The sequence below is a fragment of the Massilia sp. TSP1-1-2 genome, from assembly GCF_049896185.1.
GTDB lineage: Bacteria > Pseudomonadota > Gammaproteobacteria > Burkholderiales > Burkholderiaceae_D > Telluria_A.
In genome coordinates this window covers 168,380-223,822 of record NZ_JAFCTU010000003.1, presented here as the reverse complement: position 1 = coordinate 223,822, position 55,443 = coordinate 168,380, and the positions used below count along the sequence as shown (strand labels likewise).

The window sequence follows — 55,443 nt, the reverse complement described above, 5'->3', positions numbered from 1 at the left end:
CTTTTTATCGGCCAAGTCCATCTGGGCCAGGTTGGAGACGGGCGCAAAGTAGCTCGGCTGCAGCTGGGCGGCGCGGGCAAAGGCGGTGCGCGCGGCCGGCATGTCGCTACGCGACAGGTGCACGCCGCCTTTCATGTTCTGGACCAGCGCGTTGTCGGGCTGTTCCTTTTCCAGCGCCAGCACGGCGGCCAGGGCCTTGTCGTACTGCTTCATGCCAAGCGCGGTGCGCACCAGCGTGATGCCGGCCGCCTGCGATTTAGGGTCGAGCGTGGTGGCCAGTTCCATCTCGGTGACGGCTTGCTCTTTCTGGCCCTGGGCCAACTTGCTCATGCCGAGCGAGGTGCGCAACGCCGCCGCCTTGGGCGCGAGCACGGCGGCGCGGGTGAAGTATTCCTCGGCCTTGCCGAACTCGCGCGCCTGCATGAACGATTCGCCGGCCAGCGCCAGCAGTTGCGGGTCTTCGGACGGCAGCTTGAGTGCCGGCGCCAGCGTGGCGGCGGCCTCGTCCGGGTGGGCCGCGCGCAGCTGGGTGGTGGCCAGCAGCTTGCGTGCGTACAAGGTGTCGGGGAATTTCTCGAGGTATTTCTTGAGGTGCTGTTCGGCCTGCTCAAGCTGACCCAAGTTCAGTTCGATGGCGCCCGACAGCAGCACGCTGGGCATGTGTTCCGGCACGCTGCGCAGCACCTTTTGCACCGCTTCCAGCGCGACTTCGTTTTTGCCCTGCGTAAAGTCGAGCAAGGCTTGGGTGTAGGTGACGATCAAGCTGTTCGGGGTGGTCTTTTTGGCCGCGTCGATGTCGGCCTTGGCCAGGTCGAACTTGCCCATGCCAATTTCGAGGTACGCCTTTTCAAGGTGGGCGCTGCGGTGCGCCGGGCGCAGCGCGAGCACCTGGTCGTAGGCGGCGAGCGCGTCGGCCTGCTTGCCCTGGCGCGTGGCCAGCATGGCTTTGAACATCCACACGTCCGGGTTCTTGCCGTCCTTGGCCAGCGCCTGGGCGGCGTAGCGCTCGCCCGCCTCGGTATCTTTGATGGTGAACGCATGCGAGGCCAGGCCCAGCAGCGCGGCGCTGTCGTCCGGCTTGGCCTTGAGGGCGGCCTCGAACGCTTCCTTGGCCTTGTCGGGCTGGTTCAGGGCCAGAAAAGCGTTGCCGCGCTGGACCAGCAACGGCGCGCCGGCGCTGGCGGCGGCGGCATCGGTTTCGGTGACCAGCTTCTGAAATTCGCCCTGCCCCAGCAGCGCCGTGGCCAGGCCCGGCAGCACTTGCGCCGCGGGCGCGCCCAGGCTGGCCGCCTTGCGCAATTCTTTTTCGGCCGAGGCGCTGTCGCCCATCTCGTTGTAGAGCGCGCCCAGCGACAGGCGGATCGTCGCATCTTCGGGGCTCTTGGCCGCCGCATTTTTCCACTGGATCAGCGCGGCCTTGTTATCGCCTTTTTGCTGGTAGCTCTTCGCTTCGCCAACCAGGGTGGCGGCCGAATCGGCACGGTGGCAGCCCCCCAGCGTGGCGAGCAGCACGGCGCTCGAGACCAGGGCAGCGGTGAGGGTCAGCTTGTGTGCGTTACGCGGCATGTTGCATCCTTGAATATGTAGCGGGAATCGGTCGAGCCAGCATAGTGACATGGGAGCTGGTTAAAAGGCAACAGCATACGCAGGCGTGCGCGTATGCACGCTGGGTTGGCGCGGGGCTAAGCTGCTAAGCCGCTAACCCGCTAACCCGCTAACCCGCTAAGCCGCTAAGCCGCTACTCCGGCTTGCGCAGGCGGCCGAGCAAGGCTTCGACGCTTTCGCTGACCGGTAGCCCGTGGCGGCGCAGCAATTGCAGGTGCAGCACCAGGTTTTCGAGCACCAGCTTGGCCGACACCGCCAGCAGCGTGAGCAGTCGGTCTTCGGTGCTGAAGTTTTCCATGGCGCCCGCCATGTCGCACAGATGCGCAGCCACCAGTTGGCGCAATTCCTGTTCGCCGAAGGGCAGGTCGGCGAAATCGATGGGGTCTTCCGTTTCCACTTCCAGCATCAGGGCGGCGAGTTCTTCAGGTTTGATGGGCATGGCGCTCTCCGGTTTGCAAGGAACATCCGCGTTGGAATCTTGTTATTCCCCATTCTAGGGCAATCGGCGACAGGCTCGCCGATCCGCGCTAGAATCGGGCCATGGCGCGATTGATTTTTACGCAACAGTTGGCCCGTTTTACCGCCGTGCCGCAGGTTGACACTGTGGCGCCGACGCTGCGTGCGGGCCTGGAGAGCGCGTTTGCCGCCAATCCGTTGTTGCGCGGCTATGTGCTCGACGAACAGGGCCACTTGCGCGAAAACGTTGTTGTTTTCATCGATGGGCGTCGCTGCGCCGAACGGGTATTGCTGGCCGATGCGCTGGCCCCTGATTCCACCGTGTATATATTGCAGGCACTTTCCGGAGGCTGACATGGAGGCTGACATGAGCGATCGGGCATTCCTTTCGACCCGCAAGGGCTTGTTCGAACTGGTGCGCGGCAGCGCCGGCTAAGCTGTGGAAGCGCGCCATTTTCTGGGCGAACCGGTCGCGGTCGCGCTGTCCGACGGGCGCGACGGCGCGCTGTACGCGGCGCTCAACCTGGGTCATTTCGGGGTCAAGCTGCATCGCCGCGACGTGGGCGGCGCGTCCGGCAGCAACGCCGGCTGGACCGAGATTGCCACCCCCGCCTATCCTGTCAAGCCGGACGACAGCGCCGACCCGCTCGAGTGGAAAAACAAGCAGATCTGGGCGCTGGCAGCGGGCGGGGCCGATCAGCCGGGCGTGCGGTGGGCAGGCACGCTGCCCGGTGGCCTGTTCAGGTCGAGCGACCGCGGCGACTCGTGGGAACTGGTGCGCGCACTGTGGGACGTGCCGCAGCGGGGCGAATGGTTCGGCGGCGGCTACCACGTGCCGGGCATTCACAGCATCAGCGTTGACCCGCGCAACAGCGCGCGCGTGCTGGTGGCCGTGTCGTGCGGGGGCGTGTGGCGCACCGAGGATGGCGGCGCGAGCTGGGTCGTGTCGTCCACCGGCATGCGGGCCGACTACATGCCGCCCGAGCTCAACGAGAATGAAGCGGTGCAGGATCCGCACCGCGTGGTGTGCTCGGCGGGCAGTCCCGACGTCTTGTGGTGCCAGCACCCTAACGGCATCTGGCGCTCAAGCGACGGCGGGCGGCGCTGGGAAGAAACCACCGGCGTGCCGGTCTCCAACTTCGGCTTTGCCGTGGCGGCCCATCCGCACGACGGCAACACGGCCTGGTTCGCGCCGGCCGAAGCGGACCAGCGCCGCATTCCCGTCGACTGCGCGCTGGCGGTGACGCGCACGCGCGACGGCGGGCGCAGCTTCGAGGTCTCGCGCGCCGGCTTGCCGCAGGAGCAATGCTACGACCTGGTGTACCGCCACGGCCTGGCCGTGTCCGGCGACGGCAACAGCTTGCTGATGGCCTCGACCACGGGTGGTGTGTGGGTGTCAAGCGACGCGGGCGAGAGCTGGCAGACGGTGTCGAGCATGATGCCGCCGGTGTATGCGGTCTGCTTCGCGGCGTCGAACTGAACGACACTGTGGTGGCGGCGCTACATGCGTTATTCTGGGGATTTTTCGCGGGCACGGGCGTTTTTGGCGCTTTGAAACCGGTTTGGGGTCATTTTTGCACCACAGCCGGGATTGCATGACGCTCATGGAAAACGGCGATGCCATTTGTTGGTGCGTGGCAACTTATTATGTGTTTGCCGTATATCCGATATTGAAACAATCAATGAAACATTAATGCTGCGGTGCGGTATCTTTTAAATCGTCAGCTGACCCCAGCGACGATTCTGGAGCATGTGCTCTTCGAATCTTATCCAGATTCCCAGGAGGTTTTATGTTGTCTACCAAGCCACGCGCCGCCCTCGCCACCGTCGTCGCCGTTTTCGCCGTCCTGTCCCTAAGCGCCACCGTGCCCGCCATGGCAGCGGGCAGCAGCGCGCCACGCATCAATCAAGCCGACTGCGAAGCGCCGTACTTTCCTGCTCGCTGGCACGATGACGCCGATGGCGCCAGCGTCGTGGTCGGCTACCTGATCGGCGCCGACGGCAAGGTCATCGACTCGAAAATCGTCCAGTCCAGCGGCGTGGCCCATATCGACCGCGCATCCGAACGCGCCGGCGCACGCTGCACCTTCGTGCCGGCCCAGGGCCGCACCGTTGAAGCGGCATGGACCAAAGTAAAATATGCATGGGTTGTCAACTGAGTGTCGCCGCTGTAACACCGGTCGGCTAGTCCCTGGCGGACCTTGACTGACCGGTGAGGGTGGGGCGTTGCTATAATTGCAGGCTATGTCCACATTGCCCATGCAAGCGACGCCATGAACTTGAAGAGCCTTGCCCGAAATCTCGGGATATCAAAGACCACCGTCAGCCGCGCTTTGAATGGCTATCCTGAAGTGAATGTGCTCACGCGCGAGCGTGTCATGGCCGCCGCCAAAGAGGCCGGTTACGAACCCAATCCCATGGCGCGCAGCCTGGCCGTGGGCCGCACCAATGTGTTCGGCATCATTTACCCGCTGTTGCCCAGCGACCTGGCCGATCCGATGTTCCTGGACGTGGTCGGCGGCATGTCGGCCGCGCTTGAAAAGTGCAAGATGAACCTGATCATTGCGCCCGTCTCCCAGCAAAATGAGTTGCCGTCTTACGAACAAATGGTGCGCGGGCGCCGCGTGGACGGCCTGGTGGTCAGCCGCACACTCGTCAACGATGAGCGCATTGCTTACCTGCTCAAGAAGAACTTTCCCTTTGTCGCCCACGGCCGCACCGAGGTCGACCAGCCCTACGCCTGGTTCGACTTCGACAACCAAGCGGGCATCACACTGGCTTGCCGCCACCTGCTGGCGCTGGGCCACCAGCGCATCGCCATGATCAGCGCGCCGCTGGCCTTCAATTTCGCGCGCCAGCGGCGTGACGGTTTTCTGGACTGCATGCGCGCCGCCGGCCTGGCGGTCGATCCGGTCCACCTGGCCGACAACACGCTCGACCGCCGCTCCGGCTACCAGGCCATGCAGCAATTGCTGGCCAGCTCGCCACGTCCCAGTGCCGTGATCGTCGACAACCATTTGTCCGGCGTGGGCGCGGTGCGCGCGCTGCTTGACGCCGGCATTGCCATCGGCGAGGAAATATCCGTCATCGTCTGGGGCAGCGTCGAAGATTCGCTGGTGGGCTCGAACGTCACCACCATCGACCAGCCCGACAGCGACAAGGCCGGCGCCCTGATGGTCGAGATGTTGCGCGCGGTGGTGGGCGGTGCCGATCCGGCCAGCCTGCACGTGCTGTGGCAACCGACGCTGCTGGCCGGGCAGACTGTGGGACCCTGCCCGCAGCGATTTTGTTGACCTCGCTGCTAACACTACTGCTGCCGCTGTTCTTGCTGACCGCGCTGGGCTGCGCGCTGGCCCGGACGCGCTTGCTGGCGCCCTCCTGGCAGGCGGACTTGACCGAGCTGACCGCCAAGGTGTTCATTCCCGCCTTGTTGTTCAGCGGCGCCAGCAAGAACGGCATTCCCGCCTCCATGTCGTGGCAAACCCTGGCCGCTTTTTTCATTCCCTTGCTGCTGCTGTTTTTGGCGGCCGCCTTCGGCCTGCGGCGCCAGCGCGCCGGCGCCGCGCGCGCGCTGGCGGCCACCTATTCAAATACCGTGTTTGTCGGCATTCCCGTGCTGGCCCGATCGTTCGGTCCCGACAGCCTGCAGTACGCCTTTCCCGTGATCGCTTTTCACAGCCTGGTCGCGTTTACCTTGTATTACCTGGCCGCTTCCCACGCGAGCGGCGCCGCCAAACTGTCCGCATCGCTATGGAACGTGGTCAGCAATCCGATTGTCGTGAGCCTGATGCTGGGACTGGCCTGCAATGGCGCCGGACTGGCGCCGGCCGCGCCGCTGGCGGCGGTCCTGGCGCTGCTGGCCGGCGCCGCGCTGCCGTGCGCCTTGCTGGCGCTGGGCGCCTCGCTGGCGACGTTTCGCGTCGATCACTGGCTGGAGACGGGCGCGACCGTGGCCGCCAAGCTGCTCCTGCTGCCGGCCTGCGTGCTGGGCATGGCGTTGCTGGCGTTTGGTCTGCCGCCGGCGGCGACCTCGGTGCTGGTCGTGATCGCCGCCTGCCCGGTGGGCGTGAACGCCGCCGCGCTGGTGCAGGCCGACGGCGAGGACGCGGGCGTGGTCAGCTCGGCCATTTTGCTCTCGAGCGTACTGTGCATGGCCACCCTGCCATTCTGGATCTGGATCGTAAGCGCCTTGTAGAAGGTAATTACCATCGATTACAATCAGTGACGGTAATTACTTGAAAGCGCGTTAAACCATGGTAAAACCTGAACAAGCCATCAGCTGGCACTACCCCCGTTCCGACCTGGCCGCCAGCTACCTGGACACGCTGCAAGCAGGCTTGATCTCGTCGATGGTATTGTTTGCCCCGCGCCGCAAGGGCAAGACGGAGTTCGTGCTGGAAGACTTGCTGCCTGCGGCCGAGGCGGCAGGCTACCGCACCGTGTACTGCAGCATGTGGCAAAACCGGTCCGACCCGCTCGGCTCGCTGCTGCTGGCGCTGACCAACGCGGCCAAGCCCAAGACCTTCGGCGAGCGCTTGCAGGACCGCATCTTCCGGCCGCTGCGCAAGACGGCCATTGAATTGAATGCCGGCCCGCTTGGCAAGATCCGGGCCGAGGCAGAATTCAATGCCCGCGGCGTGGCCAATCAGGCGGCGCTGCAAAGCTTGCCTGAACTGGTGGACGCCGTCATCCATGCCTCCAAGGGCAAGGTCTTGATCGCGCTCGACGAAATCCAGCATCTGGCCAAGCCGGAATTTCAGGAACTGGTGGCGGCGCTGCGCACCACGCTTGACGTGCGCAAGAAGGTGGTCAAGACGGTGTTTACCGGTTCCTCGCGCAACCGGCTGCAAATGATGTTCAGCCAGATCAAGGCGCCGCTGTTTCAATTTAGCCAAAGCACGGATTTTCCTGACCTGGACGAGCGCTTCGTCGGCTTCATCATGGCCTCATTCCGGCAGGCCACCGGGCGCGAGGTGCCGCCGGACCAGGCGCAGGCCGCGTTCGCCGCCCTGAGCACTACGCCGGGACTGTTCCACGACGCTGTCGAGCGGCTCATGAAAACGGGCGGCACCGGCATCATGGAAATTGCCCAGCAGGTGCTGCTCGAGTCGCGTGACGCGTCCGGTTATGTGCAAAGGTTGATGGACATGCGCCCGCTTGACCGCGAAGTGATGCGCGCCGTGATCGCGCGCTTGCCGCTGTACACCGAAGATACGCGCCGCCAGCTGGCGCTGGCCGTGGGCATCGAGGGCGAACCGTTGACCACGCGCCAGGTGCAGATCGCAGTCGAACGGCTGGTTGCCGAACAGATTATTTATCAGGCCGGCAGGGGCGTCTACGAGATCGAGGATGACCAGCTTGCCGAGTGGCTGCGCGCCGCGCCCAGCCTGATCGGACAGGGTGATGCGGATGAACGCGCGTGATGTTGAGACGCAACAAGCCGTTTTCCCAACACACGATTGGGAATCGCTTGCTAAAAATTCCTTCCGGAAATATCCTACATACATAGTTTTTACTAATTGAACTGAGCCCGTTTTCAGCGTTCCAGCGTGCTCGCCTTCGGCACGATGTCTGTGCGGAGGGGTTTTGGGAGGGCGCCAGGAGGATTCTGTGGAACAACAGCCGGAACAAAATAGCGTGATTGCAACAAATGTTAGTGATGAGCTCGTAACAAACGCCCAACATTGCAAAGTTCAGGATACTATAACGACCACGCAATTCGAGGACGTGATCGTGAACCAGGACTTCTACGGCATCCGGCTGACAGATACAGCCGAGGGCCGCAATTCGGCCAGCATGCTGGTCAGCAAGATGTATGCTTGGCGCGGCTATGCCGGGACGCATCACTTCAATGATGACCCCAACCGCATCACGCTGACCGCGACGGACAAGGGCGATGCCATTGGCACGCTGACGCTGGGCATCGATTCGTCTGCCGGACTGAACGCGGACAATGTTTTTGGAGAAGAACTCGATGCATTTCGCGCCAGCGGCGCCAAGCTCTGCGAATTCACCAAGCTGGCCTTCGACACCTCGGTGCGCTCCAAGACTTCGCTTGCCAACCTGTTCCACCTTGCCGTCATTTACGCGCGCGATATCCACAACTGCACCGACATCGTGATCGAAGTCAATCCGCGCCACCGCCGATTTTACGAGCAAATGCTGGGCTTTCAACGTTTTAGCGGCATCAAGACGAATGCCACTGTCAACGCCCCGGCCTTCCTGCTCAAGGTCAACCTGGAATTTGTCACCGAGCAGATCCAGAAGTATGGCGGCACCTGGGACCGCGACCATGGCGCGCGCTCGTTCTACACCTACTTCTTCTCGCCACGCGAAGAAATTGGTATCATCCAGCGCCTGCAGCGCGTGGACCGGCGCCAGGAAGAAACGGCCTGAACTGTGATGCCGCTGGCCCTGGGTTCGTGATATTATTTTTCAATGGGAATAACGCAACCACAACACAGCGCCGACGGCGCTGACACCAGCGCGCCGTCGGCCGGCGCGTTCGATTATCAACAGGCATTTTCCCGCAATATCGGCTGGGTCACGCCCGACGAGCAGCAAGTGCTGCGCAACAAGCGCGTGGCGATTGCCGGCGGCGGCGGCGTGGGCGGGGTGCACCTGCTGACGCTGGCGCGGCTGGGGATTTCCAAGTTCCACATCGCCGACTTCGACAAGTTCGACATTGCCAATTTCAACCGCCAGGTGGGCGCCAACATGAGCACGCTGGGGCAGCCCAAAGTGGACGTGCTGGCCCGTATGGCCCGCGACATCAATCCCGAAATCGAGATCAAGGTCTTCCCGAGCGGCATAGACACGGCCAATCTGCCGGCCTTCCTGGAAGGGGTCGACCTGTACGTCGACGGCCTGGACTTTTTCGCGTTTGCGATCCGCCAGCAAACCTTTGCCCTGTGCGCCAAGCTGGGCATTCCAGCCACCACGGTCGCCCCGCTGGGCATGGGCGCCGCACTGATCAATTTCATGCCGGGCCAGATGACGTTCGAGGAGTATTTCCAGTGGGGTAATTTGCCCGACCTGGACAAGGCGATCCGCTTCGTGGTCGGGCTCGCGCCGGCCGGCCTGCACCGGCCCTACCTGGTGGTGCCGTCGGCCGTCAATTTCCACGAGCGGCGCGGGCCGTCGACCTTCATGGCGTGCCAGCTGTGCGCCGGCATCGCCGCCACCGAAGCGCTGAAAATCCTGCTGGGCCGCGGCGACGTGCTGGCGGCCCCGCGCGGCTTGCAGTTCGACGCCTACCGCAACACGCTGGCGCGCACCTGGCGCCCGGGCGGCAACCGCAATCCCTTGCACCGGCTGGCGATCATGATCGGCAAGCGCCACATGGCGAAGGCGGCCCCATGAGTGCTCTGACGGTGATCGAGCAGGTGCTCGACCTGGCGCGCTGGGCGCCCAGCGGCGACAACACCCAAGTCTGGCGCTTTGAACTGCTCGGGCCGCTGCATGTGGCCGTCCATTGCCACGATACACGCGAACACTGCGTCTATGACCTTGACGGCCATCCCAGCCAGTTGTCGCATGGCGCGCTGTTCGAGACGCTGGCCATTGCCGCCAGCGGCCACGGTTTGCGCGCCGACATTGCGCGCCGCACCGACAGCGCCGAGCAGCGCCCCGTGTTCGACGTGCGCCTGGTGCCGGACGCCGCCGTCAAGCCGAGCGCGCTGATCGGCGCCATTACCCGCCGCAGCGTGCAGCGCCGCCCGATGAGTACGCGCATGCTGACCGGGGCCGAGAAGGCGGCGCTGCAGGCGGCCGTGGGCGACGACTATGTGCTGACATGGATCGAAGGCATGGGTCCCAAGCTGCGCGCGGCGCGCCTGATGTTCAACAACGCCAAGTTGCGCCTGACCATGCCCGAAGCGTATGAAACCCACCGCAAGATTATCCATTGGGGCGTGACCCACAGCCCCGACCGGGTGCCCGACCAGGCCCTGGGGGTCGATGCGATGACCTTGAAGCTGATGCAATGGGCAATGGTCAGCTGGCAGCGGCTGGCCACGATGAACCGGTGGATGGGCACGGCCGCGCCGCGCCTGCAGATGGACTTTGTGCCGGGCATCGCTTGCGCGGCGCACTTCGTGATCAAGGCGAAACGCAAGCCGGGCAGCATCGACGATTATGTCGCCGCCGGGCGCGCGCTGCAGCGCTTTTGGCTGACCGTGACCGAACTCGGTTTGCAGATGCAGCCCGAAATGACGCCGCTCATTTTTTCCAAGTACGTGCGCGAGCAGACCGTCTTTACCAAGACCGCCAGCCTGCATGGCCTGGCGGCGCGGCTGGAACGCGATACGGCCGCGCTGGTGTTCACCGACGTTAATTTTCCCGTCTATATGGGGCGCGTGGGGGCGGGCAAGGCGCCAGCGGCGCGTTCCGAGCGCAAGCCGTTAAGCGAGCTGATGCTCCCTTGAAGTGCGCGGCTTGCCGGTGGAGACAAAAAAGCGGACTCTGGTCCGGTTTTTTCTGCAAACAAAAACAGAGCACTGGGGTCGCCGCTTTGTCTTCCCCCAAAATAAAAGAGCGAACCGAAGTTCGCTCTTTTATTTTGCTCAGCTTGTTAGCCAAGCTTGCTAGCCAAGTCGAAACTTAAGCTTGCTTGCGCTTGCGGCTGACTACACCGGCGCCCAGGATTGCCAAGCCAAACAGGGCCAGCGAACCTGGCTCTGGCACTTCGGCAAGCTTGAACTGACCGTTGTTGCTGACGAAAAAGTGGTTACCCGCCACGTTCGAGTAGGTACCGCTGCCGCAGCCTGGGCCCGTGTAGTGCGAGAACTGGCAAGCAACTTCATTGACCAGGGTAGGGGTCAGACCTTTTGGACCGACGCCATTGGCGTTGGTAAATGCAAACGCCAGCAGATCTTCATTGGCCAGATCGCTACCGTTTTCACGGAAAAAGTAGCCGGCATGCAAGCCGCCCGGCGTGGTCGCCTTGGCGTTCACGGTGATCTGGCCGTTGCCGGTTGGGTTACCCGTGCCGTCTACCAGACCGCCGCCGCCTGGCATGACCTGGAATTGGGCGATTTGGGTGCCAGTGTTCGCGCCGAACACGCCAGCGGTGGTGCCGTAGGTTTTGGTCGTGTTGTGGTACATCGTGATCGTACCGCCAGCGAACTGGAAGCCGCCTGCGAATTGACCCGAGCCATACGCTTCGAAGGTTGCAGTAACGTAGCCGCCTGGGAAGGTATCGGTGAAGATATCGCCATTGCTATCAGCCTGGGAGATGTTGAACACTGCGTGCTCGACAAAGTTGAAGGTCGATGCGCTGGTGGCGTTCAGCTGGATGAAAGCGTTGCCGTTCACGTCCAGGTATTCGTTGATGGTTTGGGCGGTGGCAACGCCGGTACCCAGTGGGTTGAACTGCCAGTTGTTCAGAACGGTGCTAGCGCTTGCCGTGCCGACCATTGCCAGCGAGACTGCCGCAGCTGCTGCGAGTTTGGTAAAGAATTTCATGATCTTGTCCTTGAGAATTAATTAAATCGGGCTTTCGCCTACATAGCCTCATGTAGCAAGTCTTGTGCCCGATTAAGGAATTGCCCTAAAATCAATGACTTATATGATCTAGCGCAAACTCGAGGTAGCCCGGTGTAAAGTTTGTCGACAGACTAATTCCACGTGGAAATTTACTGGAATGGCGGAAATGCTTATGAAACTTCGGTCGCAAGGCGCATTCGCCGTAGGATGATCAAGTAATTTTATATAGGACAACACGCCGCAGCTGCATTCGCTGATCGTGTTGCGGGGGTTTCCATCTCGATGTGACATGTTCCCCCCGGGCCTTTCATATGAAAAACGCCACCTGTGATCAGCGACCCGCGCGAATGCAGCCCAATAAAGTGCAAGCGCGCTGCAAGGCTTACATATTCCTGCGGTACTGCCCGCCCACTTCAAACAGGGCCGTGGTGATTTGCCCCAGCGAACAAACCCGCACCGCATCCATCAATTTTTCGAACACATTGGCGTTGTCGATCGCCGCCTGCTGCAAGGCGGCCAGCGCTTGCGGCGCCTCGGCCGCATGCAATTGATGGAACTGTTCCAGGCGCGTCAACTGCGACTGCTTCTCGTCATCGGTAGAACGGGCCAGCTCGATTTTTTGCGGCGTGTCGTTCGCCTTCGGATTGCGGAAGGTATTGACACCAATGATCGGCAGCGTGCCGTCATGTTTTTGGTGCTCGTACAGCATCGACTCTTCCTGGATCTTGCCGCGCTGGTAGCCGGTCTCCATCGCGCCCAGCACGCCGCCGCGCTCGGCGATGCGTTCAAACTCTTGCAGCACCGCTTCTTCGACCAGGTCGGTCAATTCTTCGATGATGAACGCGCCCTGGTTCGGATTTTCGTTCTTGGCCAGGCCCCACTCGCGGTTGATGATCAACTGGATCGCCAAGGCCCTGCGCACCGATTCATCGGTCGGCGTGGTGATCGCTTCATCGTACGCGTTGGTGTGCAGGCTGTTGCAGTTGTCGTAGATCGCGATCAGCGCCTGCAGCGTGGTGCGGATATCGTTGAAGTCGATCTCTTGCGCATGCAGCGAGCGGCCCGAGGTCTGGATGTGGTACTTGAGCTTCTGGCTGCGATCGTTCGCGCCGTACTTGTCGCGCATCGCAATGGCCCACAGGCGGCGCGCCACGCGGCCGAGCACCGCGTATTCCGGGTCCATGCCGTTACTGAAGAAAAACGACAGGTTCGGCGCGAAGTCGTCGATGTGCATGCCGCGCGCAAGGTAGGCTTCGACGAAGGTGAAGCCGTTCGAGAGCGTGAAGGCGAGCTGCGAAATCGGGTTCGCGCCCGCTTCGGCGATGTGGTAGCCGGAGATCGACACCGAGTAGAAATTGCGCACCAGGTGGTGCACGAAATACTCCTGGATGTCGCCCATGACCTTGAGCGAAAACTCGGTGGAGAAGATGCAGGTGTTCTGGCCCTGGTCTTCTTTCAGGATGTCGGCCTGCACCGTGCCGCGCACATTGGACAGCACCCAGGCGCGGATCTTGGCCGTTTCATCGAGCGTCGACTGGCGGCTGTTTTCGAGCACGAACTTGTCGATCTGCTGGTCGATCGCGGTGTTCATGAACATCGCCAGGATGGTCGGCGCCGGGCCGTTGATCGTCATCGAAACCGAGGTGCTCGGGCTGCACAGGTTAAAGCCGTCGTACAGCACTTTCATGTCGTCGAGCGTGGCGATCGAGACGCCCGAGTTGCCGACCTTGCCGTAGATGTCGGGGCGCAGCGCCGGGTCGGCGCCGTACAGCGTGACCGAGTCGAACGCGGTCGACAGGCGCTTGGCGTCCATCCCGGTCGAGACCAGCTTGAAGCGGCGGTTGGTGCGGAAGGCGTCGCCTTCGCCGGCGAACATGCGGGTCGGATCTTCCCCTTCGCGCTTGAAGGCGAACACACCGGCGGTGAACGGGAACGAGCCGGGAACGTTTTCCAGCATCAAAAAGCGCAGCACTTCGCCGTGGTCTTCATAGCGGGGCAGGGCGACCTTGCGAATTTTGGTGCCCGAGAGCGTCGTGAAAATCAGGCCCGTGCGAAGCTCTTTGTCGCGGATTTTGACCACATAGTCGTCGCCGCCGTAAGCGGCCTGCATGTCGGGCCACATCGCCAGCAGCTTTTTGGCGTTGGCGTCCAGCGCATGATCGCGCTCGGTGATCAGGTCGTCGAAGTCGGCGCTCTTGGCGGCGGCGACCAGCATGCGCTTGGTTTCAAGCAGTTGCTGGCGTTCGCGCGCGAGCTTGACTTGCCGGCTGGTCGTTTTGTGGTAGCCGCGCACGGTGTCGGCGATTTCGGCCAGGTAGCGCGCACGCGCCGGCGGCACGATGACGTGCTTGCCGCTCGAATGGCGAATGTCGAGGTTGGCCAGCTTGCCGGCGCGCGTTTTCAAGCCGAATTCAGCCAATTTTGGCAGCAGGCCATGGTACAGGGCAGTGACGCCATCGTCGTTGAAGCGCGACGCCTGGGTGCCGTAGACCGGCATTTGTTCGGGCCGCACGGTCCACAGTTCGCGGTTGCGCTGGTACTGCTTGGCGACGTCGCGCAGCGCGTCTTGCGAACCCTTGCGGTCGAACTTGTTAATCGCGATGAAGTCGGCAAAATCGAGCATGTCGATTTTTTCCAGCTGCGAGGCGGCGCCGAATTCGGGCGTCATGACGTACATCGACACGTCCACGTGCGGCACGATGGCGGCGTCGCCCTGGCCGATGCCGGAGGTTTCAACGATGATCAGGTCGAAACCGGCCACCTTGCAGGCGGCAATCACGTCCGGCAGCGCGGCCGAAATTTCGGAACCCGCTTCGCGCGTGGCCAGCGAGCGCATGAATACGCGCGGGCCGAGCGCCCAGGGGTTGATCGCGTTCATGCGGATGCGGTCGCCCAGCAGCGCGCCGCCGGACTTGCGGCGCGACGGGTCGATCGAGATGACGGCGATATTGAGCGCGTCGCCCTGGTCGAGGCGGATGCGGCGGATCAGTTCATCGGTCAGCGACGACTTGCCGGCGCCGCCGGTGCCGGTGATGCCCAGCGTGGGCACCGGCAGGCCGGCGGCGGCGGCGACGAGCGCCTGGCGCAGCGCGGGCGCGGCCTTGTCGTTTTCCAGGGCCGTGATCAATTGGGCCAGCGGACGGTGGCGCGAGGCCACGTCGCCCGTTTGCAAGGGCGCGAGCGTGGTCGGCGAATAGGTCGACAGGTCGATGTCGCAGGCCTGGATCATCGACTCGATCATGCCGACCAGGCCCATGCGCTGGCCGTCTTCCGGGCTGAAGATGCGCGTCACGCCATACGCGTGCAGGTCGGCGATTTCGTCGGGGACGATCACGCCGCCGCCGCCGCCGAACACCTTGATGTGCGCGCCGCCGCGCTCGGCCAGCAGGTCGATCATGTACTTGAAGTATTCGACGTGGCCGCCCTGGTAGCTGGAAATGGCAATGCCCTGCACGTCTTCGGCCAGCGCCGCGGTGACCACTTCGTCGACCGAGCGATTGTGGCCCAGGTGGACCACTTCGACGCCGTTCGACTGCAGGATGCGGCGCATGATGTTGATCGAGGCGTCATGGCCGTCGAACAGGGAGGCGGCGGTGACGAAGCGGACTTTGTTGGCCAGCTTCGGTTGCTCGGGCAGGTTCAGTTTGACGGCGGGGGTCAGATCGTTCATGGTCATCCTTGCTAATCGAACTTGTACGGTATATGACGTTTACGTTAACGTCAAGCAGAGCCGGTGGCTTTGGCCTGTGGAAAAGCGTAGCGCCTTCCAACAAAGGCGAGCGCCACGTTGACGCGGGGGAGCGGGATTGCCGGCGCTCTTTAAAAGAATTCGGCGGTGTCGTTCGAGGCGGCCGCTGCCAGCTGGCCGCTGGAGACCAGCTGGTCGTAGTGGCAAGCCTGGTTGCGCCCGTGGCTCTTGGCGTAGTACAGCGCCTGGTCGGCGCGGCCCAGGATATTCACGGGCGACTCGTACGGGCTGATCGCCACGAAGCCGACCGAGACCGTCACGCGGCCGACCTGCGGGAACACGTGCTGCTCGACGTTGGTGCGGAAGCGGTCGATGATCTTTTGCGCGTTGTCAAGCGTGGTCGAGCGCAGCAGCACGACGAATTCCTCACCGCCGAAGCGAAAGACCCGGTCTTGCGAGCGAAACGAGGAGGTCATCAGGTTGGCGATCAGGATCAGTACTTCGTCGCCGTACAGGTGGCCGAACTTGTCGTTGACCAGCTTGAAATGGTCGACATCGACCACGGCCAGCCATTGCTTCTGTTCTTCGGTGTTCTGGCGCCGCTCGGGCTGGCCCGCCTGCGGCGCTTCGAGTTCGGCCACCGAGGCGTGCACCATCTTGCCGAGCTGATCGTCGAAAGTCTTGCGGTTCAACAGGCCCGTGAGCGAATCGCGCTCGCTGTAGTCGAGCAGGTTCTGGAAGTTGCGGTAGACGCTGACGATGCCGCCGATGATGTGGATGGTGTCGGGCTTGTAGGGCGTGGGGTGGACGATTTCAAGGCAGGTATCGGCCTTGTCGCCGATCCAGATCGGTAGCCACAAGGTGTGGCGCCCGTCGGCGCCGACCGCTTCCGCGCTCGACGCGTGCTGCGCCAGGCACGCTTCGAGTACCGGCAGGGTGGCGATCGGGTCGCCCACGCAGGTGATGTCGATATGGTCTTCCATGCGGGCCGGCTCGCCCGCGCAGATGATGGCCCGGGAACGGATGAATTTGGCGCCGCGTACCGTGACAATGGTGAGCACGCGCGTCTGGGACGCGCCTGCCAATTCCTGCACCGCCGAGATCACCGAAATGTCGAGCATGGTGTGATCGCGGTGGCCAGTCATGTCCACCATGTGTTTCAGAAGGGAATCCATGTCGTTCTCAGAAATGTAATCTGCCAACCATCTGTCGCTTGAGAATAATGGGCGCTCCCATGTTCGCCGAAAAGTACGCCCGCAGGACCGGTTCTGACCGGTCGCGCGGGGCGCGCCCCGTAAAGCCTGTGCAGGATAATGGCTTTTTGCCTATTAGGCAATTATTGTGCAAAAAAATCTTGCATTCTCCCTGATTCTACCGTTGACGGTCGTCCTGCGGCACGGCGCCGCCAAAACTTTTTTATTTCCCTTCGCCATCCCACGTCAAAAGCTGCCTTGGGAAAAAGTTGCGCATCGTCAATATAGATTGCAGGGCAGCGATTTATAGTGGTTTCAATGGCGCAGCAGTTGAAAAACAGCAGGCGTTTTTCGCGGCAGCGGCTGCGATCCGGGTTGCTGCCGGCGTCAGGGTTTGTCTCTTATCCACACTTAAGGAGTTTCAAATGAGCACATTTATCTCGGCAGTACGGACTTTCATTGCTGACGAAGAGGGCGTCACCGCTCTCGAGTACGGGATGATTGCCGCGCTGATCGCGGGAGTCATCGTGACGGCCGTCGGTTTGCTGGGCACCTCTGTTTCACAGACCTTCACGGACATTACAAAGGCGATGTCTGGGAAGACAACGTAAGTTAGCATCCGCCCTCGGCGCAGGGCCCTGCGCCGAGGGCTTTTTTTGTCTTCAAGACCGGGAAAGCTTGCCATGCACAACCAAACCGCACTCGAGCTGGTCCTGGTCGTCATCCTGCTGCTAGCCAGCGCGTTCGACCTGCACCAGCGGCGCATCCCCAACCGCCTGCTCGCGGGCGGCTTGCTGGTCGCCATGGTGCTCCATCTGTCGTCCGGCACCGCGTCCGCGCTGCTGACCACTTACCTGGCTGGCTTCGCGCTTGGCCTGCTGATGTTTCTTCCCCTCTATCTGCTCGGCGGCATGGCCGCCGGCGACGTCAAGCTGATGGGCACCGTGGGCGCCTTCCTCGGTCCCGCCTTGGTGTTCCAGGCCAGCTTGGCAACTTACTGCTGCGGCGGCGTACTGGCCGTGCTGATCGTGCTGTTCAAGGGCAGCGCGCGAACCGCGTTTGCCAATGTGCTGGCGCTGCTGTTGCCGGTGCTCATGCGCCTGCAAGGGGCGCAACTGGCGAGCGCTGCGGCGCCAGCGCCCAGCGTGGGCGGCATGCCATATGCGGTGGCCATTATGGCCGGTACCTTCGCCGTGATGTACCTGCGCCACACCTGAGTTTGCGGTTTGGCATTTCTTGCTTGGTGTCAAAGGGCGCCAGACACGCGTAGCTAGAATCAATTTTATGACCTCCAGAAACAGTGCACGGGAGTAGGAAAAAATGATCGATGCAGAACCGTCAGTCAACAGCAGCGCCGATGTGCAATACGGCACCTCGGCAGCGGATGAGGTCCGCATGCCGGCCCAGCCCAAGACGGTGCGCGAAACGGGCCTTGAGCGCGCGCTGATCGTCGAGCTGGTGGCCAAGTCGATGTTCGCCACCGGCAAAATTCATCTGCCGGTCCTCACCGGAAAACTGCGCCTGTCGATCAATGTGCTGCGCGAAGTGCTCGGCTTCATGCTTGCCGAGCAGCTCGTGGAAGTGGCCTCGCGCGGCGACTCCGACCTGGACGTCAACTATCAGCTGACCGGCAACGGCAAGCAGCGCGCCGCCGACTTTCTGGCGCGCTGCCGCTATGCCGGTCCGGCGCCCGTCACGCTGCAAGCGTACCGCGAACTGGTGCTGCGCCAGTCGAGCCGGCACAGCCCGTCGGGCCGCGTCAGCGCCGCCGACATGGCCGCCGCCTTCGCCGAAGACAGCATCGACCCGGGCGTGCGCGACCTGGTCGGCGCCGCGCTGCAGTCGAGCCGCTCGCTGCTGCTGCACGGCCCGTCCGGCAGCGGCAAGACGCAGCTGGCCCGCACCCTCGGCCAACTGCAGCGCGGCGCGGTGGCGGTGCCGCATGCGATCCTGGTCGACCAGGATATCGTGCTGGTCTACGATCCCTTGCTGCACATGCCACCCAGCGTGCCGGCGCGCCAGGGCGAGGACCGGCGCAGCGTGGACGCGCGCTGGGCCCTGTGCCAGCGGCCCCTGATCCAGGTGGGCGCCGAACTGACGCCCGACATGCTCGATCTGCGCTACGACGAGACGGGCGGCGTCTACCACGCGCCGCCGCATTTCATGGCCAACAACGGCATGCTGCTGATCGACGACCTCGGTCGCCAGCGCATCGCCCCGGCCGATCTGCTCAACCGCTGGAGCGCGCCACTCGACACCGGCGCCGACCACCTGACGCTCATTGGCGGGCACAAGATCGGGGTGCCGTTCGACGTCACGCTGGTGTTCGCCACCAATCTGGCGCCGCAAGCGCTGCTCGACGAAGCCTTGATGCGCCGCGTGGCCTGGAAAATCCCGGTCGGCGCGCTGAGCGAAACCCATTACCGCGCGCTGTTTCGGCGCCAGTGCCGCCTGACCCGGATCGCCTGCGACGACGCCGTGCTCGACTACCTCATTACCTGCCTGCACCCGTCCCACGGACGCGCGCTGCTGGCCAGCTACCCCCGTGAATTGCTCAGCCGTATTGCCGATTTCGCGAGCTTTGCAGGCGCCCAACCGCGCTTGACCTTGCCCGCGCTCGAACAAGCATGGACGAGCATGTTCGCAGGTTGTATCAGCGGCGCCCCGGCGCCTTCCCAGCCGTCCGTCAATTTTCTCGCCGTTTGCGGCGATCCCTTGCTTGAGAGAATCTCATGAAAAACAAGCGTGCTTTTGTAATGTTGGCCGTTGCGATCCTGTTCGGGGTCGCCGCTGTAGCGCTGGCCTGGACTTGGCTGCAAGCCCAGGCCAAAGTCAATTCGAACCGGGTGGTGGTCGCCACCACCGATGTCGGCCGCGGGCAACGGCTTGCGCCAGAAATGCTCAAGCTGGCTGAGCGGCCCGCCAAGGACATTCCAAAGGGAGTCTTTACCGACGCTACGCTGCTCTCCGAGCGCGTGCTCAAGGTCGGCGTGGTGCCCGGCGAAATCATTACCGAAGCCAAGCTCGCGCCGAGCGGCACGCTGGGTGGCATGTCAGCCTTGATCAGCGAAGGCAAGCGCGCCATCACCGTGCGCGTCAACGACGTGATCGGCGTGGCCGGCTTTGCGCTGCCGGGCAATTACGTCGACGTGATTGTGCATACCGAACGCGATCCGGCCCAGGGCGAAACCGCCCAGCGCGGCGCGCTGTCGGTGTCCAAGATCGTGCTCGAGCGGATCCTGGTGCTGGCCGTGGCGCAAGAAGTAAGCCGCGATGAGACCAAGCCCAAAGTGGTCAACGCCGTCACGCTCGAAGTGACGCCCGAGCAGGCCGAGAACCTCGACCTGGCGCGCGGCGTGGGCACGCTGTCGCTGGCGCTGCGCAACCAGGTCGACGCCACCTTGCCGAAAACGGCCGGCGCCACCAAGCACACGCTGCTCGACGAACTGGAGCTCATCGCCGCCACGCAAAAGCCGGCGCCCGCCATCAAGAAAGTGGTGGCGCGCGTCAAGCCGGCCGGCGTTGCCGCGGCGCCCGCGCCGGTCAAGCGGCGTGACTGCGTCAGCGTGCTGAACGGTCTGCAAACGTCGCAAGAATGCTTCTGATTTTTCATGCAATGACTTTTTCGGGATGAGCGCTATGAATACTCGCCACACTCACCATTCGCACCATTCGCACCACGCCAGCTTTGCCACCACGCCCCTGCAGCGCGCAGTCGGCCTGCTGCTCGCTCTTGCCTGCGGCGCCGCCGGCGCCGCTCCAGCCCCCGCCGCCAAGGCGCCGGCCGAGCGCGCCGACGCCGGACCGCGCTGCGTGGGCGAAGCTGCCCGCCCCGGCAAGATGACGCTGATCATGGGCAAGTCGAACTTGATGCGTTTGCCCGAGCCGGTGCGCCACCGCAGCGTGGGCAATGCCGCCGTGGCCCAGGCCATGCTGGTCGCGCCCGACACGCTGTACCTGCTCGGCGTGGACGTCGGCACCACCAATATGATCATCCAGGGCAAGAGCGGCGCGTGCAGCATGGTCGACATCATGGTGATCATGGATCCGGTGGCGATCGAGTCGGCGCTGGCGCTCGCGCTACCCGACGAAAAAGATATCAAGGTCACCAGCGCCAATGAAACCATCGTGCTGACAGGCAGCGTGTCGAGCGCCGACGCGCTGGTGCGCGCCGGCGAACTGGCGAATGCCTTCGTGACCGAGGAATCGCGTTCGCTGGCGCGCAAGGACGATGCCGCCGGCACTGCAGCGCCGGGCGGCGCGGCCACCGACAAGTCGACCAACAAGCCGCGCGTGATCAATATGCTGAGCGTGACGGCGCCGCAGCAGGTCATGCTGGAAGTGAAGATCGCCGAAGTATCCAAGACGCTGCTGGCGCGGCTGGAAGGCGGCGTCACCTGGCGCTTCAATTCGGGCAGCTGGGCCACCACGCTGCTGGCCAACTTCATCACGGGCACCGCCGGCGGCGTGATCGACAACACCAAGGCCAACGGCAACCGCCTGCACGCCGAGGCGCAAAAGCAGGACAGCATGGTGCGCATCCTGGCCGAGCCGAACGTGATGGCCGTCAGCGGCCAGGAAGGCAGCTTCCTGGCGGGCGGGCGCATCTTCATCCCGGTGGCGCAGGAAAACAACCGCGTCACGCTCGAGGAAAAGGAATTTGGCGTGGGCTTGCGTTTCACTCCGACCGTCCTGGCGGGCGGTCGCATCAACTTGCGCGTGGCGCCGGAAGTGTCGGAAGTGTCGCGCGAAGGGATCGGCATTTCCGCCAACGGCATCAGCGGCGGCTCGGTGCTGCCATTGATCACCACGCGCCGCGCCAGCACCACTGTCCAGCTGTACGACGGCCAGAGTTTCGCCATCGGCGGGCTGATCAAGAATAACCTGGTGACCAGCATGAAAGGCTTGCCGGGGCTGGGCGAGGTGCCACTGTTCGGCGCCCTGTTCCGCAGTTCGGACTACCAGAACGACCGCAGCGAACTGGTATTCGTCGTCACGGTCCACCTGGTCAAGCCGCTGCCGCCGAATTACTCGCTGCCCACCGACAAGTCGCCGGCGCCCACGCCCGCCCAATTGCTGATCATGGGCCAGCAAGAGGGCAGCGCCACGGCCGCTGGCGCCCCCGCAGCCGCAGCCGCTGCCGGGCGCAATGCGGGCGCCGCCAATTGGGTTCCGGCCCCGGTGGCCAAGAGCGCTGGCGTGCCGCCGCGCGAAACCGCGCACGGCTTCGAACTCAAATAACTGGAGATTACGATGAACACTCGCCTCACCACCCTGGCCGCGGCGCTGGCCCTGGCCTGCCTGTCGGGTTGCGCCCAGACCAGTCCCAACTTCGATAAAAACTTCGGCACCTCGCTGCGCGCCTCGCTCGCGGCGCAAGTGATCGACCCGGCTGCGGCGCGCTCGCCCAACCCGAACCCCGTGACTGGCCTTGACGGTCGCGCGGCGGCCGCCGCCAACCAGCACTACGAGGCATCTTTCGCCCATCCGGTCGAGCAGCGCTCGATGATTTCGGGGCAGGGAAAATGACAGCCGCGCGTTGTAGCTAACGGCCCTAGCAGGCCAAGCGCGCCTGTTGCCGGGGCGCCCGGCGTCCGCTCATGCGGGCGTTGGGGACCGGCGTTGTCCTCGCGCTTCCAGGCAGCCCCCAATTCGCCACCGTCACAGCGGTATCAGCCTGGCACAGCCGGCCAAGCCTGTGAGCGCCCAACAACGAGGATAGCCAATGAAAGCCCTACTCATCACCCGCGACAACGCACTGCACGCGGAAATCGCGTCGCAAGGCGCGGCGCGCGTGCCGCCGCTCAACCTGGCGGCCACCCGCGCCAATATGCGCGACGCACTGGACCGCCTGACTCCCGACGCGCCGGCACTGGTGATCATCGACGCCAATGACTTCGAGCCAAGCGACGCCGACATGCTCGAGCGCCTCTCCAAGCATTATCCGGATGCCAGCTTCATGCTGCTCACCCGCGAGCACCAGCAAGACCTGTTGATCCGCGCGATGCGCGCCGGCGTGCGCGAAGTGCTGCAGTTGCCGCTGATCCACCGCGCCTTCCACGAAGCGATGGACCGGATTGCCGCCACCGTCGGCGTGACCAGCGTGCGCGACGGCAAAGTGCTGGCCTTCATCTCGTGCAAGGGCGGCAGCGGCGCGACCTTCATCTCGACCAATTTCGGCTACGCGCTGGCCACGCTGGCCGACAAAAAAGTACTGCTGATCGACTTGCACGGCCAGTTCGGCGACGCCACCTTGTATGTGTCGGACCAGCGCCCGGCGATGACGCTGTCGGACGTGTGCAGCCAGATCGCGCGCATCGACGGCCCGTTTCTCGAATCGTGCCTGGTGCACGTGACGCCGGGCTTCGGGATCCTGGCCGCGGCCGACGACCCGGCGCACGCGGTGGAACTGAAACCGGAGCACATGGACGCCATCATGCGCGTGGCGCGCCAGCATTACGACTTCATCGTGCTCGACGTGGGCCGCCAGATCGACGCCATTTCGCTGCGCGCGCTCGACAGCGCCGACCATATCTATCCGGTGCTGCAACTGGGCTTGCCGGACATTCGCGACGGGCGCCGCCTGCTCGACATCTTCCGCTCGCTCGGCTACCCGATTGAAAACTCGCGCCTGATCGTCAATCGCTACGAAAAGGGCGGCAAGCTGCGCCTGCAAGACTTGCAAAGCGCGCTCGGCGCCGAGATCTTGCACACCATTCCGAATGACTACGTGACCGTCACCGATTCGGTGAACCAGGGCGTGCCCGTGCTGCGCCTGTCGCGCACCGCGCCCGTCTCGCGCAGCATGGCCGAGCTGGTCGAAGCGATCACGTCTCACCGCGTGCCGGAAAACAAAGGACTGTTCGACCGCCTGTTCGGGCGCGGCGACGGCGACCATTAAGTACTGGAGAACCTGATGACATTACGCGAACGCTTAAACGCCGCCGACGAAGCGCGGCCCGCCACTCCCGCCACGCTGGAATCGGCCAACCACGCCTACCAGGAACTGAAGAAGAACATGCACCAGATGATCCTCGACCGGATCGACCTGGAGCGCTTGAAGCGCTTGACCACGGAGCAGTTCAAGCACGAACTGGCGCTGCTGATCGCCCGCATCATCGAAGAAGAGCGCATCGTGCTGAACCAGCACGAGCGGCACAACCTGGTGCTCGACATCCAGCACGAGATGCTCGGCTTCGGCCCGCTCGAGCCGCTGTTGATCGATCCGACCGTCTCGGACATCTTGGTCAACACCTTCTCGCGCGTATACGTCGAACGCAAGGGCAAGCTGGAGCTGACCGACATCAGCTTTCATGACAATGCCCACCTGATGAAGATCATCGAAAAAATCGTCTCGCGGGTCGGACGCCGGGTCGACGAATCGAGCCCGATGGTCGACGCCCGCCTGCCCGACGGCTCGCGCGTGAATGCGATCATCCCGCCGCTGGCGGTGGACGGCCCGATCCTGTCGATCCGGCGCTTTTCAGCCACGCCGCTCACGTCCGAAAGCCTGCTCGCCTTTAAAAGCATGACGCCGCCCATGGTGCAGGTGCTGCAGGCGCTGGGCCACTCGAAGGTCAACATCCTGATCTCGGGCGGCACCGGCAGCGGCAAGACCACCTTGCTCAATCTGCTGTCGGGCTACATTCCCGCCAACGAGCGCATCATCACGATCGAGGACGCGGCCGAACTGCAGATGCGCCAGCCGCACGTGGTGCGCCTTGAAACGCGCCCGCCCAACATCGAAGGCAAGGGCGAAGTGCCGCAACGCGCGCTGGTGAGAAATGCGCTGCGCATGCGCCCCGACCGCATCATCCTGGGCGAGGTACGCGGCGCCGAAGCGCTCGACATGCTGCAGGCGATGAATACCGGGCACGAAGGCTCGCTGGCGACGATTCACTCGAACTCCCCGCGCGACGCCCTGGCGCGGCTCGAGAACATGGTCGGCATGGCGGGCCTGAACTTGACTCCGCGCGCCACGCGCCAGCAGATCGCGTCGGCGGTGACGGTGGTGCTGCAGGTGACGCGCCTGACCGATGGCGCGCGCAAGCTGGTGTCGGTGCAGGAAATCACCGGCATGGAGGGCGACATCATCGCCATGCAGGAAATCTTCAAGTTCGAACAGACCGGCGTGGCTCAGGATGGCAAGGTGCTCGGCCAATTTTGCGCCACCGGCGTGCGGCCGCGCTTTGCCGACCGCCTGCGCCTGTTCGGCATGCCCGTGCCCGACAACGCGTTCGACCCCTCCCGCATCTACGAATAAACCGCCAGGAGACAATGATGGACGCAGTGTTCTATGGCTTTTCCGTGCTGCTGTTCGCAGCGGTCATCCTGCTGTTCGAGGGTGCCTATCTGTGGTGGTCCGGCACCCACGGCGGCGGCGCGCGGCGCATAACGCGCCGCTTGCGCCTGATGTCGGGCGGCATCGATGACCCGCGCGAACAGGTGTCCATCCTCAAGCAGCGCCGCTACAGCCGCGGCGAGTGGCTCGATGCCCTCCTGCAGCGCATGCGCCTGGCGCACGCGATCGACCGCGCGCTGCTGCAGTCCGGCCTGCGCTGGTCGGTGGCGCAGTTCATCGGCGCCACGCTCGGCGGGCTGCTGCTGGCACTGGTGGTGCTGCAACTGCGTCCGGCGCCGCTGCTGGCGAAGGTGGTGCTCAGCGTGCTGTTCATGAGCGTGCCATACATCTTGCTGCGGCGCGCCCGCAGCGCGCGCCTGATCAAGATTGAAGAGCAATTGCCGGAAGCTGCCGACTTCCTGGCGCGCGCGATGCGCGCCGGCCACTCGTTTACCAACGTGCTGCAGATGGTCGGCACCGAGTTGCCCGAGCCGCTCTCGGGCGAGTTTCGCGCCGCGCACGAGGAAGTCAATTACGGCGTGCCGATGAATGAAGCGCTGTACAACCTGGCCGACCGGATTCCCCTGACCGATATGCGCTACCTCGTCATCGCCGTGGTCATCCAGCGCGAGTCGGGCGGCAACCTGGCGGAAATTCTCGGCAATATCAGCCATATCATCCGCGAGCGCCTGAAACTGATCGGCAAGGTGCGCGTACTGTCGGCCGAAGGGCGGATGTCGGCCTGGGTGCTGGGCTTGATGCCGTTTTGCATGATGCTGTTCATGATGATCGCCAACCCCAAATATGTCAGCGTGCTGTGGACCGACCCGATGGGCATCAAGATGCTGTGGTGGGGCGCGGCCATGATACTCATCGGCGTGCTCTGGATCCGCCGCCTGATCCACATCCGGGTTTAAGGAGAATGCCATGACCATGTCTACTATCCTGTTTTTGATCGTTATCTTCACGATCGTCGGCGCCGTCGCGCTGCTGGCGATGAAGCTGTTTTCGCCCGGCTACCTGCGCGGCCGGCTCGACGGTGTGCACGGGACGGCCGAGCCGGGCGCGCTCGAGAGCGACGGCTGGGTTGAAAAAGTGGTCAAGGTGGCCCAGCCTTTCAGCCGCCTGTCGCTGCCCGAGGAAGGCTGGGAGCGCTCCGCGCTGCGCACCCGCTTCATGAACGCCGGCTGGCGCAGCCCGGGCGCGGCGACGCTGTATTTCGGCGCCAAGACGGTCCTGGCGCTGGGACTGCCAGGCATCGTGGCGCTGCTCGTGATGCTGTACGCGCCGGGCATGCCGCCGCGCCGCTTCATGGTTCTGCTGCTGTGCACCGCCGCCTTCGGCTATTACATTCCCAACTTCGTGCTTGAACGCGTGGCGCGGCGCCGCGAGCGCGATATTTTCGAAACCATCCCCGACGCGCTCGACCTGCTCACCGTATGCGTCGAAGCCGGTCTGTCGCTCGAGCGCGCGCTGGTCAAGGTGGCCGGCGAAATCCATGTCAAGAGCATGGTGCTGGCGCAGGAACTGCAACTGGTGCTGATGGAAATGCGGGCCGGCTTCACCAAGGAGCGGGCGCTGCGCAATTTCGCGCTGCGCAGCGGCGTGGAAGATGTCGACACGCTCGTCGCGATGCTGATCCAGTCCGAGCGCTTCGGCACCAGCATGGGCACCTCGCTGCGGGTGCACTCGGACAACCTGCGCACCAAGCGGCGCATGATGGCCGAGGAAGCGGCCGCAAAAATCGCCCTGAAACTGCTGTTCCCGCTGATCTTTTTCATCTTCCCGACGCTGCTCATCGTGCTGGTCGGTCCGGCCGGGATCCAGGTCGCACGCACCATGAGCAAGATTGCCGGCACCAACTGAAAAAGGAACCATCATGCAAACGATCCTGAAACGTCTTTCCCTGCTGGTTGCCGGGTCACTGCTGCTGGCGTGCGCCGGCACCACCTTGCGTCTGCCATCGGGCGAGCAAAGCGCGATCGACGCCGAACATGCCTACCTGGTGGGGCGCACCCATCACCTGGAACGGCATCCCGAACAGGCGCTGCGCTACTACCAGGCTGCGCTGCAGGCCGCGCCCATGCATGTGGATGCGCGCAACGGCCTGGCCTCGCTGTACGCCGAACAGGGTGAGCTGGACAAGGCGATCGCGCTGTGGGAGAGCTTGACCGACGCCGCCAGCGGCCCGGAAAGCGCGTACATGGTCAGCAACCTGGGCTACGCCTACTTCCTGCGCGGCGACCTGGCGTCGGCCCAGGCCGCGCTGGAAAAAGCCTGCCTGCTCGACCCGCTCAATTACCGCGCCTGGCACCACCTTGGCAATGTGCTGGGCAAGGCCGGGCAAAGCGAGCGCGCCGAAGCGATGTACCGCCAGGCCGCCGCTTTGCTGGGCCACGACTTCAAGGCTGATTATGCGCTCGCGCCGCGCGCCGGCGTGGCCGCGATCGACGAGGCGCTCAAGGCCGCCCGGGAAAAAGAAAAGGACAACGGCAATTCGGAAGGCTGGGCCCAGACCGAAGTGCGCCAGACCGAAGGCGGCGTGTTCATCTTGCGTCGGGTCGAGGCGGACGGCGCCGTCAAGCTGGCGGCGGCGCCTTCCGCGCGCGCCATGCTCGAAATTCGCAATGGCAATGGCGTGGGCGGCATGGCGCGCAAGCTGGCGCGCACCATGAACGAAGGCAGCACGCGCGTGGTTCGGCTGACCAACCAAAAAGGCTTTGGCGTGCTGCGCTCGCGCATCGAGTATAGCGTGGCGTTCAGAAACACCGCCTTGCGCCTGGCCGAGCGGGTCGGGGCCATGCAGCTGGTGCAGGTGGAGAGCGTGGGCGGCGCCGACATCCGGCTGGTCATCGGGCGCGACATGAAGGAGACCGATGCCCCCGTGCTGGCCACGGCGCGCAAGGCAGCGCCTGAACAGGGTTAACATCGCAAGCCTGTTCGTTTGGCGCAGATCAAATGCGGACTGGCTTCTGACCCGAAAATAGGACGGACCAACCAGATAAGGGGAGTCCATCATGAGGATCGCACACCGTATCAGCACCGTCCTTTCCAGCTTGCTCGTAGTCACGCTGGTCGCTTGCGCGCCGAGCAGCAAACACGCCAGCACCGGCGAATACATCGACGACACCATGATCACGGGCAAGGTCAAGGCCGCCCTGGTGGCCGATCCCGACCTCAAGGCCACGGAAATCAACGTGGAAACCTACAAGGGAACGGTGCAGCTGAGCGGGTTTGTCAGCGCGCCCGAACATATTCCCAAGGCGGTGCAGCTGACGCGCGGCATCGAAGGCGTCAAGAACGTCAAGAACGTCATCGCCGTCAAGCGCTAGCGCCGCGCGCAGCAAAAAGCCGCCTGTTATCGGGCGGCTTTAGTTGTTGGGCGGGTAGATTTATTCCCAGGAAATGCTGCCCATCCCCTTGGCGTCGGCAGTGCGCGTTGCCGGCTTGCCGTACACGGTGGCCGAACCCATGCCGCTCAGCTTGACCTTGGCGCCGTTCTTGGCGTAAACGCTGGCACTGCCCAGGCCCGACATGTCCAGTTCGACCGTGTCGGCCACGAGTTTCTGTGCGTCGAGTCCACCCACGCCGCCCAGGTCGGCGCGCAGCAGCTTGCTGGTGCCGCTGATCTCGATGTGGCCGGCGCCGCGCAGCTTGATATCGACCTGATCGGCATTGCCCGACTTGAGCGTCATGCTTCCCACGCCGCCCAGGCGCGCCGTCAGGTTCTGGTAGGTACTGTCGACGTTGACGGAGCCGGCGCCATCGAGCGACAGCTTCAGTTCTTTGCCGGTAAACCCTCTCACGTCGGTGGCGCCCACGCCGTGCGACACCAGTTCATTCAAGTTTGGCACGGTCAGTTCGGCGCGCACATCGTATTTTTTGTTGTTGCCGATATGCCAGCTGCGGGTGCCTTCGGAATCGATATTGAGCGTGTCGCCGTTTTGGGTGACGATCACTTTCGCAATGTTATCCTTGTCGCCGATCAAGACCAGGGAAGGCGTGGCCCCCTGCGTGATGTGCAGGTTGATGACGCCGCCCAGCTGCACTTTCGCCACGCGCGCATTGATGCCGCGTTTCTGCGCGATGCGCTCGTCAGCCAACGCACTGCCCGCTGTTGCGCACAGTGTTGCCGCCATGACCGCCATGCCGAATAACTTGTTCATCCTGATTCCCCGGTGTTGTGTCGTCAATGTCTGGCGCGAATTAGTTGCCGAGCTGCGCTTTTTCAGCGGCGCTCAAACGCTTGGCGGTGACGGTGATGACCATCATCTCGGGCACGGTGCCGACCTTGACGACTTCAACGGGCGCCGGCTTGTGGGCAGATGAGGACGCGGTCGCCAGGCCCGTCATCGAGACGACGGCGACGGCTGCGACGAAGATCAATTCCATGTTTTTTGCGATGTTCATTGTGAGTTCCTCTGTGTATTAGTTCGTTTGCTTGAGTGAACTATAAACAGGGGCCACCCCGTGAGCGAGCGCATTGCGACGGAATGCGCATATGGCGGAATAGAATGCGCATGCGGGAGATGACGGCGCCGGCGCGGCAAGAGCTGACTCAGAAGCGGAATACCTGATACTTGTCGCAAGTAAAGGCTGCCTGCTGGCTGGCAACCGAACGCCAGAGCACGCTGGCGCCGGGTCGCGTCACCCACCACGCGATGCCGATCTGCTTGCCCAGGGCCGATGCCTGATCCCAGGTCGCAGCGGAGCGGATATCGGCAATTGCTTGCAGTCGTTTGGCCATCGGCGGGCGCATCCCGCCATACTTGATCACATAGGGCTTGCGAGCGCTCAAGGCTGTCAGGATGAGCTTGGGGTCATTGCCTGCGTCCTGGACGATATCGCTGGCCAAGCTGTGGGCCTTGATAAAATCAGCCGATCGCATCAGGCAGTCAGAAAAGGCGGGGTGCGCGACATTCCAAATTGGCATGGTCTGTATCCGGCTACCGAAGTCGCCTGGGATGACCAGCGTGACAACGAGCACGACCCAGCCCCAGCGAGCGGCACTGGACTTGCCCGGCGGCGCGTCGCCAAAGCGCAGGCGATACGCGCCTGATGTCGCCCAGAGCACCAGCACGAAGTAAGCCCAGACGAATGGCCTGTGCAGCAGTTCCTCCGGCATGCCCACATGACGGTCGTCCAGGGCGAGCCCGGTGGCCATGACCAGAAAGGTTCCGGCGACCAGGATCGGGAAAAGCCACACGACGGGTTCGAACTCCCGACGCAAGCGCTTGAGCAGGAATCCATATGCAACAGGAAAGAAGCCGAACGTAATGACGAGCAGCATGAGTGCGAACATGATGCCGTGCCCACTGGTCACAGGAAGACTATCGGAGAAGAGCGTTTTTACCAGACCCGGACGCTGCATGTTGAGGATCGACTGAGAAAATGTCGAGAGGCTGGACCCGTCAAGCCGAATCACTGGTACGCTCGCCAATTGCTGCGAGATATTGACGACGGCTATAAAGACCGTGGTGAACAGTGCCGCGATAGCACAGCGCTGCCACAGGAACAATCCCGCGAAAAACAATGCCGGAAAAAGCAAAACCAGCAAGGCAATGGCGACGAATATTTGCGCTTTGAAGACCAAGGTGACAAGTAAAAACGTATAGCTGGCGAAAATAAGCCCTATTCTTCGGCTACGGCATGCTTCCATCATCAACAGGAACGACAGTGCCGCACTAGCCACGCCATAGCCGCTTGCCGGTGCTACCTGTTGCAACCAGTGATAACTCATGAATGGGTTGCCAAAACCTTGTTGCGCGGCATCGGGCAAGATGAGAACTGCGAGCGCTCCAACCCCTGCGCCCCAGTTGCCGAACACTGGGGCGGCAAGCGCATACGCAGCGAAAAAAGTCAGCAATATACTGACCGGAACCAGGAAACTTGCGTAGGCAACCCACGCCGAGCTATCAGCGGCACTGACCATCAGTGCGGGGACTACATAACTTGCGAAATGATAAGGGTGAGCAACAACCCCCGCCATGCGCACGTCATAAATTGTCGACGCGCCGGTCGATCCCGCGAAAGCGGTGATTTGACTCAGATGGTAGAAAACGTCCTGCCAGGCCGGGACGATGGTGACAGAATGAGCGCTACTGATGGGACTGAACAAATCCCTGCACCACAGGGTTGTCGCCAGCAGGGCAAGGGCGATAAACGTTGATTCTGCCGCACTGCCACCGGACAACGCCTTCGTCCAGCGACCTCGACGGACGAAAATCCAGATAGCGATGGCAGCAATTGCAATGATCGCCGCGTCAGTGAGCAAACCGAAGCGAAGTACAAGCGCCAATACATAGAGCAGTACGATTCCCGTTAGGACACCGCTGAGCAATCTGAACGACAAGTTGTCAAAGGTCTCCTTGTCGTTGAGCATCACCTTGAGCAGTATGTCCCCCAACAAAAAAGCGACGATCACTGCGGTCAGCAAACCAATGGCAACTGCCAGGTTTGCTGATCTGGCGGTGAAAACATGCCATCCCATCAAAGAGACGTACACGTATAGCAATCCCAGCCATTTCCCCCGCAGGTGTACAGAGAACTTTCCCAGTGAATTCATTTTTCGTTTAGTCAGGTCGAGATGCTGGTTGCTCTGGTGTCGCGCCGAGCATGGCCGGGCCCGTTCCTGGCGTCTGGGTCGGTATAGCACGCACAATCGTGTGAGTGGTAGCGCCGGGTGGTGCCGCAACCAGTGTACACGGCAGCAATGGACGCCAGTGTGCATTGAACACCAGGCAAGGCGACGCAGTCAAAAAAAATGCCTCAGGTGAAGTTCACCTGAGGCATTGCTTGCGCGCTAATTTTTGGTGCCGACTGCCGGTTTCGAACTGGCCACCTGATGATTACAAATCAACTGCTCTACCAAATGAGCTAAGTCGGCGAAACTTTTACACGCCCGGATTATACGCTATTTGATACGCGTCAGTGTCGGTCGGCCGGACTTTTTCGGCGGTTCGTTGTTGTCGTCTGGCGCGCTCGAGAGCTTGGCTGGAACGCTTTCCGGCACGCTGCTGGGTACCGATGCCAGCGAGGGCGCCGTACTTAACGGGCTGTCGGCAGGCGCGGCGGCAGCCGCCTCGGCGGCGCTGCCCGAGACTTCAAACGCCATGCCCTGGCCGTTTTCATTGGCGTAGATCGCGAGCACATTGTGCACTGGCACGTAAATCTCGCGTGAAACGCCCCCAAAGCGGGCATGAAAGGCAACCGCGTCATTGTCCATCTTCAAGCCCGAGGTGGCGCCAAAGCTGATGTTGAGCACGATTTCGCCCTTCTTGACGTATTCCATGGGAACGGTGGTGCCGGCGTCGACCTTGACGGCCAGGTAGGGCGTAAAGCCGCTGTCGGTGCACCATTCGTAGATGGCGCGCAGCATGTAGGGCTTGGTTGAGATATCAGGCATGTTCTTTGAGTAGTTGAAACGCGTTGCACGCCAGTTTACTGCGATTTGCACGGTGACGTGCCAACTGGCGTGCAACGGAACTGCGGGACCTGCAGGAACTAAGGCAAGCTGCGGAGAGCGTTGCGCTTAACGGCGCATGACCTTTTCCGATGGCGTCAACGCTTCGATGTAGGCAGGGCGCGAGAAAATGCGCTCGGCGTACTTCATCAGCGGCGCAGCCGTCTTCGACAGTTCGATGCCATAGTGATCCAGACGCCACAGCAATGGCGCGACCGCAACGTCCAGCATGGAAAACTCGTCGCCCAGCATGTACTTGTTCTTGAGGAACAGCGGCGCAAGCGTGGTCAGGCGGTCGCGGATTTCGGCGCGGGCCTTGTCGTGGCTTTTGTCGTTGGCCTTGGCGCGCTCGGACTCGAGAACGTGCACATGGACGAACAGTTCTTTTTCGAAATTGAACAGCATCAGGCGGGCACGCGCGCGCATCAGCGGGTCGGCCGGCATCAGTTGCGGATGCGGGAAGCGCTCATCGATGTATTCGTTGATGATGTTCGATTCGTACAGAATCAGTTCGCGCTCGACCAGGATCGGCACCTGGCCGTACGGGTTCATCGTCGAAATGTCTTCTGGCTTGTTGAACAGATCCACATCGCGCACTTCGAAGTCCATGCCTTTTTCAAACAGGACCAGGCGGCAGCGTTGGGAAAACGGGCACGTTGTGCCGGAGTAGAGAACCATCATTGTTATAGTTCCTTAGAAACAAAGGGGGTGAAGCCACAAGTGGATCACCCCGAAATGATTGCCCGCCAGGCGGGCAATGAAAGACTTACATACGTAGCTACTTGATGACCGGGCCTTGCTTACTTAACGTCTTTCCAGTACGACTTGCTCAGCAGCCAGGCGAACAGGACGAAGAAGGACATCAGGAACAAGACCCAGACGCCGAGTTTCTTGCGCGTGGCAGCAGCAGGCTCGGCCATCCACCCCATGTAGTTCACCAGGTCGGCCGTTGCTTCGTCGAACTGAAGCTGCGTCATGGTGCCAGGGGTGACTTGCTCGAAACCGCCGAACACATGCACCATCTTGCCATGTTCGTGCGGATCAGCTTGCTCGACCATCTTGACGGTGCGCACACCTTGCATCTGCCACATGACGTGCGGCATGGCCACGTTCGGCACCACCAGGTTGTTCCAGCCGGTCGGACGGGTGTCGTCCTGGTAGAACGTGCGCAGGTAGGTGTACAGGTAGTCGGCGCCGGTGCCCGACGGCGAGGCCTTGGCGCGGGCGATCACCGACAGGTCGGGCGGCACGACGCCGAACCAGACCTTGGCATCTTCCGGACGCAGCGCGGTGGTCATCATGCCGCCCACTTTATCTTGCGTGAACAACAGGTTTTCCCTGATTTGCGCTTCGTCCAGGCCGAGGTCGCGCAGCCGGTTGTAGCGCATCGAAGAAGCCGAGTGGCAGTTCAGGCAATGGTTGACGAACAGCTTGGCGCCGTTCTGCAGCGACGACATGCTGGCGCGCGCCGGCGCCTTGTCCAGCGGGTGGCCGCCGGAGTTGGCGAATGCCAGGCCAGGCAGCAATGCCAGGATAGCGATCAGTTTTTGAGGAAAATTCATGTAAAGGTCCTTTTTCGCTTGTTGATGTCGTCGATTAGTGCGGATGGAACGTCACACGTTTCGGCACCGGCTTGAAGGTGCCCATCGAGCTCCACCAAGGCATCAACATAAAGAAGCTGAAGTACAACAGCGTGCAGACCTGCGAGATGAGCGTGTACGCTTCGGTCGGCGCCTGGGTGCCCAAAAAGCCGAGCAGCACAAAGCTGACAAAGAACACCAGGTACACATACTTGTGCCAGTCTGGACGGTAGCGGATCGACTTCACCGGCGACTGGTCCAGCCATGGCATCGCGGCCAGGATCATGACGGAGCCGCCAAAGAACACAACGCCCCACAGCTTCGCTTCCGAGAACTGCGGCAGCATCGCCACGATCACCAGCAGCGCGAAGACCGCGATGCCAGCCTTGACCACGAACGACAGGCGCGTTTTGAGCCAGATGAAGGCGACATAAGCGGCGATAGCTGCCATCAGCACGTAGATGAAGTCAGCCGTAACAGCACGCAATACCGAGTAGAACGGCGTGAAATACCAGGTCGGCGCAATGTGCGGCGGCGTTTTCATCGAATCGGCAGGGATGAAGTTGTTGTATTCCAGGAAGTAGCCGCCCATTTCAGGCGCAAAGAAGACCACTGCGCTAAAGATCAGCAAGAACACAGACACGCCGAACAAGTCGTGCACCGAGTAGTAAGGATGCGAAGGAATGGCGTCCACCGGATGGCCGTCGGCGCCCAGGTTTTCTTTCACTTCAATACCGTCAGGATTGTTCGAACCGACTTCGTGCAGCGCGATCAAGTGCGCGGCAACCAGGCCCAGCAGAACGAGCGGAATGGCGATCACGTGGAACGCAAAGAAGCGGTTCAGCGTGGCGTCGCCGACGACGTAGTCGCCGCGGATCCACAGCGACAGGTCAGGGCCGACCAGCGGAATGGCGCCGAACAGGTTGACAATCACTTGCGCGCCCCAGTACGACATCTGGCCCCAAGGCAGTAGGTAGCCAAAGAACGCTTCGGCCATCAGGGCCAGGAAAATCGCAAAGCCGAACAGCCAGATCAGTTCGCGTGGCTTGCGGTACGAGCCGTACAGCAGGCCGCGCGTCATGTGCAGGTAAATCACGATGAAGAACGCCGACGCGCCGGTCGAGTGCATATAGCGCACCAGCCAGCCGCCCGGCACTTCGCGCATGATGTATTCAACCGAGCTGAAGGCCAGGTTGGAATCAGGCTTGTAGTGCATCGTCAGGAAAATACCGGTGACGATCTGCAACACCAGAATCAGCATCGCCAGCGAGCCGAAGAGATACCAGAAGTTGAAGTTTTTAGGCGCGTAGTACTTGCCCCACTGATCATTCCACAGCTTGGTCAGCGGAAAACGGTCGTCGACCCAGCCCAGCGCTTTTTCAGCGACGGGGGCGTTGGCCGGTAATTTGGTTTCTTTGAAAGCGGCCATGATTATGCCTCGCCTTTCTCGTCTTTACCGATGAGGATTTTATTCTCGCTCAGGTACATGTATGGCGGAACGTCGAGGTTGGTCGGCGCAGGCTTGTTCTGGTACACGCGGGCCGCCAGGTCGAAGGTCGAGCCGTGGCATGGGCACAAAAAGCCGCCCTTCCAGTCGTTGGGCAGGTTCGGCTGTTCGCCTTCGGCAAAGCGCGACGTCGGCGAGCAGCCCAGGTGCGAGCAAATGCCAACGACGACCAGCACTTCCGGATGTTCCTTGCGCGAACGCGTCTGGTTCTTTGCGTACTCGGGCATGGCCAGCTGGTATACCTTGTCAGATTTCGGGTCGGCCAGCTGCGCTTCGGTTTTCGGCAGGCTTGCCATCATTTCCGGCGTGCGCTTCAGGATCCACACGGGCTTGCCGCGCCATTCGACTACTTTCATGCCGCCCGGCTGCAAATCGGAGATATCCGCTTCCACCGGCGCGCCGGCAGCTTTCGCCCGTTCCGACGGCTGGAAGGTGCCTACCAGTACTCCCGCCGTGCCCAAACCTATCGCTCCACCAGCGACGGCTGTCGCGCCGAGCAAACCGCGGCGGCCTGAATCGACCTGCTTTTCGTTACCCATACCAACCCCAATCAGTCAAAATGCGAAATCTTAAAAAGCCACTTAGAGCTTCTAGCAACCTTAAATTATAAGGGAAGCGGCTGGCGAAATGAAGAAATAATGTTGCCGAGCGCCCTGATCAGGTCCTTTTGCCCCACTTTCAGTCGCTTTAGAGGGCGGAACATGGCCGGCTTGCCACACATCGAAAAAAGCGCCTGCGCCAGGAACCGCGCGTGGGTGTTTGGTTTCTAAGCTGTTCAGGTATGATTGTGATCACACTTTTCAATAAGCGATGGGTAAATCATGGGCATGATGGGCGAGTTCAGGCAGTTCGCGATGAAGGGCAACGTGGTCGACCTGGCCGTGGGCGTCATCATCGGGGGCGCGTTCGGCAAGATTGTCGACTCGCTGGTGGCGGACGTCATCATGCCGCCCATCAGCCGACTGTTTGGCGGGCTCGACTTTGCCAGCTACTATCTGCCCCTGAAAGGGCAGGGCATGGGCTTGCCGCTGGCCGAGGCGCGCAAGCTGGGCGCCGTGCTGGCATACGGCAACTTTCTGACGGTGCTGCTCAATTTCATCATTCTCGCGTTCGTCATTTTCCAGATGATCCGCCTGATGAACCGCTTGCGCCGCACCGAACCGGCGCCGGCGGTGGTCGTGATCACGCCCGAAGAAATCGTCTTGCTGCGGGAAATTCGCGATGCGCTGAAAAAAGCGTGAATTACGCTTGACCAACGCTTCACCAACGCTTCACCAATATAAGGCTCGCTTCCCATGCGACGCTACTGGCTGTTGTTTGCGCAAACGGTGACGGTGGCCTTGGCGCTGTATTTTGTGGCGGCGACGCTACGGCCCGAGTGGCTGCGTTCTGGCGGCCATTTCTCGCGCGTGGGCACGGTGGCCGATTCGGTGGCGGTGCTGCAGTCCCCGCGCCTGCCGGCGCTGGCGGGCAGCTACCGCCTGGCGGCAGGGCGCGCCATGCCGGCCGTGGTCAACATCCTCACCAGCAAGTCGCTGGGCCAGAACCATCCGCTGCTCAAGGATCCGTTCTTTCGCCGCTTCTTCGGCGAGCGCGTCCCGCAAGACGAGCAGCAATCGAGCCTGGGCTCGGGCGTCATCGTCAGTCCCGACGGCTATATCCTGACCAACAACCACGTCATCGAAGCGGCTGACGAAATCCGCGTCGTGCTGGCTGACGGGCGCAAGGCCCCGGCCAAGGTGGTGGGGACCGACCCCGAAACCGACCTGGCCGTGATCCGCATCGACGAGCGCAGCCTGCCCGTGATGGTGCTGGGACACTCCGACCAGGCGCGCGTGGGCGACGTGGTGCTGGCCATCGGCAACCCGTTCGGGGTGGGGCAGACGGTGACCATGGGTATCATTTCCGCTCTCGGGCGCAACAACTTGCACATCAACCATTTCGAAGACTTCATCCAGACCGACGCCGCCATCAATTTCGGCAACTCGGGCGGCGCGCTGATCGATGCCGACGGTAATCTGTTAGGCATCAATTCGGCGATTTACTCGCAGACCGGCGGCTCGGTCGGCATCGGCTTTGCCATTCCCGTGAGCACCGCCAAGGCCGTGATGGAAGCGATCATCAAGGATGGCCAGGTGGTGCGCGGCTGGATCGGCATCGAGACCCAGGACATCACGCCGGAACTGGCCGAGAGCTTCAGCCTGGCGCGCGACAAGGGCGCCATCATCGCCGGCGTGGTGCGCAACGGCCCGGCCGACCGTGCGGGCATGAAGCCGGGCGACATCTTGCTGACGGTGGCGGGCAAGCCGGTCGCGAGCACCAGCGAGACGCTCAAGTTGATTGCCCAGCTCATTCCTGGCCAGAAAGCTACAATGACGCTGATGCGCAAGAACCGCGAAACGGCGGTCGAAGTGAGCATCGCCAAGCGCCCCCGCGCCGAGTAAACATTTATAAATGGAATTCCAAGTATGCACTTGCGCGACTTGACGCAATTTTTAACCGAGCTGGCCGACAACAACAACCGCCCCTGGTTCATCCACAACAAACCACGCTACGATATTTTGCGCGAAGAGTTCGAGACCGTGGTCACCGAGCTGATCGCCGCCATCGCCACGTTCGACCGGCAAGTAGTGGCGTGCAATCCCAAAAAAGCCATGTTTCGCATCAACCGCGACGTGCGTTTTGCCAACGACAAGCGGCCCTACAAGACGCGTTTTTCAGCCGGCATCACGCCGAACGATTTGCGCCGGCCCAGTGCGGGCGGCGGGCCCACCTATTATTTCCATATCGAAGGCGACGGCACGCTGGGCATCGGCGCGGGCGAGTACATGCCGCCGGCCGAGCGCTTGAAAGCGATCCGCGAGCAGATCGTCAACGATGCGACAGGTTTTGCCAAACTGATCAAAAATAAGTCCCTGCGCGCGACCTTTGGCGAACTGGAAACCGAGCATAAACTGCTACGGCCGCCCAAGGGGTATGACCCCGAGCATCCGCACATTGAATACCTGAAACTGAAAGGGTTCTTTTTGTGGACCGAGGTCAAGCTCACGCTGAACGCACCTGAGGAACTGGTGCCGCAGTTGGCGCGCGCCTACAAGGATGCCTATGCGCTCGTGGCCTGGCTAAGGGCTGTCGAAGTCGCACCCACCGAAGACTGACAGGAGATTGTATGGCTTTGCAACATGCCGCCTCTGGCGAACTGATACGCCTGCAACGCAGCGACGACGATATCGCCCATTTCACGTCCGTAGCGCTGGCCAAGACCGCGCATATGGAGTTGATCCGGCTGGTGCTGCCCAAAGAACGCGACATGCCGGTGCACAAGGTTGACGGCGAGATGAGCTTGTTGTGCCTGCAGGGCGAACTTGTGTGCGATGCGCATGGGGCCTCGACCGTGCTCAGGCCTGGGGAAATGCTGTATTTGCTGGGCGGCGTGCCGCACGCGGTGCGCGCGAATGAAGACGCGGTGGCGCTGCTGACGATTTTACTCAATCCGCGCTGAGGCGGTGATGGCGGTGCGGTGGTCCCAATGAGCCGGGTCTATCCCCACATTGTCCTCGCGTACGAGGGTGTAGTAAAAGCGATGGCTACCGCGTAGGTCGGAAAAGCGTAGCGCATTCCGACAGGCGTCGACGGGACGCGAGCATGTCGGAATGCGCTGCGCTTTTCCGACCTACGGTTCTCGGCAACGCGAAGTATCCGCGCACCGAGCTTTTACTGCCGTGGTGGATCCGTGCGTGCGCGTCCGGTTTACGCCAGGACGGTGGAACAGGCCACAGCTCGCCTTCCAACAGGCGCCACCCTGATCACGCCAACTCATCCCTCGGATCGCGCGCCAGCAATTGCGCCAGCATCGCCTGCGGCGTATCCCCGTCAAACAACACCCCCGCCACCGCATTGGTAATCGGCATATCCACCCCAAGAGATCGCGCCAGCTCCCGCACCGCCTTGGCACACGGCACGCCTTCCGCCACATGCCCCAGCTCGGCCACGATGGTCTCCAGCGCCTGCCCCTTGGCCAGTGCCAAGCCCACCTTGCGGTTGCGCGACAAGTCCCCCGTGCAGGTGAGAATCAAATCCCCCATCCCCGTCAGCCCCATGAAGGTGCTGCTGGACCCACCCAAGGCCGTTCCCAGTCGCACGATTTCCGCCAGCCCGCGCGTGATCAGTGCGGCCCTGGCATTCAAGCCCAGCCCCAGCCCGTCGGCCACGCCGGTGGCGATCGCCAGCACATTCTTGACCGCGCCGCCCACTTCCACGCCCACCAGGTCGTCACACGAATACACGCGAATATTACCGCCGTGAACCGCCGCCACAACCCGCTCGCGCAGCGCTTCGGAGCTTGACGCCACCGTCAGCGCGCACGGCAGTCCGCGCGCCACTTCCTGCGCGAATGACGGCCCGGACAGCGCCGCGCCCGGCACGCTGTCGCCCAGCACTTGCTGCACCACCTGGTGCGGCAGCAGGCCGGTGCCGCCTTCAAAACCCTTGCACAGCCACACGATATTGGCAATTGGCCGGCCCTTGAGCTGTTCGAGCAGCGGGCGCAAGCCGGCCACCGGACAGGCGGCAATCAGCAGCGGCGCGCTCAATCCGTCCACGTCTGAATCGTCCAGGTGCGCCAGTGCGGCGTCAAAGTCGCCCGTCACGCGCAAGCCGTCAGGAAAGGCAAAGCCGGGCAGGTAATGCGTATTTTCGCGCGCGGCGTCGATCGCTTGCATGGCAGCGCTGTCGCGCCCCCAGATCAGCACGTCGTTGCGCTCGGCCAGTGCCAGCGCGACCGCGGTTCCCCAGGCGCCGGCGCCCAGCACGGTGATCTTGCGTAAGTTTTTCTTATGCATGGAGTGTCCCGGGTCAGATGCCCCAGACCTCCGTCGCCTTGATGTAACCGATGATGCCATCCTTGTGGCGCACCTTGACCCAGCTCGACGCTTGCGGGTCAGCCAGTTCGAGCAGCACGCCCTTGTCGGCCATCATCAGGGCAATGCCGCTGTCGTCCGCCGTCGGGCGCACCTTGGCGCCGGACACGCGCACCACCACATTGCGCTTGGCGCTCAGCAGTTTTAGCTCGGTCCACGCCATGTCGCCGCTGGCGTCGCGCACCTTGACCCATTCGCCGTAGCTCAGCACCACCTCGACCGGCATGCCGCGCGGGGCGATGAACAGCTTGCCGCCGCGCAGCGAAGGGGCGTCATACAGGATGGCCGGGGTCGCGCCCACGGTCTTGAAATCGAATGCTTGTGCAGTCGCCGCCGCGAGCAATAACGCTGCGCTGACTAAAAAACGGGGGAATGTCATGGTGGCCTTCGCCGATGGTTGCAGGGTGGACAGGATTCTGCCCACCCCTGATGCTGCAATTACTTGATTACTGAATGACTTAGTGTGCTGCGGTGTCTGCCGGCGCTGCGGCCGCTGCATCAGCGAGGGCTTGGCGGCGCTGCTGGTAAAACACTTCAAAATTGATTTCAGCCAGGTGCACTGGCGGGAAGCCGGCGCGGGTGATGATGTCGGCGATGTTGCCGCGCAGGTAAGGGTAGACGATGTTCGGGCAACCGATTCCCAGCAGTGGATCCATCTGGTCCGCAGGAATGTTGCGCGCTTCAAAGATACCGGCTTGCTTGCCTTCGACCAGGAACGCGACCTTGTCCTTGACCTTGGCGGTCACGGTGATCGTCACGGTCGACTCGTAGATGCCGTCGGCGATGGCTTCGGCGCCCACGTCGAGCGACACTTCGATGGTCGGCGCTTCTTGCTCGAGGAAGATGGCTGGGGAATTCGGTTGCTCCAGCGACATGTCTTTCAGGTAGACGCGTTGGATTTGAAATACTGGTTGCAAGGTTTCGTCAGACATGGAACGCTTTCGTTGAGAAATAAAAAGAACGGCGAGCCGCCGTTCCAGATGTGCTTGAATTCAAACGCGACGGCAATTGTATCAAAACCAACCCACCTGAAAAGTGTTTTAAGCAATCCATCCGGGTGCTTTTCGCTGCGTTGCGCTCATGTGGGGCTTAAACGGCGTTTAACAAGGGGTCCAGGCGTCCGGCCTGGTCCAGCGCGTACAGGTCGTCAAAGCCGCCCACATGGGTGTCGCCCACAAAAATTTGCGGCACGGTGCGCCGGCCCGTTTTTTGCATCATGATCGTTTTTTGCTCGGCATCGAGGTCGACCCGGATCTTTTCAATCTCGACGCCTTTGGCTTCAAGCAGGCGCTCGGCGCGCACGCAGTACGGGCACGAGGCCGTGTGATACATCACAACATGGGCTGTCATGGGGAAATCCTTTCTTACTTGACTGTGGGCAGGCTTGCGGCTTGCCAGGCGGCGAGGCCACCATCGAGGGCGAGTGCATCTTCAAATCCGGCGGCCTGCAGCAGGCGCACAGCCTTGTCGGCCCGCGCGCCACTCTGGCACACGACAACAATGCTCTTGCTCTTGGACTTGTCCAATTCGCCGATACGTTTGTCGAAGTCTGTCAGTGGAATGTTTTTCGCGTCGCGCAAATGGCCAGCGGCAAATTCTTCCGGGGTACGAATGTCGACCAGAACATGCTTGCCGCGGTTGATAATCTGCACCACTTCGGTCGCAGAAGCACGCTTGCCGCGTGGCATGAGGGCCGGCAGCAGCAGCGCGCCACCCGACATGACGGCAATGCCGATGAGCAACAAGTTGTCTAGAATAAATTTCACGGAATTCCAATAGTTAATGGTTTAAGACAAGGCAATGCGGGCATTATAAAATAGAAGACGGCTCTCGATTAAAATCTTACCTCCGGCATCCTTCCGATCCCACCAACTCCTGGAAAACATTACATGTACAAAATTGTCTTCATGCGCCATGGCGAATCCACCTGGAACCTCGAAAATCGCTTTACGGGCTGGACCGATGTCGATCTGACCGAAAAGGGTGTACGCGAAGCAAAAAGCGCAGGGCAAGTCTTGAAAGAAGCCGGTTTTACCTTCGACGTGGCCTATACGTCGGTGCTCAAGCGCGCCATCCGCACGCTGTGGCTGGCGCTGGACGAGATGGACATGATGTGGCTGCCCGTCAAGAACGACTGGCGCTTGAATGAGCGCCACTATGGCGCCCTGCAAGGCTTGGACAAGGGCGAAACCGCCGCCAAGTATGGCGACGCGCAAGTGCTGGTATGGCGCCGCAGTTACGACACGCCGCCGCCGCCTTTGGCAGCCGATGATGAGCGCACTTCGTTCAAGGACCCGCGCTACGCCGGCGTGCCGCAGGACAGTATTCCGCTCACCGAATGCCTGAAGGATACCGTGGCGCGCGTGATGCCGGTGTGGGATGAAGAAATTGCCCCGGCCATCCGCGCCGGCAAGAAAATTTTGATCTCGGCCCACGGCAACAGCCTGCGCGCGCTGATCAAAATGCTCGACGGTATTTCCGACGAAGACATCGTGGGCTTGAACATTCCCAACGGCCAGCCGCTGGTCTACGAGCTCGACGCCGACTTGAAGCCGATTCGCCATTACTACCTGGGCGACCAGGACGCCATCGCCGCCGCCGTGGCCGCCGTGGCCAACCAGGGAAAGGCCAAGTAAGCTTTGTCTTTCCCATTGTCGACCCGCTGGGTCAAGCAGTTCGGCGCCGGCAGCGTGCTTTGCATGCTGCTGGCCGCCGCCGTGGGCATCGCGCATGCCGCCCCCAAAAAACCGACCGAACGCACCAAGCAGAAAGCGGCGGCCGAAGCCACGCGCGCTGAAATCGCGCAAAAACTGGCCCGCATGAAAAGCGAGCTGGTCAAAACCGAAGATCAAAAGGAAGACGCGGCCGACACCCTGGCCAAGTCCGAGGAAGCCATTTCCGACGCCAACCGCCAACTGCGCGAACTGGCCGAAGAACAAGTGGAAACGGGCCACAAGCTGACCAGCCTCGGCGCCGAACAAGAACGCCTGACCGGCGTGGTGACCGCCCAGAAAAAGCAACTGTCCGCCTTGCTGCGCGAGCAGTATGTGGCGGGCAATGAAGACCGCATCAAGCTCTTGCTCTCGGGCGACAACCCGAACCGCATCAGCCGCGATTTGCAACGCATGTCCTACGTGTCGCAAGCCCAGGCGCGCCTGCTGGCCTCGCTGCGGCAAAACCTGGCCCAGGTCGAACTGAACCAGCAAAAAGAACAGAATGCCAAGGCTGAGCTCGATGAGATCGCCGAAGAGGAGCGCGACCAGAAAGTCGTGCTGGAGCAGGAAAAGGCGCACCGCGCCGCCTTGCTCGGCACGCTGTCGAAAAAACTCGTGGCCCAGCGCAAGGAAATCGGCACGCTCGAGCGCGACGAACAGCGCATGGCCGGCCTGGTCGACAAATTGTCGCGCCTAATCAAGGAACAGGCGGAAGCCGCCGCCGCCGAAAAACGGCGCCTGGAAGCGGTGGCCGCCGCCAGGGCCCGCGCCGCTGCCGAAGCCGCGCAGCTGGCCCGCGCGCGCGCCGAGGCGGAACGCGAGCGCCTGGCGCGCGTTGCTGCCGCCGCCACCGCCGCCGCGGCCAAGCCGCCCGTCAAGGGTGCGCCGCCGCTGCCTGTGCCAAAACCGCCCAAACCGTTCAAGCCCGACCCGATCGACGACGTCGAGCCACCCGTGCGCGTGGTCCAGACGCCGCCCAAACCGGATCCGGCGGCGGCCCGGCCGGCCGACATCGCGCTCGCCCCTGCCGCCCCGGATGGCGCATTTGAAAGCCTCAAGGGCCGCATGCGCGCCCCGGTCAGCGGGCAACTGGCGGCCCGGTTCGGCGCCAAGCGCGACGGCGGCCCCAGCTGGAAAGGCGTGTTCATCAAGGCGCCGGAAGGCAGCGAAGTGAAGGCCGTGGCCGCCGGACGCGTGGTGTTCGCGGCCTGGATGCGCGGCTTTGGCAACCTCATCATTGTCGACCATGGCAGCGAATACCTGTCCATCTACGGCAGCAACCAGTCGCTGCTGCGGCGCGTGGGCGACGCCGTCAAGGGCGGCGAACCGATTGCCAGCGCGGGAAACACGGGCGGGGGCGAAGATTCGGGGCTATACTTTGAACTCAGGCACCGCGGTGCGGCCTTCAATCCGGCGTCCTGGATCAGCTTTTAAAGGGTAGGCATGAATGTCAAGAATATCGGCCTGATCGGCGTGGGCATGGTGGCCGGCTTTGCCGCGTCGCTGCAGTTTTCCGCCATGGCGCAAAAGGGCGACGTCAACGCGCCGCTGCCGCTGGACGAACTGCGCCAGCTGGCCGACGTCTATGGCCTGATCAAGTCCGACTATGTGGAACCGGTCGAAGACAAAAAGCTGCTCTCGCAAGCCATTTCCGGCATGGTCGCCTCGCTCGACCCGCATTCGGTCTATCTCGACAAAAAAGCCTATCGCGAAATGAAGGAAAGCATGCAGGGCCGCTTCGTGGGCCTGGGCATCGAGGTGGCCATGGAAGACGGCTACGTCAAGATCGTCAGTCCCATCGAAGACTCGCCGGCGTTTCGGGCCGGGATCAAGCCGGGCGACCTGATCACCCGCATCGACAGCACGCCCATCAAGGGCTTGTCGCTGGACGAAGCGATCAAGAAAATGCGCGGCCTGCCCAAGTCCAAGGTGGTGCTGACCATCGCCCGCAAAGGCGAAGACAAGCCCTGGATCGTGCCGCTGGTGCGCGAGGAAATCCGGGTTCAGAGCGTCAAGGGCAAGATCGTCGAGCCGGGCTACGGCTGGCTGCGCATCAGCCAGTTCCAGGAACTCACGCTCGATGAAATGAGCAAGAAGATCAACGCCCTGTACGCCCAGGAGCCCGCGCTCAAGGGCCTGGTGCTCGACTTGCGCAACGACCCGGGCGGCTTGCTGCCGGGCGCGGTGGGCGTGTCGGCCGCGTTTCTGCCGTACGACAAGGAGATCGTCTCCACCGTCGGCCAGCTGAAAACCTCGAACGAAAAACTGTACGGCCGGCGCGAGTTTTACGCGCCGCGCGCCGGCGCCGATCCGCTCGCGCGCCTGCCGGCCGCGCTCAAGAACGTGCCGATCGTGGTGCTGGTCAATGGCGGCTCGGCCTCGGCCTCCGAAATTGTCGCCGGCGCACTGCAAGACTATAAACGCGCCATCGTGATGGGCACCCAAACCTTCGGCAAGGGCTCGGTGCAGACCTTGCGCCAGCTGTCCGAAGACACCGCCGTCAAGCTGACCACGGCGCGCTACTTCACGCCGTCGGGCCGCTCGATCCAGGCCAAGGGCATCGTGCCCGACCTGATGGTCGATGAAACGGCCGACGGCGACGGCTTGAACAGCCTGCGCGTGCGCGAGTCCGACCTTGAAAAACACCTGTCCGACGGCAGCGGCAAGGAGCCCGACCCGGCCCTCAAGGCCAAGCGCGACGAGATGGAAGAAGAGCAGCGCGCGCTGGCCATGTCCAAGTCGCGCAAACCGCTCGACTTTGGCAGCAGCACCGACTTCCAGTTGGCGCAGGCGCTCAATCACCTCAAGGGCTTGCCGGTCAAGCTGTCCAAGGTGGAAACCGTGCTGGCCAAGGACGACAAGTCGGCCCTGCCCAAGCTTGACGTCAAGCCGCCCGAACTGAAGGCTGCGCCAAAAGCCAAATGAAGCCGGGGCTGAGCGACCAGGGGCTGAGTGACCAAGGGCTGAGTGACCAAGGGCTGAGTGACCAAGGGCTGAGCGATCAACAGCTGCTGCGCTATTCGCGCCACATCCTGCTCGACGAGATCGGCATCGAAGGCCAGCAGCGCCTGCAGGACGCCAGCGCGCTGGTAATCGGCGCTGGCGGCCTGGGGTCGGCCGCCGCCATGTACCTGGCCTCGGCCGGGGTCGGGCGCATCGTGCTGGTCGACGACGACGAGGTCGACCTCACCAACCTGCAGCGCCAGATCATGCACACCACGCAGCGCGTGGGCCAGGCCAAGGTCGACTCCGGCCGCGCCGCGCTGCTGCAAATTAATCCCGACATCGACGTCGTCGCCCTGCGCGAGCGGGCCGATGCGGCGCGTTTGGCCCAGCTGGCAGAAGGCAGCAGCGTGGTGCTCGACTGCTGCGACAACTTCGCCACGCGCCACGCCGTCAACCGCGCCATCGTGGCCGCGCGCGTGCCGCTGGTGTCGGGCGCGGCGATCCGCTTCGACGGCCAGATCAGCGTGTTCGACCCGCGCCTGCCGGATGCGCCCTGCTACGCCTGCCTGTTCCCGCCGGATGGTGGTTTCCAGGACGCCGCCTGCAGCAGCATGGGCGTGTTCGCGCCGCTGGTGGGCATGATCGGCGCGATGCAGGCGGCCGAAGCGCTCAAAATCATCATGCAGGTGGGCGTTTCGCTGGCCGGGCGCCTGCTGCTGCTCGACGCTCGCGCAATGGAGTGGACCAGTATCGGCGTGGCGCGCAATCCCGCGTGCCCGGTGTGTTCGCCTTGCCAATGACGCTCGCCAATTTGCCATTGAGCGACGCCGACGCGCGCTGCTTGCTAAGCGCACTACAGGACGCGGGCGACGTCCACACGGAAAGCGACTTCATATCCTGGAGCAGCGAAACGCTTCAGGCTGTTCTACCGCACGAGATGATGCATTGCTATTTGGGAATGATGAACAATGGCGCCTGACGCCGCTAAAATGGCTTAAGAAACGCTATCCCGCGTCGTGCATGCGCCAGTTCGAGGATGCGCAAGGCACGATCATGACGCCTTTCATGCGCCTTTCATGCGCCTGTCCGGCGCCACGGGCACCGTGCAATTGTTCGAGCCCGATCGTGACACCGTACTCTTCACGCTGGAGCTGCAGCAATTCCATCACCATGAGCTAAGCAATATCGCCGCCCACGCCCAGTCCTGCGCCATCACGGGGCTGACCAGCCACTTCAGCTTTTCCCAGATGCCCGAACCCTTGAGCGCCAGGCATGCCAGCGTGCTTGCCCTCTTGGTGCCGCACATGCACGCCGCGCTGAACCGTATCGTTGGCGCCGAGCAGGAACAGATCGCGGCAGCGCCGGACAGTGTTGCGAGCAATTTGACGCCGCGCGAAAGGGAAGTGCTCGACTGAATCATGGAGGGCAAGACCAACTGGGAAATTTCGAAAAGAGTGGGCTGCAGTGCGAGCACCATCAAGACCCATCTGCAGCATATTTATGCCAAGCTCGGCGTGACGGGCCGGGCCAAGGCGGCCGCGCTGTGGGCTTGCCGCGCAGCAGCGCCGAGGCGCCCCGGCCTTCGCCATGCAGACGGAGCTTCTTTAGCGTCATTGATAACGCGGCCGGGTTTGCCATAAACCGTGCAAGCCGTTTTGTCAATCCGCCTGTCAGCGGCTAGCCTGGTGCCGCCCAACCGCCTTACGATTGCGCGCAGCATTTCCTCCATCTCAGCACGCGTCATGCCATCGCACCGGCATGGGCGCGGCCCTTGCCAGCGAGCACACACAGCCATGCATCAATCTGCCAATCCCTGGGTCCAGACCCTGAGCGCCTACCAGCCGGGCGAGAGTGCCGCCGTGGACGGCCTGGCGCGGCGCCCCGTCAAGCTGTCGAGCAATGAAAACCCCCGGGGCGGCGCGGCGCGCATCGCGCACTTGCTGGCCAGCCAATCCGATTGCGACATCGGCCGCTATCCCGACGACGCCAGTGCGCTGCTGCGCGCCGCGCTGGCCGGGCAGCTCGGTCTGGCGCTCGACAATGTGCTGGTCGGCAGCGGCTCGTCGGACATCCTGTCGATGGTGGCCAAGACCTTTCTCGCGCCGGGCCGGGTAGCGTTGATTTCTTCCTGTACTTTTTCCCTCTACCGCGTGATCGCCCAGGCTGTCGGCGCCGATATCAACGTGGTGTCTCCCGACGATTACGGGCACGATCTGGATGCATTGGTGCGCGCCGCAGCGTCATCGCACTTGGTGCTGATCGACAATCCCTGCAATCCAAGCGGGCGCTATCTTCCGTATGCAAGCCTGGCCCGCTTCCTGGCCGGGCTGCGGTCCGATTTGCCCGTGGTGATCGATGAAGCGTATTTTGAATATGCCACCCAGTCCGACTATGCCAGCTGCATCGACCTCATCGAGCGGCATCCGAACCTGCTGGTGGTGCGCACCTTCTCCAAGGCCCACGGGCTGGCCGGCGCGCGCCTTGGCTACTGCATCGGCCATCCACAACTGATCGGCCTGGTCAACCGGATGCGCGCGCCCTTCAACGTCAGCGTGCTGGCCAGCCAGCTAGGCATTGCCGCACTTTCTATCCCAGAGCTGCGCCAGCAATGCGGCCGAGCGCGCGCGCCTGGCCGCCGCGCTGGCCGCAATGGGCATCATTGCAGTGGAGTCGGCTGCCAACTTGCTGTTCCTCCCGGTGCGCCGCGACGCGGCCCAACTGGCCCAGTTGCTTGAAGGCCATGGCGTGCTGGTACGTGCGCTGGCCGACCATCCACAGCACTTGCGCGTGACAATCGGCCTGTCAGACGAAAATGCGCGCTTCCTGGAAGCGATGGCCGGCGTGCTGGCTGCGTAACACTGCTGCCCCCCGGAATGCGCCAAGCGTTCAGGATCTGTTGCAAATGGCCATTGCGTTGTGCAATGCGCTCTTGAAAAGCCGAACGGAGGGCTGCGGCCCTTCTGCGGCGGTGCGCGAATGGCATAATTCCCCCGCTGCCGCGCACGTCTGACGTGCCTCAACTCGCGCCGCCGCCAAAACACGTGCCCCTGCCGCCCCGCAGCGCCTTACAATTGCCTTACAATTGTTATTTCCTGGCGTTGGCCCGGCTGCGCCTTTCGGCCTTATACTCTGCGTTCAACTATTTAGACTACTGATCAACTATGCACATCGTCTCGCACCGCCGCTCCATGCGCAGCACCAACTTGCTGCAGCGCGGCTTCACCCTTATTGAAATCATGGTCGTGGTCGTCATCATCGGCATTCTGGGCGCGCTGGTCGTGCCCAAGCTGATGGACAAGCCGCACCAGGCGCGCGTTACCGCGGCCAAGAGCGACATCGGCCAATTGATGCAGGCCCTCAAGCTCTACAAGCTGGACAACCAGCGCTACCCCACCACCGAGCAAGGCTTGCAGGCGCTGATCGCCAAGCCCACCAGCGGCCCGGCCGCCAACGGGTGGAAGGGCGGCGGCTACGTCGACAAACTGCCAAAAGATCCATGGGGCAACCCGTTCCAGTACATGGCGCCCGGCCTGCACGGCGAGATCGACCTGTTCTCGCTGGGCGCGGACGGCCAGCCTGGCGGCGCCGGCGACGACGCCGACATCAATTCGTGGGATTAAGCTGGCCTTGAGCCGGGAGCGCATGTGAAGGCAGTCACGAAGGCAGCCACCGAGGCAGGCACTAAGGCAGGCACTGCGCCAAGCCGCGCCATCCGCGGCTTTACGCTGGTCGAGCTGATGGTTGTGCTGGCCATCATCGGGATCACGCTCGGCATGGTCTCCTTCAATGCCATGCCCAGCCCGCGCCAGAACCTGCAGGGCGAGGCCCGCCGCATCGCGCTGCTCCTGCAGCTGGCGCGCGACGAAGCCATCGTGCGCAACCGCCTGGTTGCCTTTGAAGCGGACGGCGAGGCCTACCGCTTTTTGGTGCGCAACGAGGGCAGCTGGGATCCCGTCACCCGCGACGATTTGCTGCGCGAGCGCCCCTTCAAGGGCGGCCCGGTCAGGCTGCTGATCGATCCGGCGTCGGCCGGCAGCGGCAACCCGATGCGCATCACCTTCGGGCGCGAACCGGTCGACAAGCCGTTCGTGCTGACCATGGCCATCGGCGAGGACAGCGTCGCCATCCGCGCCGACGGCATCGGCCACTTTGTCGTCGAATGAAGCGAACCATGAAACTGCCTATGCGTCCTTCACGTCCTTCACGTGGCTTCACCCTGCTCGAAGTGCTCGTTGCGCTCGTCATCGTCGGCACCGCGCTGGGCGCCTCGCTGCGCGCGGTCGGCAGCCTGACCTCGAACAGCGCGGGCTTGCGCGCCACCATGATGGCCACCTGGTCGGCCGAGAACCGCCAGGTCCAGATCCGGCTGGACAAGGTCTATCCGCAACTGGGCAAGCGCACCACCGAATGCCCGCAGGGCTACCTCAAGCTGGTGTGCCAGGAAGAGATCCTGCCCACGCCCAATCCCCGCTTTCGCCGCGCCGAGGTCAGCGTCTACGACCTGGCCGACCCGAATCGCCGCATCATCAAGCTGGTGCAGCTGGTGCCGCAGCCATGAGGCGCCAGGCGAACCGGCGCGGCTTTACGCTGATCGAACTGCTCGTTGCCATCAGCATCCTGGCCATCGTCGCGGTGCTGGGCTGGCGCGGGCTCGATTCCATCGTGCGCGCCCGCATTGCGCTGTCGGCCGAAATCGAATCGACGCGCGGCATGCAGCTCGCCTTTGCCCAGATGCAGAGCGACGCCGAACATATCGCCTCGCCCGCCACGCTGCAAAGCCGCACCGCACTGCTGGCCGACATTGAAAGCATGTCGCTGGTGCGCATGATCGAACTGGAAAACGAGCCCACGCGCCTCGCGGTGGTGACTTACCGCGTGCACGACGGCGTGCTTGACCGGCGCGAATCGGCCGCCACGCGCGACCTGATGCAGATCGACGTTCTGTGGAAGGCCGCCACCACCAAGCTCGACACGGCCCAGCCGGTGGTGCTGCAGTCCGGCGTGAACCGGATGATGGTGCAGACTTTCGTCGGAGGGCGCTGGGTCATGCCGGGCCCGGCCGGCGGCAACGGCGGCGCCAACGTGCCGCCGACCGGCCTGCAGGTCGGCTTCGAGCTCAAGGACGTGCCTTCGCTGATGGTCAAGAACTTCCTGCTGGGAGGGGCATGATGCGCGCTTTCCCGACTGCTCAAAAGCGCCAGCGCGGCGTGGCGATCATCACCGCGCTGCTGCTCACCACGCTGGCGGTGACGATTGTCGCCAGCCTGTTCTGGATGCAGCAGGTGCAGGTGCGCTCGATGGAAAACCAGCGCCTGCAACTGCAGACCAAGTGGATTTTGCGCGGCGGGATCGATTTTTCACGCATGTTGCTGCGCGAGGAAGGCTTGCAGCGGCCCGCGTACACATCGCTGCTATCGATCTGGAACACCCCGCTCGAAGAAACCAAGCTGGACGACTACGTCGAAAAAGAGCGTCTCGAGAGCGAAAAATCCGACGCCACGCTGCAAGGGCGCGTTCTGGACGCCACGGCGCGTTACAATCTCAACAATTTGGCGCAAGGCACCCAGATTGATCTTGCCCAGGTGGCGCTGTACAAGCGCCTGCTCGAAAACGTGCAAGTCAATCCAACGCTGGCGCAAAAGACCGCGCAGGCGGTGGCCGACGGCTCGCCGCCGGGACCGGTGACGTCCGGCGCGTCCCAGCCGGCGGCGCGCTCCATTGTGCCGCTCGGTCTTACCCGGATCGAAGACTTGCTGGCCATTCCCGGCTACACGCTGGCCGACGTCAACAAGCTGCGCGAAGTGGCGGTGGTGCTGCCGGCCGGGGGTACCACGATCAATGTGAATACGGCGCCGGCCGAAGTGATTTCGGCGCTGGTCAGTGGCTTTTCGGTGGCGCAGGCGAACGCGCTGGTGGCGCGCCGCAAGCAGGCGGACTACCGCACGCCGGCCGATTTTACGGCGCAGCTGTTCGGGGTGCCGCAGACGAATTACCCGTCTCAGACGCTGTATGACGTCAAGAGCGAGTGGTTCCTGGTGCGCTCGCGCGTGCGCCTGGACCGCGCCGCGCTGGACGCCGAATCGCTGATCAACCGCCAGCTGACGGCGCCCAATGCGACCATCATCGAGTGGGTCAGGCAAAACTAGGTCCGTGACTGGGTACGGAGGGCAGGAACGGCAAGACTGAACGGCAAGACTGAGCGGCAAGAATAAGAGCGGCAAAACCAAGAACGAAAGCGAGACTGTTTGACTACTTTATATATCCGCCTCCCCGCCCGCGCCGACAGCGAAGGCGCACTTGCGCGCTTTGCGCTGGTGGCCGACGGCGGCGCCGTGATGCAGCAGGGCGCAGGCGCGCTGCGCAGCATGGGCGACGTGGTCGCCGCCAGCCGCCGCGTGGTGCTGCTGCTGGCCGCGCCCGACGTCACGCTGCTGCACGTCAAAACGCCGCCGCTGTCGGCGGCGCGCCTGAAGGCGGCGCTCCCCAATCTGGTCGAAGAACAGGTGCTGGGCGACCCGGAAGACTGCGTGCTGGTGGCCGCTCCCGCCCAGCTGGACGACGGCATGCGCACCGTGGCCGTGGCGCAGCGCGCCTGGCTCGAGGCGATCGTCAAGGGCTTGCTGGCGATGGGCGCGCGCAGCGTGTCCGCCTTGCCCTCGCAACTGTGCCTGCCGCTCGCGCCCGGCAACGTCTCGGGCGCGATCGACGCCAACGGCATCACGCTGCGCCATGGCCTGTACGCCGGCCTGGGTTTGGCGGTGGCGGGCACGCCGGCCATGGCGCTGCAAACGGCGCGCGCGCTGGCCGGCGACTCGCCGCTCAATTTGTACGTTGAAACTGAAGAACTGGGCGAATACCAGGCGCTGGTGGCCGAAGCGGGCCCCGGCATCCACGTCGAAGCCGAACACTGGGCGCACTGGATCGCCGGCTCGAAAAGCACCCACTTGGACCTGGTGCCCGGTCTGGGCGCGGCCGGCGCCCAGGTGCGCGACTGGAAGAAATGGCGCTGGCCGTTGCGCATTGCGCTGCTTGCCGTCGTGGTCAACCTGATCGGCCTGAACGTGCAGTACATGCGCCTGAAGCGCGAAGCGCAGGCTATTACGCTGGGCATGACCCAGACCTTCAAGGCCGCGTTCCCGAAAGAGACCGTCATCAGCAGCGACCCGGCAGCGCAGATGCGCCAGAATATCACCCGCGCCAAGGCCGCTGCCGGCCAGGTCACGCCGGACGAATTCACGTGGCTGGCGGCAGCCTTTGGCGAAGCGGCGCGCAACTTGCCGCGTCCCCCCGAACTGGCCTCGATGGCTTACCGCGAGCACGTCTTGACGGTCAAGGTCAAACCCGGCGCGGCGGACCCGGCCAGCGCGCAGACGCTGCGCCAGGTGCTGGCCGCGCGCAAGCTGGCGCTGGACGACTCGGTCGCCGGCGTATGGACAATTCGCAATGCAGGAGCAAGCAAATGAGCGCAGTGAGCGCAATGGCGCAATTTTGCGAGCAGGTCACGCTCTACTGGCTGGCGCGCACCGAGCAGGAACGCAAGTATCTCACCATCGGCGGCGCCACCATCGTAGGCGCGCTGGTCTACATGCTGTTCATCGCGCCCCCGGTCGAAGGGCGCGCCAGGCTCAATGCGCAACTGCCGGCCATGCGCGTGGAAGCATCCAAAATGCAGGCGCTGGCGCTCGAAGCGGGCGAGCTTGCGCGCCAGCCGGTGCTGCAGGTCACGCCCATGACGCGCGAAACGCTCACCGCCAGCCTGACGGCGCGCTCGCTCGCGCCCACCTCGCTGGTGATGTCCGGCGAATTTGCCAAGATCCAGTTCAACGGCGTCGCCTTTGCAGGCTTGTATAGCTGGATCGACGCGCAGCGGCGTGAAAACCGGATCGACGTGCAGGAAATCGCCGTGACCGCCGGCGCCGGCGCCGGCGCCACCGCCGGCCAGGTCGACGCCGCCGTCACGCTGCACCAGATTACCGGTGAAGCGTCCCGATGAAGCGCGCTGTGCTATGGTTGCTGGCGATTGCCGCTGCCGTTGCGCTGACGGTGCTGGTGTTTTTGCCGGCCACGTGGCTGGGAACCATCGTCGAAGACCAGACCGGCGGTCGTTTGACGCTGGGCGACGCGCAAGGTACGCTGTGGCGCGGTTCGGCCTTCGTGGGCGGCGCGGCCGGGGCCAACGGTGCTGTCACGCCGCTGCTGCCGGGGCGTTTCAGCTGGACGCTCTCGCCCATGCTGCTGCTCGGCCAGGTCGACATGACGCTGGCCAATCCGGAAGCGCTGTCGCAGGCGGTCAACCTGACGGGCAGCTGGTCGGAGTGGCAAGTCAGTCCCGCCGCGCTGCTGCTGCCGGCCGAACGCTTGGTGGGCCTTGGTTCGCCGATGAACACGCTGGCGCCGAGCGGGCGCATGAAGCTCTCGTGGAGCACGCTGGCGCTGGCGCGCGCGGCCAATACCGTGGCCGTGAATGGCCGCACGCTGCTGTCGCTGGAAGACATGGGTTCGCGCATGGCGCCCATCAAGCCGCTGGGCAGTTATGAAATGATCATGGACTGGCGCGCGCAGCAGGCGCAGTTAAGTTTGAGAACGGTGCGCGGTGCGCTGCTGTTATCGGGAACCGGAACGCTCGACCAGGGGCGTTTTCGCTTTTCCGGACAGGCGCAGGCAGCCGATGGATATGAAGACACGCTGGGCAATCTCCTGAATTTACTGGGCCAGCGCCGAATGGTGGGCGGCAAAAAAATTACTGCGTTAGAGTTCAAATGATGAAGACAACTACAATGACAATCCACTCCCCACGGCTGCGCCGTGCCGCTCTTGCCGTCATGCTGTGCTGCTCGGTGGCCGGCGCCCCCAGCCCCGTCTGGGCCGCCCCTGAAGACCAGGCCGCGCTCAACTTCGTGGGCGCCGACATCGAATCGGTGATCAAGGCGGTCGGCCACTACACCGGCATGACTTTCATCATCGACCCGCGCGTCAAGGGTACCTTGACGCTGGTGTCGGAAAAGTCGATCAGCAAGGCGCAAGCCTTCAATCTGCTCACTTCCGCGCTGCGCCTGCAAGGCTACGCGGTGGTCACCGGCGACGGCTATGCCAAGGTGGTGCCGGAAGCGGAAGCCAAGCTGCAAGCCTCGCCCACCCAGGTGGGCATTGGCGGGGGCGGGGCGCGCGGCGACCAGGTCGCCACCCAGATCTACCACCTCAATTACGAGTCGGCGGCCAACCTGACGGCGGTGCTGCGCCCCCTCATTTCGCCGAACAACTCGATCATGGCCAACCCGGGCAACAACAGCCTGGTGATCACCGACTATGCCGACAACTTGCGTCGCCTGACCAAGATCATCGCCGCGCTCGACGCGCCGATCGCGGCCGACGTCGACATCGTGCCGGTGCGTTACGGGATCGCGTCCGACATGGCCACCCTGATTGAAAAACTGCTGCAGCCGGCGCCGGGCGGCGACTCCGGCCGCGTTTCGGTCGTGGCCGACCCGCGCACCAATTCGCTGGTGGTGCGCGCCCCGTCGCGCGCGCGCGCCAACCTGGCCAAGT

The 55,443-nt window shown here is 63.0% G+C and carries 57 protein-coding genes, 1 tRNA gene and 2 pseudogenes (2 of these 60 only partly in view); 41 read left to right on the top strand and 19 right to left on the bottom strand.

What is annotated here, in order from left to right; translation table 11 throughout:
* Both prsT and ACP7BV_RS04200 read right to left on the bottom strand, forming a co-directional pair.
* Positions 1–1,566: the 5' portion of an XrtA/PEP-CTERM system TPR-repeat protein PrsT gene (gene prsT / locus ACP7BV_RS04205; RefSeq protein ID WP_426101804.1), read on the bottom strand. It extends 1,212 nt beyond the left edge of the window; 1,566 of the gene's 2,778 nt are visible here — the first part of the coding sequence; it begins with the start codon at positions 1,564–1,566; the stop codon falls past the left edge of the window.
* Between the two features lie 172 nt (positions 1,567–1,738).
* On the bottom strand, positions 1,739–2,044 hold the full coding sequence (locus ACP7BV_RS04200; RefSeq protein WP_426101802.1) for a hypothetical protein: 306 nt from the start codon (positions 2,042–2,044) through the stop codon (positions 1,739–1,741).
* Between the two features lie 101 nt (positions 2,045–2,145).
* On the opposite strand from ACP7BV_RS04200, the gene ACP7BV_RS04195 reads away from it, so the two are divergent.
* From ACP7BV_RS04195 to ACP7BV_RS04155, 9 genes and pseudogenes are all read left to right on the top strand, one after another.
* A complete protein-coding gene (locus tag ACP7BV_RS04195) occupies positions 2,146–2,415 on the top strand; it encodes a MoaD/ThiS family protein (protein ID WP_426101800.1) in 270 nt (89 codons plus the stop codon).
* Between the two features lie 13 nt (positions 2,416–2,428).
* Positions 2,429–3,541, top strand: a pseudogene (locus ACP7BV_RS04190) (WD40/YVTN/BNR-like repeat-containing protein).
* 310 nt (positions 3,542–3,851) lie between these two features.
* On the top strand, positions 3,852–4,220 hold the full coding sequence (locus ACP7BV_RS04185) for a TonB family protein (RefSeq protein WP_426101798.1): 369 nt from the start codon (positions 3,852–3,854) through the stop codon (positions 4,218–4,220).
* Between the two features lie 114 nt (positions 4,221–4,334).
* Entirely contained in the window at positions 4,335–5,354 is a 1,020-nt protein-coding gene (locus ACP7BV_RS04180; protein ID WP_426101796.1) for a substrate-binding domain-containing protein, read from the top strand.
* On the top strand, positions 5,351–6,256 hold the full coding sequence (locus ACP7BV_RS04175) for an AEC family transporter (RefSeq protein ID WP_426101794.1): 906 nt from the start codon (positions 5,351–5,353) through the stop codon (positions 6,254–6,256). Before ACP7BV_RS04180 ends, ACP7BV_RS04175 begins: the two co-directional genes overlap by 4 nt.
* 58 nt (positions 6,257–6,314) lie before the next feature.
* Entirely contained in the window at positions 6,315–7,484 is a 1,170-nt protein-coding gene (locus tag ACP7BV_RS04170; protein ID WP_426101792.1) for a hypothetical protein, read from the top strand.
* A gap of 310 nt (positions 7,485–7,794) precedes the next feature.
* Positions 7,795–8,457, top strand: coding sequence for an N-acyl amino acid synthase FeeM domain-containing protein (locus ACP7BV_RS04165; RefSeq protein WP_426101790.1), 663 nt, complete (start codon positions 7,795–7,797; stop codon positions 8,455–8,457).
* Between the two features lie 42 nt (positions 8,458–8,499).
* Positions 8,500–9,423 carry a ThiF family adenylyltransferase gene (locus tag ACP7BV_RS04160; protein WP_426101788.1) on the top strand — a complete coding sequence of 308 codons (924 nt, stop codon included), beginning with the start codon at positions 8,500–8,502 and terminating at the stop codon, positions 9,421–9,423.
* Positions 9,420–10,487, top strand: coding sequence for a molybdopterin biosynthesis protein MoeY (locus ACP7BV_RS04155; protein ID WP_426101786.1), 1,068 nt, complete (start codon positions 9,420–9,422; stop codon positions 10,485–10,487). The genes ACP7BV_RS04160 and ACP7BV_RS04155 overlap by 4 nt, the downstream gene beginning before the upstream one ends.
* 175 nt (positions 10,488–10,662) lie before the next feature.
* Here ACP7BV_RS04155 and pepA read toward each other — a convergent pair whose 3' ends face one another.
* The 3 genes from pepA to ACP7BV_RS04140 form a co-directional block, all read right to left on the bottom strand.
* Positions 10,663–11,526, bottom strand: a complete 864-nt coding sequence (gene pepA, locus ACP7BV_RS04150) for a flocculation-associated PEP-CTERM protein PepA (protein ID WP_426101784.1) — start codon at positions 11,524–11,526, stop codon at positions 10,663–10,665.
* 403 nt (positions 11,527–11,929) lie between these two features.
* Positions 11,930–15,217, bottom strand: coding sequence for a fused isobutyryl-CoA mutase/GTPase IcmF (gene icmF / locus ACP7BV_RS04145; protein WP_426101782.1), 3,288 nt, complete (start codon positions 15,215–15,217; stop codon positions 11,930–11,932).
* Positions 15,218–15,366: 149 nt separating this feature from the next.
* Positions 15,367–16,410, bottom strand: coding sequence for a GGDEF domain-containing protein (locus ACP7BV_RS04140; RefSeq protein WP_426101780.1), 1,044 nt, complete (start codon positions 16,408–16,410; stop codon positions 15,367–15,369).
* A gap of 287 nt (positions 16,411–16,697) precedes the next feature.
* Here ACP7BV_RS04140 and ACP7BV_RS04135 point away from each other — a divergent pair, with 287 nt between their 5' ends.
* The 12 genes from ACP7BV_RS04135 to ACP7BV_RS04080 all read left to right on the top strand — a co-directional run bounded on the left by ACP7BV_RS04135 (position 16,698) and on the right by ACP7BV_RS04080 (position 28,101).
* Complete coding sequence (locus ACP7BV_RS04135; protein ID WP_426101778.1) at positions 16,698–17,039, top strand: Flp family type IVb pilin; 342 nt, start codon at positions 16,698–16,700, stop codon at positions 17,037–17,039.
* 72 nt (positions 17,040–17,111) lie between these two features.
* Complete coding sequence (locus ACP7BV_RS04130) at positions 17,112–17,645, top strand: A24 family peptidase (RefSeq protein WP_426101776.1); 534 nt, start codon at positions 17,112–17,114, stop codon at positions 17,643–17,645.
* A 103-nt stretch (positions 17,646–17,748) separates the two neighbouring features.
* On the top strand, positions 17,749–19,164 hold the full coding sequence (locus ACP7BV_RS04125) for an ATP-binding protein (RefSeq protein ID WP_426101774.1): 1,416 nt from the start codon (positions 17,749–17,751) through the stop codon (positions 19,162–19,164).
* A complete protein-coding gene (gene cpaB, locus ACP7BV_RS04120) occupies positions 19,161–20,033 on the top strand; it encodes a Flp pilus assembly protein CpaB (protein WP_426101772.1) in 873 nt (290 codons plus the stop codon). Before ACP7BV_RS04125 ends, cpaB begins: the two co-directional genes overlap by 4 nt.
* Before the next feature lie 34 nt (positions 20,034–20,067).
* Entirely contained in the window at positions 20,068–21,669 is a 1,602-nt protein-coding gene (locus ACP7BV_RS04115) for a type II and III secretion system protein family protein (protein ID WP_426101770.1), read from the top strand.
* Between the two features lie 12 nt (positions 21,670–21,681).
* Complete coding sequence (locus ACP7BV_RS04110; RefSeq protein WP_426101768.1) at positions 21,682–21,957, top strand: hypothetical protein; 276 nt, start codon at positions 21,682–21,684, stop codon at positions 21,955–21,957.
* A gap of 196 nt (positions 21,958–22,153) precedes the next feature.
* Entirely contained in the window at positions 22,154–23,329 is a 1,176-nt protein-coding gene (locus ACP7BV_RS04105) for an AAA family ATPase (protein WP_426101766.1), read from the top strand.
* Between the two features lie 15 nt (positions 23,330–23,344).
* Entirely contained in the window at positions 23,345–24,691 is a 1,347-nt protein-coding gene (locus ACP7BV_RS04100; protein ID WP_426101764.1) for a CpaF family protein, read from the top strand.
* A 14-nt stretch (positions 24,692–24,705) separates the two neighbouring features.
* Complete coding sequence (locus tag ACP7BV_RS04095) at positions 24,706–25,686, top strand: type II secretion system F family protein (protein WP_426101762.1); 981 nt, start codon at positions 24,706–24,708, stop codon at positions 25,684–25,686.
* 10 nt (positions 25,687–25,696) lie between these two features.
* On the top strand, positions 25,697–26,635 hold the full coding sequence (locus tag ACP7BV_RS04090) for a type II secretion system F family protein (RefSeq protein ID WP_426101760.1): 939 nt from the start codon (positions 25,697–25,699) through the stop codon (positions 26,633–26,635).
* Positions 26,636–26,648: 13 nt separating this feature from the next.
* On the top strand, positions 26,649–27,695 hold the full coding sequence (locus tag ACP7BV_RS04085; RefSeq protein ID WP_426101758.1) for a tetratricopeptide repeat protein: 1,047 nt from the start codon (positions 26,649–26,651) through the stop codon (positions 27,693–27,695).
* A gap of 91 nt (positions 27,696–27,786) precedes the next feature.
* Positions 27,787–28,101, top strand: coding sequence for a BON domain-containing protein (locus ACP7BV_RS04080; protein ID WP_426101756.1), 315 nt, complete (start codon positions 27,787–27,789; stop codon positions 28,099–28,101).
* Between the two features lie 60 nt (positions 28,102–28,161).
* Here ACP7BV_RS04080 and ACP7BV_RS04075 read toward each other — a convergent pair whose 3' ends face one another.
* From ACP7BV_RS04075 to petA, 9 genes are all read right to left on the bottom strand, one after another.
* Positions 28,162–28,935: a GIN domain-containing protein gene (locus tag ACP7BV_RS04075; protein WP_426101754.1), complete on the bottom strand. Its 774-nt coding sequence runs from the start codon at positions 28,933–28,935 to the stop codon at positions 28,162–28,164.
* 40 nt (positions 28,936–28,975) lie between these two features.
* Positions 28,976–29,179, bottom strand: coding sequence for a hypothetical protein (locus tag ACP7BV_RS04070; RefSeq protein WP_426101752.1), 204 nt, complete (start codon positions 29,177–29,179; stop codon positions 28,976–28,978).
* A gap of 148 nt (positions 29,180–29,327) precedes the next feature.
* Complete coding sequence (locus tag ACP7BV_RS04065; protein ID WP_426101750.1) at positions 29,328–31,334, bottom strand: hypothetical protein; 2,007 nt, start codon at positions 31,332–31,334, stop codon at positions 29,328–29,330.
* A gap of 245 nt (positions 31,335–31,579) precedes the next feature.
* Positions 31,580–31,655, bottom strand: a tRNA-Thr gene (locus tag ACP7BV_RS04060).
* A 27-nt stretch (positions 31,656–31,682) separates the two neighbouring features.
* Positions 31,683–32,174: a ClpXP protease specificity-enhancing factor gene (locus ACP7BV_RS04055; RefSeq protein ID WP_426101748.1), complete on the bottom strand. Its 492-nt coding sequence runs from the start codon at positions 32,172–32,174 to the stop codon at positions 31,683–31,685.
* Positions 32,175–32,300: 126 nt separating this feature from the next.
* Entirely contained in the window at positions 32,301–32,912 is a 612-nt protein-coding gene (locus ACP7BV_RS04050; protein WP_054265664.1) for a glutathione S-transferase N-terminal domain-containing protein, read from the bottom strand.
* A gap of 119 nt (positions 32,913–33,031) precedes the next feature.
* Positions 33,032–33,793 carry a cytochrome c1 gene (locus ACP7BV_RS04045; RefSeq protein WP_426101745.1) on the bottom strand — a complete coding sequence of 254 codons (762 nt, stop codon included), beginning with the start codon at positions 33,791–33,793 and terminating at the stop codon, positions 33,032–33,034.
* Between the two features lie 34 nt (positions 33,794–33,827).
* Positions 33,828–35,240, bottom strand: coding sequence for a cytochrome b (locus ACP7BV_RS04040; RefSeq protein WP_426101743.1), 1,413 nt, complete (start codon positions 35,238–35,240; stop codon positions 33,828–33,830).
* Between the two features lie 2 nt (positions 35,241–35,242).
* Entirely contained in the window at positions 35,243–35,857 is a 615-nt protein-coding gene (petA, locus tag ACP7BV_RS04035) for a ubiquinol-cytochrome c reductase iron-sulfur subunit (protein ID WP_426101741.1), read from the bottom strand.
* A gap of 282 nt (positions 35,858–36,139) precedes the next feature.
* On the opposite strand from petA, the gene mscL reads away from it, so the two are divergent.
* Genes mscL through ACP7BV_RS04015 form a run of 4 tightly spaced genes read left to right on the top strand, consistent with a single transcriptional unit; the run spans position 36,140 to position 38,820 of the window.
* On the top strand, positions 36,140–36,559 hold the full coding sequence (gene mscL, locus ACP7BV_RS04030) for a large conductance mechanosensitive channel protein MscL (RefSeq protein ID WP_426101739.1): 420 nt from the start codon (positions 36,140–36,142) through the stop codon (positions 36,557–36,559).
* Between the two features lie 54 nt (positions 36,560–36,613).
* Complete coding sequence (locus ACP7BV_RS04025) at positions 36,614–37,762, top strand: Do family serine endopeptidase (RefSeq protein WP_426101737.1); 1,149 nt, start codon at positions 36,614–36,616, stop codon at positions 37,760–37,762.
* Between the two features lie 24 nt (positions 37,763–37,786).
* Entirely contained in the window at positions 37,787–38,476 is a 690-nt protein-coding gene (locus ACP7BV_RS04020; RefSeq protein WP_426101735.1) for a DUF2461 domain-containing protein, read from the top strand.
* Between the two features lie 11 nt (positions 38,477–38,487).
* A complete protein-coding gene (locus tag ACP7BV_RS04015) occupies positions 38,488–38,820 on the top strand; it encodes a cupin domain-containing protein (protein ID WP_426101733.1) in 333 nt (110 codons plus the stop codon).
* Between the two features lie 304 nt (positions 38,821–39,124).
* Here ACP7BV_RS04015 and ACP7BV_RS04010 read toward each other — a convergent pair whose 3' ends face one another.
* The 5 genes from ACP7BV_RS04010 to ACP7BV_RS03990 form a co-directional block, all read right to left on the bottom strand.
* Positions 39,125–40,159 carry an NAD(P)H-dependent glycerol-3-phosphate dehydrogenase gene (locus ACP7BV_RS04010; RefSeq protein WP_426101731.1) on the bottom strand — a complete coding sequence of 345 codons (1,035 nt, stop codon included), beginning with the start codon at positions 40,157–40,159 and terminating at the stop codon, positions 39,125–39,127.
* A gap of 13 nt (positions 40,160–40,172) precedes the next feature.
* Positions 40,173–40,616 carry an SH3 domain-containing protein gene (locus ACP7BV_RS04005; protein ID WP_426101729.1) on the bottom strand — a complete coding sequence of 148 codons (444 nt, stop codon included), beginning with the start codon at positions 40,614–40,616 and terminating at the stop codon, positions 40,173–40,175.
* A gap of 79 nt (positions 40,617–40,695) precedes the next feature.
* Entirely contained in the window at positions 40,696–41,169 is a 474-nt protein-coding gene (secB, locus tag ACP7BV_RS04000; protein ID WP_426101727.1) for a protein-export chaperone SecB, read from the bottom strand.
* Between the two features lie 157 nt (positions 41,170–41,326).
* Positions 41,327–41,587 carry a glutaredoxin 3 gene (grxC, locus tag ACP7BV_RS03995; RefSeq protein ID WP_426101725.1) on the bottom strand — a complete coding sequence of 87 codons (261 nt, stop codon included), beginning with the start codon at positions 41,585–41,587 and terminating at the stop codon, positions 41,327–41,329.
* 14 nt (positions 41,588–41,601) lie between these two features.
* Positions 41,602–42,003 carry a rhodanese-like domain-containing protein gene (locus ACP7BV_RS03990; protein WP_426101723.1) on the bottom strand — a complete coding sequence of 134 codons (402 nt, stop codon included), beginning with the start codon at positions 42,001–42,003 and terminating at the stop codon, positions 41,602–41,604.
* 123 nt (positions 42,004–42,126) lie between these two features.
* Here ACP7BV_RS03990 and gpmA point away from each other — a divergent pair, with 123 nt between their 5' ends.
* From gpmA to gspD, 16 genes and pseudogenes are all read left to right on the top strand, one after another.
* Positions 42,127–42,873, top strand: coding sequence for a 2,3-diphosphoglycerate-dependent phosphoglycerate mutase (gpmA, locus tag ACP7BV_RS03985; protein ID WP_426101721.1), 747 nt, complete (start codon positions 42,127–42,129; stop codon positions 42,871–42,873).
* Between the two features lie 63 nt (positions 42,874–42,936).
* The gene (locus tag ACP7BV_RS03980) at positions 42,937–44,385 is read left to right on the top strand and encodes a murein hydrolase activator EnvC family protein (protein WP_426101897.1); all 1,449 of its coding nucleotides are present in this window, start codon (positions 42,937–42,939) and stop codon (positions 44,383–44,385) included.
* A gap of 9 nt (positions 44,386–44,394) precedes the next feature.
* A complete protein-coding gene (locus ACP7BV_RS03975; RefSeq protein ID WP_426101719.1) occupies positions 44,395–45,876 on the top strand; it encodes a S41 family peptidase in 1,482 nt (493 codons plus the stop codon).
* A gap of 68 nt (positions 45,877–45,944) precedes the next feature.
* On the top strand, positions 45,945–46,697 hold the full coding sequence (locus tag ACP7BV_RS03970; protein ID WP_426101895.1) for a HesA/MoeB/ThiF family protein: 753 nt from the start codon (positions 45,945–45,947) through the stop codon (positions 46,695–46,697).
* Positions 46,698–46,973: 276 nt separating this feature from the next.
* Positions 46,974–47,312: a hypothetical protein gene (locus ACP7BV_RS03965; RefSeq protein WP_426101717.1), complete on the top strand. Its 339-nt coding sequence runs from the start codon at positions 46,974–46,976 to the stop codon at positions 47,310–47,312.
* Positions 47,313–47,315: 3 nt separating this feature from the next.
* The gene (locus ACP7BV_RS03960) at positions 47,316–47,537 is read left to right on the top strand and encodes a helix-turn-helix domain-containing protein (RefSeq protein WP_426101715.1); all 222 of its coding nucleotides are present in this window, start codon (positions 47,316–47,318) and stop codon (positions 47,535–47,537) included.
* A gap of 102 nt (positions 47,538–47,639) precedes the next feature.
* Positions 47,640–48,753, top strand: a pseudogene (locus ACP7BV_RS03955) (pyridoxal phosphate-dependent aminotransferase).
* A 305-nt stretch (positions 48,754–49,058) separates the two neighbouring features.
* Positions 49,059–49,517 carry a type II secretion system major pseudopilin GspG gene (gene gspG, locus ACP7BV_RS03950; RefSeq protein ID WP_426101713.1) on the top strand — a complete coding sequence of 153 codons (459 nt, stop codon included), beginning with the start codon at positions 49,059–49,061 and terminating at the stop codon, positions 49,515–49,517.
* 90 nt (positions 49,518–49,607) lie between these two features.
* The gene (locus ACP7BV_RS03945; RefSeq protein ID WP_426101893.1) at positions 49,608–50,060 is read left to right on the top strand and encodes a GspH/FimT family pseudopilin; all 453 of its coding nucleotides are present in this window, start codon (positions 49,608–49,610) and stop codon (positions 50,058–50,060) included.
* Positions 50,061–50,068: 8 nt separating this feature from the next.
* Entirely contained in the window at positions 50,069–50,455 is a 387-nt protein-coding gene (gene gspI / locus ACP7BV_RS03940) for a type II secretion system minor pseudopilin GspI (RefSeq protein ID WP_426101711.1), read from the top strand.
* A complete protein-coding gene (locus ACP7BV_RS03935) occupies positions 50,452–51,066 on the top strand; it encodes a PulJ/GspJ family protein (RefSeq protein ID WP_426101709.1) in 615 nt (204 codons plus the stop codon). Before gspI ends, ACP7BV_RS03935 begins: the two co-directional genes overlap by 4 nt.
* On the top strand, positions 51,063–52,043 hold the full coding sequence (gene gspK / locus ACP7BV_RS03930) for a type II secretion system minor pseudopilin GspK (protein WP_426101707.1): 981 nt from the start codon (positions 51,063–51,065) through the stop codon (positions 52,041–52,043). Before ACP7BV_RS03935 ends, gspK begins: the two co-directional genes overlap by 4 nt.
* A 99-nt stretch (positions 52,044–52,142) precedes the next feature.
* The gene (gspL, locus tag ACP7BV_RS03925) at positions 52,143–53,360 is read left to right on the top strand and encodes a type II secretion system protein GspL (protein WP_426101705.1); all 1,218 of its coding nucleotides are present in this window, start codon (positions 52,143–52,145) and stop codon (positions 53,358–53,360) included.
* Positions 53,357–53,890 carry a type II secretion system protein GspM gene (gene gspM / locus ACP7BV_RS03920; RefSeq protein WP_426101703.1) on the top strand — a complete coding sequence of 178 codons (534 nt, stop codon included), beginning with the start codon at positions 53,357–53,359 and terminating at the stop codon, positions 53,888–53,890. The genes gspL and gspM overlap by 4 nt, the downstream gene beginning before the upstream one ends.
* Positions 53,887–54,660, top strand: coding sequence for a type II secretion system protein N (gene gspN / locus ACP7BV_RS03915; protein ID WP_426101701.1), 774 nt, complete (start codon positions 53,887–53,889; stop codon positions 54,658–54,660). The genes gspM and gspN overlap by 4 nt, the downstream gene beginning before the upstream one ends.
* 14 nt (positions 54,661–54,674) lie before the next feature.
* Positions 54,675–55,443, top strand: partial view of a type II secretion system secretin GspD gene (gspD, locus tag ACP7BV_RS03910; RefSeq protein WP_426101699.1) — the beginning only. It continues 1,505 nt past the right edge of the window; the window shows 769 of its 2,274 coding nt (coding positions 1–769); the start codon lies at positions 54,675–54,677; its stop codon lies off the right edge, out of view.

Excerpts from the sequence above, each read along its gene's own strand:
- ACP7BV_RS04200 (WP_426101802.1), bottom strand. The coding sequence starts at position 2,044 with ATGCCCATCAAACCTGAAGAACTCGCCGCCCTGATGCTGGAAGTGGAA.
- ACP7BV_RS04195 (WP_426101800.1), top strand. The coding sequence starts at position 2,146 with ATGGCGCGATTGATTTTTACGCAACAGTTGGCCCGTTTTACCGCCGTG.
- ACP7BV_RS04185 (WP_426101798.1), top strand. The coding sequence starts at position 3,852 with ATGTTGTCTACCAAGCCACGCGCCGCCCTCGCCACCGTCGTCGCCGTT.
- ACP7BV_RS04180 (WP_426101796.1), top strand. The coding sequence starts at position 4,335 with ATGAACTTGAAGAGCCTTGCCCGAAATCTCGGGATATCAAAGACCACC.
- ACP7BV_RS04170 (WP_426101792.1), top strand. The coding sequence starts at position 6,315 with ATGGTAAAACCTGAACAAGCCATCAGCTGGCACTACCCCCGTTCCGAC.
- ACP7BV_RS04160 (WP_426101788.1), top strand. The coding sequence starts at position 8,500 with ATGGGAATAACGCAACCACAACACAGCGCCGACGGCGCTGACACCAGC.
- ACP7BV_RS04155 (WP_426101786.1), top strand. The coding sequence starts at position 9,420 with ATGAGTGCTCTGACGGTGATCGAGCAGGTGCTCGACCTGGCGCGCTGG.
- pepA (WP_426101784.1), bottom strand. The coding sequence starts at position 11,526 with ATGAAATTCTTTACCAAACTCGCAGCAGCTGCGGCAGTCTCGCTGGCA.
- icmF (WP_426101782.1), bottom strand. The coding sequence starts at position 15,217 with ATGAACGATCTGACCCCCGCCGTCAAACTGAACCTGCCCGAGCAACCG.
- ACP7BV_RS04140 (WP_426101780.1), bottom strand. The coding sequence starts at position 16,410 with ATGGATTCCCTTCTGAAACACATGGTGGACATGACTGGCCACCGCGAT.
- ACP7BV_RS04130 (WP_426101776.1), top strand. The coding sequence starts at position 17,112 with ATGCACAACCAAACCGCACTCGAGCTGGTCCTGGTCGTCATCCTGCTG.
- ACP7BV_RS04125 (WP_426101774.1), top strand. The coding sequence starts at position 17,749 with ATGATCGATGCAGAACCGTCAGTCAACAGCAGCGCCGATGTGCAATAC.
- cpaB (WP_426101772.1), top strand. The coding sequence starts at position 19,161 with ATGAAAAACAAGCGTGCTTTTGTAATGTTGGCCGTTGCGATCCTGTTC.
- ACP7BV_RS04115 (WP_426101770.1), top strand. The coding sequence starts at position 20,068 with ATGAATACTCGCCACACTCACCATTCGCACCATTCGCACCACGCCAGC.
- ACP7BV_RS04110 (WP_426101768.1), top strand. The coding sequence starts at position 21,682 with ATGAACACTCGCCTCACCACCCTGGCCGCGGCGCTGGCCCTGGCCTGC.
- ACP7BV_RS04105 (WP_426101766.1), top strand. The coding sequence starts at position 22,154 with ATGAAAGCCCTACTCATCACCCGCGACAACGCACTGCACGCGGAAATC.
- ACP7BV_RS04100 (WP_426101764.1), top strand. The coding sequence starts at position 23,345 with ATGACATTACGCGAACGCTTAAACGCCGCCGACGAAGCGCGGCCCGCC.
- ACP7BV_RS04095 (WP_426101762.1), top strand. The coding sequence starts at position 24,706 with ATGATGGACGCAGTGTTCTATGGCTTTTCCGTGCTGCTGTTCGCAGCG.
- ACP7BV_RS04090 (WP_426101760.1), top strand. The coding sequence starts at position 25,697 with ATGACCATGTCTACTATCCTGTTTTTGATCGTTATCTTCACGATCGTC.
- ACP7BV_RS04085 (WP_426101758.1), top strand. The coding sequence starts at position 26,649 with ATGCAAACGATCCTGAAACGTCTTTCCCTGCTGGTTGCCGGGTCACTG.
- ACP7BV_RS04080 (WP_426101756.1), top strand. The coding sequence starts at position 27,787 with ATGAGGATCGCACACCGTATCAGCACCGTCCTTTCCAGCTTGCTCGTA.
- ACP7BV_RS04075 (WP_426101754.1), bottom strand. The coding sequence starts at position 28,935 with ATGAACAAGTTATTCGGCATGGCGGTCATGGCGGCAACACTGTGCGCA.
- ACP7BV_RS04070 (WP_426101752.1), bottom strand. The coding sequence starts at position 29,179 with ATGAACATCGCAAAAAACATGGAATTGATCTTCGTCGCAGCCGTCGCC.
- ACP7BV_RS04065 (WP_426101750.1), bottom strand. The coding sequence starts at position 31,334 with ATGAATTCACTGGGAAAGTTCTCTGTACACCTGCGGGGGAAATGGCTG.
- ACP7BV_RS04055 (WP_426101748.1), bottom strand. The coding sequence starts at position 32,174 with ATGCCTGATATCTCAACCAAGCCCTACATGCTGCGCGCCATCTACGAA.
- ACP7BV_RS04050 (WP_054265664.1), bottom strand. The coding sequence starts at position 32,912 with ATGATGGTTCTCTACTCCGGCACAACGTGCCCGTTTTCCCAACGCTGC.
- ACP7BV_RS04045 (WP_426101745.1), bottom strand. The coding sequence starts at position 33,793 with ATGAATTTTCCTCAAAAACTGATCGCTATCCTGGCATTGCTGCCTGGC.
- ACP7BV_RS04040 (WP_426101743.1), bottom strand. The coding sequence starts at position 35,240 with ATGGCCGCTTTCAAAGAAACCAAATTACCGGCCAACGCCCCCGTCGCT.
- petA (WP_426101741.1), bottom strand. The coding sequence starts at position 35,857 with ATGGGTAACGAAAAGCAGGTCGATTCAGGCCGCCGCGGTTTGCTCGGC.
- mscL (WP_426101739.1), top strand. The coding sequence starts at position 36,140 with ATGGGCATGATGGGCGAGTTCAGGCAGTTCGCGATGAAGGGCAACGTG.
- ACP7BV_RS04025 (WP_426101737.1), top strand. The coding sequence starts at position 36,614 with ATGCGACGCTACTGGCTGTTGTTTGCGCAAACGGTGACGGTGGCCTTG.
- ACP7BV_RS04020 (WP_426101735.1), top strand. The coding sequence starts at position 37,787 with ATGCACTTGCGCGACTTGACGCAATTTTTAACCGAGCTGGCCGACAAC.
- ACP7BV_RS04015 (WP_426101733.1), top strand. The coding sequence starts at position 38,488 with ATGGCTTTGCAACATGCCGCCTCTGGCGAACTGATACGCCTGCAACGC.
- ACP7BV_RS04010 (WP_426101731.1), bottom strand. The coding sequence starts at position 40,159 with ATGCATAAGAAAAACTTACGCAAGATCACCGTGCTGGGCGCCGGCGCC.
- ACP7BV_RS04005 (WP_426101729.1), bottom strand. The coding sequence starts at position 40,616 with ATGACATTCCCCCGTTTTTTAGTCAGCGCAGCGTTATTGCTCGCGGCG.
- secB (WP_426101727.1), bottom strand. The coding sequence starts at position 41,169 with ATGTCTGACGAAACCTTGCAACCAGTATTTCAAATCCAACGCGTCTAC.
- grxC (WP_426101725.1), bottom strand. The coding sequence starts at position 41,587 with ATGACAGCCCATGTTGTGATGTATCACACGGCCTCGTGCCCGTACTGC.
- gpmA (WP_426101721.1), top strand. The coding sequence starts at position 42,127 with ATGTACAAAATTGTCTTCATGCGCCATGGCGAATCCACCTGGAACCTC.
- ACP7BV_RS03980 (WP_426101897.1), top strand. The coding sequence starts at position 42,937 with ATGCTGCTGGCCGCCGCCGTGGGCATCGCGCATGCCGCCCCCAAAAAA.
- ACP7BV_RS03975 (WP_426101719.1), top strand. The coding sequence starts at position 44,395 with ATGAATGTCAAGAATATCGGCCTGATCGGCGTGGGCATGGTGGCCGGC.
- ACP7BV_RS03965 (WP_426101717.1), top strand. The coding sequence starts at position 46,974 with ATGCGCCTGTCCGGCGCCACGGGCACCGTGCAATTGTTCGAGCCCGAT.
- ACP7BV_RS03960 (WP_426101715.1), top strand. The coding sequence starts at position 47,316 with ATGGAGGGCAAGACCAACTGGGAAATTTCGAAAAGAGTGGGCTGCAGT.
- gspG (WP_426101713.1), top strand. The coding sequence starts at position 49,059 with ATGCACATCGTCTCGCACCGCCGCTCCATGCGCAGCACCAACTTGCTG.
- gspI (WP_426101711.1), top strand. The coding sequence starts at position 50,069 with ATGAAACTGCCTATGCGTCCTTCACGTCCTTCACGTGGCTTCACCCTG.
- ACP7BV_RS03935 (WP_426101709.1), top strand. The coding sequence starts at position 50,452 with ATGAGGCGCCAGGCGAACCGGCGCGGCTTTACGCTGATCGAACTGCTC.
- gspK (WP_426101707.1), top strand. The coding sequence starts at position 51,063 with ATGATGCGCGCTTTCCCGACTGCTCAAAAGCGCCAGCGCGGCGTGGCG.
- gspM (WP_426101703.1), top strand. The coding sequence starts at position 53,357 with ATGAGCGCAGTGAGCGCAATGGCGCAATTTTGCGAGCAGGTCACGCTC.
- gspN (WP_426101701.1), top strand. The coding sequence starts at position 53,887 with ATGAAGCGCGCTGTGCTATGGTTGCTGGCGATTGCCGCTGCCGTTGCG.